At 62.7% G+C, this 56,025-nt stretch carries 55 protein-coding genes, 1 tRNA gene, 1 other RNA gene and 1 riboswitch (1 of these 58 cut by a window edge); of the genes, 29 read left to right on the top strand and 28 right to left on the bottom strand.

Going from position 1 to position 56,025, the window contains the following annotated elements; genetic code table 11:
- Positions 1 to 585: 585 nt before the first annotated feature.
- The 3 genes from art_RS11585 to art_RS11575 are packed head-to-tail and all read right to left on the bottom strand — an operon-like array spanning position 586 to position 2,640.
- Complete coding sequence (locus art_RS11585) at positions 586 to 1,386, bottom strand: SDR family oxidoreductase (protein ID WP_038465108.1); 801 nt, start codon at positions 1,384 to 1,386, stop codon at positions 586 to 588.
- A complete protein-coding gene (locus art_RS11580; protein WP_038465106.1) occupies positions 1,383 to 1,871 on the bottom strand; it encodes a MarR family winged helix-turn-helix transcriptional regulator in 489 nt (162 codons plus the stop codon). The genes art_RS11585 and art_RS11580 overlap by 4 nt, the downstream gene beginning before the upstream one ends.
- 25 nt (positions 1,872 to 1,896) lie before the next feature.
- Positions 1,897 to 2,640 carry an SDR family NAD(P)-dependent oxidoreductase gene (locus art_RS11575; protein ID WP_038465104.1) on the bottom strand — a complete coding sequence of 248 codons (744 nt, stop codon included), beginning with the start codon at positions 2,638 to 2,640 and terminating at the stop codon, positions 1,897 to 1,899.
- A gap of 398 nt (positions 2,641 to 3,038) precedes the next feature.
- Between art_RS11575 and art_RS11570 the strand changes: the two genes are divergently transcribed.
- Positions 3,039 to 4,331 carry an adenylosuccinate synthase gene (locus tag art_RS11570; protein ID WP_038469845.1) on the top strand — a complete coding sequence of 431 codons (1,293 nt, stop codon included), beginning with the start codon at positions 3,039 to 3,041 and terminating at the stop codon, positions 4,329 to 4,331.
- An 81-nt stretch (positions 4,332 to 4,412) separates the two neighbouring features.
- On the opposite strand, the gene art_RS11565 is transcribed toward art_RS11570, so the two are convergent.
- On the bottom strand, positions 4,413 to 4,688 hold the full coding sequence (locus tag art_RS11565; protein ID WP_162182010.1) for a hypothetical protein: 276 nt from the start codon (positions 4,686 to 4,688) through the stop codon (positions 4,413 to 4,415).
- Positions 4,689 to 4,881: 193 nt separating this feature from the next.
- On the opposite strand from art_RS11565, the gene art_RS11560 reads away from it, so the two are divergent.
- Both art_RS11560 and art_RS11555 read left to right on the top strand, forming a co-directional pair.
- Positions 4,882 to 5,688 (top strand): carbon-nitrogen hydrolase family protein, encoded by an 807-nt coding sequence (locus art_RS11560; protein WP_038469842.1) that lies wholly within the window; start codon positions 4,882 to 4,884, stop codon positions 5,686 to 5,688.
- A gap of 62 nt (positions 5,689 to 5,750) precedes the next feature.
- Complete coding sequence (locus art_RS11555) at positions 5,751 to 6,263, top strand: SUKH-4 family immunity protein (RefSeq protein WP_038465100.1); 513 nt, start codon at positions 5,751 to 5,753, stop codon at positions 6,261 to 6,263.
- A 73-nt stretch (positions 6,264 to 6,336) separates the two neighbouring features.
- Here the strand turns inward: art_RS11555 and art_RS11550 are convergent, their stop codons facing one another.
- Positions 6,337 to 7,542: a cobalamin-independent methionine synthase II family protein gene (locus art_RS11550; protein WP_038465098.1), complete on the bottom strand. Its 1,206-nt coding sequence runs from the start codon at positions 7,540 to 7,542 to the stop codon at positions 6,337 to 6,339.
- Between the two features lie 11 nt (positions 7,543 to 7,553).
- A riboswitch (SAM riboswitch) is annotated at positions 7,554 to 7,676 on the bottom strand.
- 160 nt (positions 7,677 to 7,836) lie between these two features.
- Here art_RS11550 and art_RS11545 point away from each other — a divergent pair.
- The 6 genes from art_RS11545 to art_RS11515 all read left to right on the top strand — a co-directional run bounded on the left by art_RS11545 (position 7,837) and on the right by art_RS11515 (position 11,448).
- Complete coding sequence (locus tag art_RS11545) at positions 7,837 to 8,253, top strand: CoA-binding protein (RefSeq protein WP_038465096.1); 417 nt, start codon at positions 7,837 to 7,839, stop codon at positions 8,251 to 8,253.
- Between the two features lie 29 nt (positions 8,254 to 8,282).
- Positions 8,283 to 9,227, top strand: a complete 945-nt coding sequence (locus tag art_RS22955) for a polysaccharide deacetylase family protein (RefSeq protein WP_253901333.1) — start codon at positions 8,283 to 8,285, stop codon at positions 9,225 to 9,227.
- A 37-nt stretch (positions 9,228 to 9,264) separates the two neighbouring features.
- Positions 9,265 to 9,846: a dihydrofolate reductase family protein gene (locus art_RS11530; protein ID WP_038465094.1), complete on the top strand. Its 582-nt coding sequence runs from the start codon at positions 9,265 to 9,267 to the stop codon at positions 9,844 to 9,846.
- Positions 9,843 to 10,250 (top strand): MmcQ/YjbR family DNA-binding protein, encoded by a 408-nt coding sequence (locus art_RS11525; protein WP_367643734.1) that lies wholly within the window; start codon positions 9,843 to 9,845, stop codon positions 10,248 to 10,250. Before art_RS11530 ends, art_RS11525 begins: the two co-directional genes overlap by 4 nt.
- Entirely contained in the window at positions 10,234 to 10,806 is a 573-nt protein-coding gene (locus art_RS11520; RefSeq protein ID WP_038465092.1) for a DUF1990 family protein, read from the top strand. The genes art_RS11525 and art_RS11520 overlap by 17 nt, the downstream gene beginning before the upstream one ends.
- 135 nt (positions 10,807 to 10,941) lie before the next feature.
- Positions 10,942 to 11,448 carry a hypothetical protein gene (locus art_RS11515; protein WP_038465090.1) on the top strand — a complete coding sequence of 169 codons (507 nt, stop codon included), beginning with the start codon at positions 10,942 to 10,944 and terminating at the stop codon, positions 11,446 to 11,448.
- A gap of 49 nt (positions 11,449 to 11,497) precedes the next feature.
- Here the strand turns inward: art_RS11515 and purL are convergent, their stop codons facing one another.
- From purL to purS, 3 genes are read right to left on the bottom strand one after another with little or no spacing between them, the layout of a single operon-like run.
- Complete coding sequence (gene purL, locus art_RS11510; protein WP_038469831.1) at positions 11,498 to 13,807, bottom strand: phosphoribosylformylglycinamidine synthase subunit PurL; 2,310 nt, start codon at positions 13,805 to 13,807, stop codon at positions 11,498 to 11,500.
- 9 nt (positions 13,808 to 13,816) lie between these two features.
- Entirely contained in the window at positions 13,817 to 14,569 is a 753-nt protein-coding gene (purQ, locus tag art_RS11505) for a phosphoribosylformylglycinamidine synthase subunit PurQ (protein WP_038465088.1), read from the bottom strand.
- A 2-nt stretch (positions 14,570 to 14,571) separates the two neighbouring features.
- Positions 14,572 to 14,823, bottom strand: coding sequence for a phosphoribosylformylglycinamidine synthase subunit PurS (gene purS / locus art_RS11500; protein ID WP_038465086.1), 252 nt, complete (start codon positions 14,821 to 14,823; stop codon positions 14,572 to 14,574).
- Between the two features lie 351 nt (positions 14,824 to 15,174).
- Here purS and art_RS11495 point away from each other — a divergent pair, with 351 nt between their 5' ends.
- Positions 15,175 to 17,919 (top strand): exo-alpha-sialidase, encoded by a 2,745-nt coding sequence (locus tag art_RS11495; RefSeq protein WP_052136337.1) that lies wholly within the window; start codon positions 15,175 to 15,177, stop codon positions 17,917 to 17,919.
- Positions 17,920 to 18,066: 147 nt separating this feature from the next.
- Positions 18,067 to 19,050 carry a GDSL-type esterase/lipase family protein gene (locus art_RS11490; RefSeq protein WP_052136335.1) on the top strand — a complete coding sequence of 328 codons (984 nt, stop codon included), beginning with the start codon at positions 18,067 to 18,069 and terminating at the stop codon, positions 19,048 to 19,050.
- Between the two features lie 70 nt (positions 19,051 to 19,120).
- Here art_RS11490 and art_RS11485 read toward each other — a convergent pair whose 3' ends face one another.
- Genes art_RS11485 through art_RS21065 form a run of 3 tightly spaced genes read right to left on the bottom strand, consistent with a single transcriptional unit; the run spans position 19,121 to position 20,454 of the window.
- Entirely contained in the window at positions 19,121 to 20,059 is a 939-nt protein-coding gene (locus art_RS11485; protein ID WP_038465084.1) for a hypothetical protein, read from the bottom strand.
- Positions 20,060 to 20,063: 4 nt separating this feature from the next.
- On the bottom strand, positions 20,064 to 20,237 hold the full coding sequence (locus tag art_RS11480) for a hypothetical protein (RefSeq protein WP_157875244.1): 174 nt from the start codon (positions 20,235 to 20,237) through the stop codon (positions 20,064 to 20,066).
- Positions 20,227 to 20,454, bottom strand: coding sequence for a hypothetical protein (locus art_RS21065; RefSeq protein ID WP_157875243.1), 228 nt, complete (start codon positions 20,452 to 20,454; stop codon positions 20,227 to 20,229). Before art_RS21065 ends, art_RS11480 begins: the two co-directional genes overlap by 11 nt.
- A 532-nt stretch (positions 20,455 to 20,986) precedes the next feature.
- Here art_RS21065 and art_RS11470 point away from each other — a divergent pair.
- From art_RS11470 to art_RS11460, 3 genes are read left to right on the top strand one after another with little or no spacing between them, the layout of a single operon-like run.
- On the top strand, positions 20,987 to 22,390 hold the full coding sequence (locus art_RS11470) for an NAD(P)/FAD-dependent oxidoreductase (RefSeq protein WP_038465081.1): 1,404 nt from the start codon (positions 20,987 to 20,989) through the stop codon (positions 22,388 to 22,390).
- A gap of 46 nt (positions 22,391 to 22,436) precedes the next feature.
- Positions 22,437 to 22,823, top strand: a complete 387-nt coding sequence (locus tag art_RS22950; protein WP_038465078.1) for an IS5/IS1182 family transposase — start codon at positions 22,437 to 22,439, stop codon at positions 22,821 to 22,823.
- Entirely contained in the window at positions 22,744 to 23,343 is a 600-nt protein-coding gene (locus art_RS11460; RefSeq protein ID WP_082000255.1) for an IS5 family transposase, read from the top strand. Before art_RS22950 ends, art_RS11460 begins: the two co-directional genes overlap by 80 nt.
- Before the next feature lie 22 nt (positions 23,344 to 23,365).
- Here art_RS11460 and art_RS11455 read toward each other — a convergent pair whose 3' ends face one another.
- A complete protein-coding gene (locus art_RS11455) occupies positions 23,366 to 23,821 on the bottom strand; it encodes a MarR family winged helix-turn-helix transcriptional regulator (RefSeq protein WP_038465075.1) in 456 nt (151 codons plus the stop codon).
- A 101-nt stretch (positions 23,822 to 23,922) separates the two neighbouring features.
- Between art_RS11455 and art_RS11450 the strand changes: the two genes are divergently transcribed.
- Together art_RS11450 and art_RS11445 are read left to right on the top strand one after the other, a co-directional pair.
- Positions 23,923 to 24,147: a hypothetical protein gene (locus art_RS11450; RefSeq protein ID WP_038465073.1), complete on the top strand. Its 225-nt coding sequence runs from the start codon at positions 23,923 to 23,925 to the stop codon at positions 24,145 to 24,147.
- Positions 24,148 to 24,233: 86 nt separating this feature from the next.
- Positions 24,234 to 24,464 carry a hypothetical protein gene (locus tag art_RS11445; RefSeq protein ID WP_367643733.1) on the top strand — a complete coding sequence of 77 codons (231 nt, stop codon included), beginning with the start codon at positions 24,234 to 24,236 and terminating at the stop codon, positions 24,462 to 24,464.
- A 103-nt stretch (positions 24,465 to 24,567) separates the two neighbouring features.
- On the opposite strand, the gene art_RS11440 is transcribed toward art_RS11445, so the two are convergent.
- The 5 genes from art_RS11440 to art_RS11420 form a co-directional block, all read right to left on the bottom strand.
- Positions 24,568 to 26,058, bottom strand: a complete 1,491-nt coding sequence (locus art_RS11440) for an aminobutyraldehyde dehydrogenase (RefSeq protein ID WP_038465071.1) — start codon at positions 26,056 to 26,058, stop codon at positions 24,568 to 24,570.
- The gene (locus art_RS11435) at positions 26,055 to 26,492 is read right to left on the bottom strand and encodes a cupin domain-containing protein (RefSeq protein WP_052136331.1); all 438 of its coding nucleotides are present in this window, start codon (positions 26,490 to 26,492) and stop codon (positions 26,055 to 26,057) included. Before art_RS11435 ends, art_RS11440 begins: the two co-directional genes overlap by 4 nt.
- Positions 26,489 to 27,847, bottom strand: a complete 1,359-nt coding sequence (locus tag art_RS11430) for an FAD-binding oxidoreductase (protein WP_253901332.1) — start codon at positions 27,845 to 27,847, stop codon at positions 26,489 to 26,491. The genes art_RS11435 and art_RS11430 overlap by 4 nt, the downstream gene beginning before the upstream one ends.
- Positions 27,848 to 27,997: 150 nt before the next feature.
- Entirely contained in the window at positions 27,998 to 28,369 is a 372-nt protein-coding gene (locus art_RS11425) for a multidrug efflux SMR transporter (RefSeq protein ID WP_052136327.1), read from the bottom strand.
- A gap of 24 nt (positions 28,370 to 28,393) precedes the next feature.
- Positions 28,394 to 29,815: an APC family permease gene (locus art_RS11420; protein WP_052136325.1), complete on the bottom strand. Its 1,422-nt coding sequence runs from the start codon at positions 29,813 to 29,815 to the stop codon at positions 28,394 to 28,396.
- A gap of 213 nt (positions 29,816 to 30,028) precedes the next feature.
- Between art_RS11420 and art_RS11415 the strand changes: the two genes are divergently transcribed.
- Both art_RS11415 and art_RS11410 read left to right on the top strand, forming a co-directional pair.
- Positions 30,029 to 31,486: an aldehyde dehydrogenase gene (locus art_RS11415; protein WP_173425233.1), complete on the top strand. Its 1,458-nt coding sequence runs from the start codon at positions 30,029 to 30,031 to the stop codon at positions 31,484 to 31,486.
- 98 nt (positions 31,487 to 31,584) lie between these two features.
- Positions 31,585 to 32,100 carry an Lrp/AsnC family transcriptional regulator gene (locus tag art_RS11410; RefSeq protein WP_052136323.1) on the top strand — a complete coding sequence of 172 codons (516 nt, stop codon included), beginning with the start codon at positions 31,585 to 31,587 and terminating at the stop codon, positions 32,098 to 32,100.
- 170 nt (positions 32,101 to 32,270) lie between these two features.
- Here the strand turns inward: art_RS11410 and art_RS11405 are convergent, their stop codons facing one another.
- On the bottom strand, positions 32,271 to 33,914 hold the full coding sequence (locus tag art_RS11405) for a PucR family transcriptional regulator (RefSeq protein ID WP_038465069.1): 1,644 nt from the start codon (positions 33,912 to 33,914) through the stop codon (positions 32,271 to 32,273).
- A 123-nt stretch (positions 33,915 to 34,037) separates the two neighbouring features.
- Between art_RS11405 and art_RS11400 the strand changes: the two genes are divergently transcribed.
- Complete coding sequence (locus art_RS11400; RefSeq protein WP_038465067.1) at positions 34,038 to 35,525, top strand: CoA-acylating methylmalonate-semialdehyde dehydrogenase; 1,488 nt, start codon at positions 34,038 to 34,040, stop codon at positions 35,523 to 35,525.
- Positions 35,526 to 35,566: 41 nt separating this feature from the next.
- A complete protein-coding gene (locus art_RS11395; protein ID WP_038465066.1) occupies positions 35,567 to 36,952 on the top strand; it encodes an aspartate aminotransferase family protein in 1,386 nt (461 codons plus the stop codon).
- Between the two features lie 222 nt (positions 36,953 to 37,174).
- Here art_RS11395 and art_RS11390 read toward each other — a convergent pair whose 3' ends face one another.
- Positions 37,175 to 38,461, bottom strand: coding sequence for an aspartate kinase (locus art_RS11390; RefSeq protein ID WP_038465064.1), 1,287 nt, complete (start codon positions 38,459 to 38,461; stop codon positions 37,175 to 37,177).
- A 320-nt stretch (positions 38,462 to 38,781) separates the two neighbouring features.
- Between art_RS11390 and art_RS11385 the strand changes: the two genes are divergently transcribed.
- Positions 38,782 to 39,786, top strand: a complete 1,005-nt coding sequence (locus art_RS11385; RefSeq protein ID WP_038465062.1) for an ABC transporter ATP-binding protein — start codon at positions 38,782 to 38,784, stop codon at positions 39,784 to 39,786.
- Positions 39,783 to 41,012 carry an ABC transporter permease gene (locus art_RS11380; protein WP_253901331.1) on the top strand — a complete coding sequence of 410 codons (1,230 nt, stop codon included), beginning with the start codon at positions 39,783 to 39,785 and terminating at the stop codon, positions 41,010 to 41,012. Before art_RS11385 ends, art_RS11380 begins: the two co-directional genes overlap by 4 nt.
- Before the next feature lie 191 nt (positions 41,013 to 41,203).
- Here the strand turns inward: art_RS11380 and ilvD are convergent, their stop codons facing one another.
- Positions 41,204 to 43,099, bottom strand: coding sequence for a dihydroxy-acid dehydratase (gene ilvD / locus art_RS11375; RefSeq protein WP_038465060.1), 1,896 nt, complete (start codon positions 43,097 to 43,099; stop codon positions 41,204 to 41,206).
- Positions 43,100 to 43,197: 98 nt separating this feature from the next.
- Here ilvD and art_RS11370 point away from each other — a divergent pair, with 98 nt between their 5' ends.
- A complete protein-coding gene (locus art_RS11370) occupies positions 43,198 to 44,031 on the top strand; it encodes a helix-turn-helix transcriptional regulator (protein ID WP_038465058.1) in 834 nt (277 codons plus the stop codon).
- 63 nt (positions 44,032 to 44,094) lie between these two features.
- On the opposite strand, the gene recR is transcribed toward art_RS11370, so the two are convergent.
- The 3 genes from recR to ffs all read right to left on the bottom strand — a co-directional run bounded on the left by recR (position 44,095) and on the right by ffs (position 48,278).
- A complete protein-coding gene (gene recR, locus art_RS11365; protein WP_038465056.1) occupies positions 44,095 to 44,694 on the bottom strand; it encodes a recombination mediator RecR in 600 nt (199 codons plus the stop codon).
- A gap of 45 nt (positions 44,695 to 44,739) precedes the next feature.
- The gene (locus art_RS11360; RefSeq protein ID WP_082000254.1) at positions 44,740 to 48,111 is read right to left on the bottom strand and encodes a DNA polymerase III subunit gamma and tau; all 3,372 of its coding nucleotides are present in this window, start codon (positions 48,109 to 48,111) and stop codon (positions 44,740 to 44,742) included.
- 71 nt (positions 48,112 to 48,182) lie between these two features.
- Positions 48,183 to 48,278, bottom strand: an RNA gene (gene ffs / locus art_RS21690) — signal recognition particle sRNA small type.
- A gap of 212 nt (positions 48,279 to 48,490) precedes the next feature.
- On the opposite strand from ffs, the gene art_RS11355 reads away from it, so the two are divergent.
- The 3 genes from art_RS11355 (at position 48,491) to art_RS11345 (ending at position 49,818) form a co-directional block, all read left to right on the top strand.
- The gene (locus art_RS11355; protein ID WP_038465052.1) at positions 48,491 to 48,703 is read left to right on the top strand and encodes a hypothetical protein; all 213 of its coding nucleotides are present in this window, start codon (positions 48,491 to 48,493) and stop codon (positions 48,701 to 48,703) included.
- A 360-nt stretch (positions 48,704 to 49,063) separates the two neighbouring features.
- Positions 49,064 to 49,151 (top strand) — tRNA-Ser (locus art_RS11350).
- A 187-nt stretch (positions 49,152 to 49,338) separates the two neighbouring features.
- Positions 49,339 to 49,818, top strand: a complete 480-nt coding sequence (locus art_RS11345; protein ID WP_038465050.1) for a glutathione peroxidase — start codon at positions 49,339 to 49,341, stop codon at positions 49,816 to 49,818.
- Positions 49,819 to 49,929: 111 nt separating this feature from the next.
- Here art_RS11345 and art_RS11340 read toward each other — a convergent pair whose 3' ends face one another.
- The gene (locus art_RS11340; RefSeq protein ID WP_038465048.1) at positions 49,930 to 50,814 is read right to left on the bottom strand and encodes a hypothetical protein; all 885 of its coding nucleotides are present in this window, start codon (positions 50,812 to 50,814) and stop codon (positions 49,930 to 49,932) included.
- A gap of 118 nt (positions 50,815 to 50,932) precedes the next feature.
- On the opposite strand from art_RS11340, the gene art_RS11335 reads away from it, so the two are divergent.
- Together art_RS11335 and art_RS11330 are read left to right on the top strand one after the other, a co-directional pair.
- Positions 50,933 to 51,232, top strand: coding sequence for a type II toxin-antitoxin system VapB family antitoxin (locus art_RS11335; protein WP_038465046.1), 300 nt, complete (start codon positions 50,933 to 50,935; stop codon positions 51,230 to 51,232).
- Complete coding sequence (locus tag art_RS11330) at positions 51,225 to 52,001, top strand: LytR C-terminal domain-containing protein (RefSeq protein ID WP_082000253.1); 777 nt, start codon at positions 51,225 to 51,227, stop codon at positions 51,999 to 52,001. The genes art_RS11335 and art_RS11330 overlap by 8 nt, the downstream gene beginning before the upstream one ends.
- A gap of 99 nt (positions 52,002 to 52,100) precedes the next feature.
- Here art_RS11330 and art_RS11325 read toward each other — a convergent pair whose 3' ends face one another.
- The 3 genes from art_RS11325 to art_RS11315 are packed head-to-tail and all read right to left on the bottom strand — an operon-like array spanning position 52,101 to position 54,245.
- A complete protein-coding gene (locus art_RS11325) occupies positions 52,101 to 52,727 on the bottom strand; it encodes a TetR/AcrR family transcriptional regulator (RefSeq protein WP_038465044.1) in 627 nt (208 codons plus the stop codon).
- 46 nt (positions 52,728 to 52,773) lie between these two features.
- A complete protein-coding gene (locus art_RS11320) occupies positions 52,774 to 54,036 on the bottom strand; it encodes a type II toxin-antitoxin system HipA family toxin (protein ID WP_052136320.1) in 1,263 nt (420 codons plus the stop codon).
- Positions 54,033 to 54,245 carry a helix-turn-helix domain-containing protein gene (locus tag art_RS11315; RefSeq protein ID WP_253901330.1) on the bottom strand — a complete coding sequence of 71 codons (213 nt, stop codon included), beginning with the start codon at positions 54,243 to 54,245 and terminating at the stop codon, positions 54,033 to 54,035. Before art_RS11315 ends, art_RS11320 begins: the two co-directional genes overlap by 4 nt.
- Positions 54,246 to 54,496: 251 nt before the next feature.
- Between art_RS11315 and art_RS11310 the strand changes: the two genes are divergently transcribed.
- Positions 54,497 to 55,792, top strand: a complete 1,296-nt coding sequence (locus art_RS11310; protein WP_253901329.1) for a CynX/NimT family MFS transporter — start codon at positions 54,497 to 54,499, stop codon at positions 55,790 to 55,792.
- Positions 55,793 to 55,884: 92 nt separating this feature from the next.
- On the opposite strand, the gene art_RS11305 is transcribed toward art_RS11310, so the two are convergent.
- On the bottom strand, positions 55,885 to 56,025 hold the end of the coding sequence (locus art_RS11305; RefSeq protein WP_038465042.1) for a DUF5129 domain-containing protein. 1,308 nt of this gene lie beyond the right edge of the window; the window shows 141 of its 1,449 coding nt (coding positions 1,309–1,449); the start codon falls outside the window, past its right edge; the stop codon is at positions 55,885 to 55,887.

The following is a 56,025-nucleotide window of genomic DNA, read 5'->3' as shown; positions in this document are numbered from 1 at the left end:
CCTCACGCCATACCCACCGTCCTGCTCAGGGTTCCCTAATTGGTGAGGACAGAAATTGGGGCTGCGCTATTGCACGGTTGCTGGTGCCGCCCACGACAAGCCCGGTATTGGAAGTTTGATCCGTTGCTTGCCTACGGGCGGACCAATGCATCGTTGGTATTTCGTTTATGCCGGAATTTGGACAACTTACTCAGTGCGAAGGTGACGACCAGCCCAAAGCCAACCGCTACAGTCCAACGAATCAGCATGGGAATATCTGTGTATACGTCCAAGGCGATGTTTGCGGCAAGGGTGACAACGATACTCGTGATGACGATCAGGTTTGGACGCATGTAATCGAGGATGTCAGTTCAGCCGCGTTGGAGTCAATTAGGGCCGTCCTATAGAACGTTCCCCTTTCGGGACGCACAGAACACCGTCTAGTCAGTGATCCCCAGTCATGCGTCCAGCCCAGCATGACCCATGACTGGTGGCACTAACCTGGGCCTGGTGGCAGGCTGGTGACACGAAACCCGGACTAGTGACACGGAGCTCCGGACTCGACATCAAAGTCGGTCCAACAAGTGCGTCCTCGATGGGGACAGATTAGTTCCAGATATCGTCCCCGCGCAGCGTGGCGTCGGCCCCGCCGTCGATGTAGATGGTCTGGCCCGTGGTGTGGGTGTTCTCTTCACTGGTGAGCCACGCGAGCAGCTTGGCAATGACCACCGCGTCGGAGTGGCCGTTCAGAGGCATGGGAACGGCCGCGTCCACCATGGCCCGGCCCTCCGGTGTGGCCAGCATTGCTGCCGTCATGGCGGAAATGACAGTTCCCGGGGCCACCGCGTTCAGCGGGATTCCGGCCCCGGCGTAGCGAGGGCTGATCGATTCGCGGCGCACCCAGCGGCTCAGCGCCCGCTTGCTCGAGGGGTAGTTCAGGTACCCGGACTCCGGGCCCTGTTCGGCCAGTGCGGCCCCGATTTCCACGGCCCTTGTCTCGTCGCCTGCCAGCATGGCCTCAACCTGTTCGGTGGAGTTGGGCTGCAATGAGGCCATGGAACTGACGACGGCGGCACGCGGGCTTGCGCTTTTGGCCAGCGAGGGTGCCAGGTGCTCCAGGAATTCGGTGACACCGAAGAAGTTCACGCTGGCGGTCAGCGGGATGGGCGCGGAGATGCCGGCGCAGGCGATCACGGCATCGACTGTTCCGCCGGCTGCCGCCAAAGCGGCTTCGGCTGCGGCCCTGCGTCCCTCGGTGCTGCCCAGATCGGCTTGGACGTCGGCCCCCTTGAGGTCAACGCCCACGACAGTTGCGCCGCGTTCGCGCAATAGTTCGGCGGTGGCCAGTCCGATTCCCGAGCCGGCTCCGGTGATGATGTAGGTACGGTTGGATGCGGTGGCAGTCATTGCATTGCTCCTTCAGTATCTCCCGGCGCAGATGGCTCGGGACGTGTGTGGTTCGCTCGAAGTTGAGTCGAAAAACTAACGGTGGATTGCTCCAATTTCGCAAGCATGCGCACAAGCTCCGTGCGTTCATCCGGGGACCAATCCCGCAGGAGGTCCTCCACGAGGCCGTCTCCGGCGCGGACGAACGACTGTGCCACGCGATGCCCGGCGACGGTCAGGTTCACCAGACTTGCGCGGGCGTCGACGGGATCCGGAATTCTGTCGACCATGCCGGAATCGCTCAGCCGGGCTACAACCTTGCTCACGTTGGACGCTCCGGTGACCATCTTCTTGGCCAGTGCGGACGGGCGCATGGGGCCGTCCGCGGACAGGAACGTGATCATTGTGATGGCGGCCGGATCCAGGTCCACGCCCTCCCTGGCCACGACGGCGGACAGAAAGTCAGGCGCCGTCCATTCCCCAATGATCCGGGTCAATGAAGCCATGAGCGCTTCTTGGTAGCTGCCTGAACTAGGCACTGGTTCCGCCATCAACCGGCAGCACCACGCCAGTCACGAAGCTGGCCTCCTCGGACAACAGCCAACTAACGGCATTGGCAATTTCTTCGGGCTGGCCCAGGCGCTTCATGGGGATCACTGCAGCGTAGCCCTCCCTGGCTTCTGCGGGAAGTGACGCCAGGGCTGCGGTTTCGATGGCGCCGGGCGCCACGGCGTTGACGCGGATGCCGTGCTCGGCATTTTCCATTGCAACGCTGCGCGTCAGGCTGACAACACCGTGCTTGGCAGCGCCATAGGGCGTCAGCGTCGGGGTGGCTGAGATTCCGGCGGTCGAGGCAATGTTGACCACGGCACCGCCGCCATTGGCACGGAAGTGGGCAATCTGCGTCTTCAGGGCCAAGAATGTTCCGCGCAGCGTGATGTTGACGACGCGGTCCCAGTCGGCCTCAGATGTGCTCTCCAACCGCTGGGGCATGGCCCCGACGCCGGCGTTGTTGACGGCCAAATCCAGCCCGCCAAAAGTCTCGAGCGTGAACGCTATGAGAGAGTCAACGTCCCCGGCAATGCTGACGTCGGCGTGCTTGTAGGCGGCCCGGCCACCGGCGGCGGTGATTAGATCGACAGTTTCCGCACCGGCCCCGTCGTTGATGTCAGAAACCACGACGGCGGCTCCCTCACTCGCCAACCGGAGCGCAATCGCGCGGCCAATTCCTGCCCCGGCTGCGGTGACCACGGCGGTTTTGTTTACAAAGATCATGACTTCTCCTGGCGTTTGCGAGCGGTTGCGAAATATTTAGTGTCGTAGGGACAGCATATCTCTTTTGCTGTCCTAGCGACACTAAATGACGTGGTGTTTGTGAAAACATCCCGAAAGGGAAGGAGCGTCGAGCGGAACACCCTGAAAGGGGAAGGAGCGTCGAGGATAGGCGGGGAGGGGGCTCAGCCGTCGTTCATGTAATGGCGCCAATGTGCGCCGTGGTGGGCATTCCGGTAAACTCGGGACGTAAGACCCCCTTGATCGTTTGCCAGCCGGCGTCAAAAGCCAGTGCTGGCCAGTGGTTCCCAAGGGGCATTTTCGTGCCCGGACGCTGTGCGGTGGAACCTCCGCCGCATGCTGCAGCGCCGGCTCAACTTATGAGCAAGGGGGAGGGTCCCATGCCAGCAATCGTAATCGTCGGCGCCCAGTGGGGTGACGAAGGTAAAGGCAAGGCCACAGATCTTCTAGGTGGTTTGGTCGACTATGTTGTGAAGCCCAATGGTGGCAACAACGCAGGACACACAGTAGTTGTCGGCGGTGAGAAGTATGAGCTCAAGCTCCTTCCCGCCGGAATTTTGAGCCCCAACGCAGTGCCCATCATCGGCAACGGCTGCGTGGTGAACCTCGAGGCGTTGTTTGAGGAAATCGAGGGCTTGGAAGCCCGCGGTGCGGACACGTCCAAGCTGCGCATTTCCGCCAACGCCCACCTGGTGGCCCCGTACCACCAGGTGCTGGACAAGGTCACCGAGCGGTTCCTGGGCAGCCGCGCCATAGGCACCACCGGCCGCGGCATTGGCCCGGCCTACATGGACAAGGTGGCCCGCCTGGGCATCCGCGTCCAGGACCTTTTTGACGAGTCCATCCTGCGCCAAAAGGTGGAGGGTTCGCTCAAGCAGAAGAACCAGCTGCTGGTGAAGGTGTACAACCGCCGCAACGTTGAAGTTGAAGAGATCGTGGAGTACTTCCTCGCCTTCGCCGAGCGCGTGCGGCCCATGGTCATTGACGCAACCTATGTGTTGAATGAAGCCCTGGATCGCGGGGAAGTAGTGCTCATGGAAGGCGGCCAGGCCACGTTCCTGGACGTGGACCACGGCACCTACCCGTTCGTCACCTCCTCCAACCCGACCGCCGGTGGCGCGTCGGTTGGTTCGGGCATCGGCCCCACCCGCATCACCCGTTCCGTGGGCATCATCAAGGCCTACACCACGCGTGTTGGCGCCGGCCCGTTCCCCACGGAACTCTTCGATGACATGGGCATCTACCTGCAGACAACCGGCGGCGAATTCGGTGTCAACACCGGCCGCCCGCGCCGCTGCGGCTGGTACGACGCCGTCCTGGCCCGCCACGCCTCGCGCGTCAACGGCTTCACGGACTACTTCGTCACCAAGCTGGACGTGCTCACCAACATCGAGTCGATCCCCGTCTGTGTTGCCTATGACGTGGACGGCGTGCGCCATGACGAAATGCCCATGACGCAGACCGAATTCCACCACGCCAAGCCCATTTTCGAGTACTTCCCGGGCTGGACCGAGGACATCACCACGGCCCGCACCATGGAAGATCTGCCCGAGAACGCGCGCAACTACATCCTGGCCCTCGAGGGCATATCCGGCACCCGGATCTCCGCCATCGGCGTGGGCCCGGACCGCGACCAGACCATCGTGCGCCACGACCTGATCAACGACAAATAACTCGCGCTGACCACAGCGCTTGGGAAGGACGACGGCGGAACTTAAGTTCCGCCGTCGTCCTTCCCTTTTTGCTGGGGTGCTTCAGGCACCGTCTCCCAGCACCAGCCGAACCGCGGCCTCGGCAGTCAGGCGGGTGGTGGGGAAACCACGCCGCGCACCAGCTGTAAATGATCCGGGACACTCCGCTCGCTGGCCGGCGTCGAGAACTAGCCCGTCCACGCCGTGTCCGGCGATGCGGCCCTGGTAAAAGTCCTCCTCCATGGTGAACGCGGTGCCCAGCAGGCCCACCGCCTCACGCCGCTGCGTTTCCAGGGCCAACAGTTTCCCGGCGGTGTCCCCTGGACTGCAGCGCCTCAATGTTGGAAAAGTCCATGTACGCCATGACGCGGCGGGCCGAGTGGAGCCCGCCGGGCCGGTCCCGTGCCGACTCATGCCACCCAACAGCCCAATAGTCTTCAACCGTGCGTCCTACTGCGCACCGCCGTGGTGCGGCCGCGGCCAGGGCGGCTAGGCTGGATGTACAAGGAATCGAGTGGAGAGGCCCATTGCCATGAAGGTCAGCGTTGGACAGTTCAATCCAGGTGCAGATGTTGTTGAAAACCTGGCCACGATGCGCAGGCTTTCCGTTGCTGCGGCACAGGATGGCGGCAAGCTGGTGGTGTTCCCGGAAGAAGCCATGTTCTCGGTGGGACGGATCAAGGGCGATTTTTCCGCAGCCGTTGATGCTCACTGGACCACGTTTGTCCAAGGACTGTCCATGATTGCCTCCGACGTGGGGATTGCCGTCATCGCCGGCGGCTACGAATCCAGTGGGGAGGCCCGCCCGTACAATACCGTGGTGGCGGTTGGTGATGACGGGGAAATCCTTGGCACCTACCGCAAGCTGCACCTCTACGACGCCTTTTCCTACCAAGAATCAACCCGGATCAAGCCCAGCGACCGCGGTGTCACCATTGTGGAAATTGGTGGCTTCAAGGTGGGTATCATGACCTGCTATGACATCCGCTTCCCCGAATTGGCCCGCACGCTGGCAGTCTCCGGCGTGGACCTGCTCTGTGTCTCGGCCGCCTGGTTCAAGGGCGAGCACAAGATCGAGCACTGGGAGACGCTGCTCAAAGCCCGGGCCATTGAAAACACCTGCTGGGTGGCGGCCGCAGGCACCTCCAGCGACCACTGCATCGGCCATTCGGCCATCCTTGACCCCATGGGCATTCCGACGGATTTCCTCAACGACGAGGCCGAAGGTGTGGCCACGGCCGACGTCACGCACAGGCGCATTGAAGAAGTGCGTGAGTTCTTGCCCGTGCTGCTCAACCGCCGTTTTGACAGCAGCTCCGAGGTGCTCCCGGCGGGCTGAAACTCCCCGTTGACGCGGATACCGGCTGTGATTAGGGTCAAGACTAAGGGCAGGAGGAAATCATGAACGACTCCGAGATCTGGTCGGTGTTGGAAACGATGTATCCGGTTGCGTTGGAAGACGTGCCGTTGGACGGTGACTGGCTCAAACCACCCTTCGCCGACGACGCTGGCGGGCGTGCAATCGTGTGCAACGACGGCGATTTTCAATTTGTCGTGGTCAATCGCAAGACCGGGGCAGTGCTGTTTGTCTGCGAGGACGAGGAATCCTTGATCGCCTCTTCACTGGGCACCTTGGCGCCCATTATTGCTGCGTGGGGCTCCATCGACAGGGACACTGTGGGCCCCGAGGACGACGAGGACTTTTCTGCCGTCAAGAAATCATTCCAGGATCAGTTGCAGGCGCTGGATCCGTCAGCCGCAGCCGGCAACGAGTTTTGGGCGCTCTACACCGACGAACTCACCAATGAGGACTACGTCGACATAGACGACGTAGCCGAGGATGAGGACGAGCCGGAAACTGATTCCGGGGACAACGACCGGCCAGGTGCCGACGAGTCATTCGTGGACGCCTGACCCGGCGAACACATAAACACACCAGCGGCTGCAGCGGACGTCATGTCTGCCGCAGCCGCTGGTGTTGTGGGGACTATTTCCAGAGGCGCTTGCTGGCTAGTGCGGCACCTTCGCCCAGTGTCGCCAGTTTGGCGGCGGCAATCTGCGGGTGGACGCGGCCGCCTAGGCCGCAGTCGGTGGAGGCAATCACGGACTCACGGCCCACTACTGAAGCGAAGCGCTCGATGCGGTCCGCCACCAGTTCCGGGTGCTCCACCACGTTGGTGGCGTGCGAGACGATGCCCGGCACAATCAGCTTGCCTTCGGGCAGCGTGGTGTCCTGCCACACCTTCCACTCATGCTCGTGGCGGACATTGGCTGCTTCAAAAGAGTAGGACCCGGCGTTGATCATAAGCATGGTGTCCACAAGGTCGGGGAACGGCAGATCGGTGGTGTGCGGACCATGCCAGGAACCCCAGCACAGGTGGAAGCGGATCTGCTCTTCCGGCAGGCCGCGCAGCGCATAGTTCAGTGCCTCAACCCTGATTTGGGTGAACTTGAGGTAATCCTCAACAGATGGCTCGGGCGAGACCTGATCCCAGTTTTCGGCAATGGAGGGGTCGTCGATCTGCACCGTCAGCCCGGCGTCGATGATAGCCGTGTATTCCTGCCGCAGCACGTCGGCACAGGCGTAAATGAACTCTTCCTCCGTGGCGTAGTGCTCGTTGGAGATGCGTGATGCGCTGCCGGGGGACAGGGCAGCCACGAAGCCTTCGGTGACGCCTGCCCGGGCCATGCCCGTGGTGAGGTTCTTAATGTCGGAGGCAACGGCGTCGTGCCCGGTGTACGTCAAGGGGCCGGTGCACTTCGGGAACAGCTTCGCTCCGGCGGAGAAGATTCCGGAGGTGGGGTCGTTGTACGCCTCGGCGAAAATGTTGCGGTCGCGGCGGTGCACAAAGCCCGTCAGAGCAACATTGCCCGGTGTTGAATCAACGGCGTCCACAGCCCATTTCTGGTCCGAATCCAGTTCCAGGCCGCCCATGCGCGCGAAGGAGTAGGACCACCAGGCGCCGTAATCAACGGAGTCGGACATGGCGTGGCCGAACTCGCCGTCGTTGACAATGTCGATCCCGGCGGCCTTCTGGCGGGCCACCACATCAATGACGGATTCCTCCAGCAGCGCCTCAAATTCTGCCGTGACACCCCTGGCTTCCTTGACCTCATTGGCTGCAAGGAGGGCGGCGGTGCGGGGCAGCGAACCGGCATGGCTGGTGCGGATGTGGGTGGTATTTAAAGACACGAGGAGATTCCTTTCCATCGTTTCTGGCGGTAGCACCGTTCCTCTGCACTGCCGCACCTGCGGGACAGGGACAGTACGTTGGACGGTTGCTGCGGCGTCAACAAGCCAGGTCTCTCGGCCGCTCTGGATGGGAAGTTTCCAGCCTAGTGCCGGGATCCAGCCCTGCAGAAATTGCCGCTTTGGATGTGACAGGCCGGTTTGCTTTGAGGCTTTGGATGTGGCCCTCGGCGCGGCTTTCAGCGAACTTCCGCGGGGCGCAGGCAATTCCGTGGCCCGCGGCGATAAGCTCAAAACATGGCACACACCAATGATCCACACGTTGTCCGCAGGCTCCTGACCACACCCGGGCGCTGGGCTGTGGTGGGCTTGTCCAACAATCCGCTGCGCGCTGCCGTGGGGGTTGCCCTGTTCCTCCAGCAGCAGCTGGGACAAGAGATCATTCCCGTGAGCCTGAAGGGCGACGATGTGCATGGCGCCAAAGGCTACAAAACCCTGGCCGAGGTCCCCGGCCACATCGACGTCGTTGACTGCTTTGTGAACTCCTCCCACGTGGGGTCCGTGGTTGACCAGGCCGTTGCCGTGGGCGCCAGTGCCGTCTGGCTGCAACTCGGTGTGGTTGACGAGGCAGCGGCACTGCGCGCCCCTGCCGCAGGACTGGACGTGGTCATGGACAGCTGCCCGAAAATTGAAGCCGCCAGGCTGGGCCTCTAACACAACAGCAACAACTGTCGAAGGAAAACATGCCGCGCCACCTTCATCTCACCCGCCCCCGCCGCTGGATCGGATTGCTCACACTTGCGCTGGCGGCTGCCCTCGTGGCCACAGGAATCTGGTGGATTGCCACTATCCCCCAACCCCCGGCACAGGCAGGCGGGACCTCCGCAAGCACGGCCACCTTCGAAACCTCCACGCCCGGACGTACGGTTCCCACAAGTACGGCGGCCGCTGCATCGGCGACCACAGCGGCCGGTGCCACGGCGCGCCCGACGCCCGCTCCGCCGTCGAACATCCCCACCAGTGCAGCGGCGCTCGACCCGGTGACAGGGCGGGTCAGCACCCTGGACGGGCTGGTGCCTGACTATGTGCTGCCGCCCGTTGAGAACGGCCTGGCACCGGTGCTGACCAAGATTCCCACCGAGCAAAAAGTGGTGTTTCTGACCATTGACGACGGCGCGGTGAAGCGTGATGCGGACCTGGCGCTGTTGGAGCAGAACGGGATCAAGGCGTCGCTGTTCCTCGCCCACACGTTCATTGCCGGCGAGCCGGCGTTCTACAAGAAATACACACAGGCCGGGCACCTCGTCGAGAATCACAGCATGACCCATAATCTAGGCTTCATCCAGTTGGGCTACGAAGAGCAAAAGGCCGAGATTTGCGGCATGGCCGACTTTGCGGAACAGCAGTATGGCCGGCGACCGGTGTTCTTTCGGCCGCCGGGAGGGCCCTATACGCAGGCGACGCGGGCGGCCGTGGCGGCATGCGGGCTGAAGGCGATCGTGGACTGGGAAGCGAAGGCGAACGCGGGCGGCATGGACTACCAGGTTGGTGCGGGTCTGCGGCCGGGGGACATAGTCCTGATGCATTTCCGGCCGGAATTTCCGGCCGACCTGGCGGCCTTCATCGCCGCACAAGAGGCTGCCGGGCTCAAGGTTGTGCTGCTGGAAGACTATCTGGGCGCAAAGTAACTCCCGCCCGGTCCCTGCACCGGGTAGCGTTGCTTCCATGACCCGAATTGTTTACTACACGGCTGCGACCCTGAACGGCTTCCTGGCGGACCAGCAGCACTCGCTGGACTGGCTGTTTGCCGTGGACGACGCCGGAGCGCCCGACATCGCGGCCTTCATGGACACCATGGGGGTCTTTGTTGAAGGCTCCTCCACCTACGAATGGGTGTTGAAGGCCGAGAACCTGCTCGCCGAGCCAGCCAAGTGGCAGCAGTACTACGGCACCAAGCCCACCTACGTTTTCACCTCCCGGTCGCTGCCCGTTCCGGAGGGAGCAGACGTCCGTTTCTTCAATGGTTCTGTGGAGGACGTGCTGGCGGAAATCAAGGACGCGGCCGGGAACCTCGACGTGTGGGTTGTGGGGGGCGGCGACCTCGCAGGACAATTTCTGGACCTTGGCGCCCTGGACGAACTCGTTCTCACGCTTGCCCCGGCCACCCTGGTTGGCGGTGCGCCGCTGTTGCCACGCAACGTGGGTGCCGACCGGCTCAAGCTGCGCGGCGCCTCCCAGCATGGCGAATTCGCCATGCTCAACTATGACGTGCTGCCGCTGGCCGCCGCGGCGGACTCCGCGCCGTGAGCATCAATGCGGCAACCCTGCGTGCCGCGGCACTGGCCATGCCTGGAAGCTATGAAGACTATCCATTTGGACCGGAAACCAGTGTTTTCAAGGTCAAAGCTCCCAGCAGTGGCGGATCTGTACGGGCCGGGAAGGTGTTTGCGTTGGGCAACCTCGACATTGCACCGTTGGGCATCAGCCTCAAATGCGATCCCGAACTGGCGCCGGCGCTGCGGGCTGCCCATCCCGGGATCACTGCCGGCTACCACTTGAACAAAAAGCACTGGAACACCGTGGACACCTCCTCGGTGGAGATGGAAATGGTGCTTGAAATGCTGGAAGATTCATACGACCTTGTGGTGGCCGGGCTGCCCAGGAAACAACAGATTGCCTTGGAATGGAGTGCCCATGTCGCCAAAGGATAGCCGCCTCGATTATCCGTACCTCGGCCTGACCCGGCCGGCCGCGCTCAAGCCGCCGGCCGCCGTCGTCTGGCCAAAAGGCTTTGGCCATGTGGACAAGACCACGTCCGTGGGCAACGGGCAGGCGGCGTTCGATGCGCTGGCCGAAGGCATCATGACCTGGGAAATCCAGCGCCGCTCCGGGCTGGCGGTCAAGGCGCCTGCGCGGGCGGCCGTTGGCGCCCGCATCACCAGCGGTTTTGGTGTGGGCAGCCTTAGGCTCCCGGTGCCGTGCGAAGTTGTGTGGGCCATGGAGTCGCAACTGGTGGACGGCCCGGACAACGCGCAGATCCAGCTAGCCGGCTTTGGTTACGGCACCCTGCCCGGTCATCCTGCGCTGGGCGAGGAGGCGTTCATCGCCATGATGCTGCCCGACGGTGCTGTGCAGTTTAGGCTGTTGGCCTTCAGTAAGCCTTCTGGTCTTATTTATGCCCTGGGCGCGCCCGTCACCAGGCTGACACAGGCCGGCGTCACCCGTTCCTACCAGCAGGCCGCCCGCACCCTGACCGGAGGGTTCTAACTTCGACGGGAAAACACCGTCATGATATGTGTCCCAGCCACTCTCTCCCACTGAGAGCCCTATGGCTGTCCGCACGGAGGTGGCCTGACACGGGCCGCAGACGCTGCGACCGATCAATGGATGGAGTGCGCCTCCGTGAAGAACCACGAGGACCATGACATGGAAACACGCATGCACAACAGGGCAGGCTTCAAGCAGCCCGCCTTGATGAATCCCACACGGGCGCAGTCACAGCGCGAAGTCCCAGGTATTGAGTTGTTGTACTTCCCGGACCGGGCTGATGTGGCCGTGGGTGAGACCGTGACGTTCACTGCGTGGCTGCTGAACTCCAGGGACGAGGCCCTCACCGAAATTTCCCTGCACCTCAGGTCGCTGAGGAACGACAGGCTCGACGACCTGGCCTACACGGCCGCCCCAACAGCTTCGGAACTTTCACGCCGCACGCTCGGGCCTGGCCAGTCGCTGAGCTTCACGTTGGTGTACAAGGCAACGCCGGCTGATGCCATGGAGGGCGGCTTGTTGATCAGCGCCCTGCGCATGGAGCTTTTCACCACCACCCATGGCAGGCTCGTGAGCGATTGCGACGCCTACGCACAGGTCGTTATCTCGCATCTCGACGAAAAAGCCCCGGCCAACTCGTAACCAGAGTTGACCGGGGCCATTTACGTCTCGATCAGCGAGACCGAAGGTGCTAGCCGAAGTACTTCGGCAGCGTTCCCTCGTGTGCCTCGCGGAGTTCGTCCAGCTCTGCGGTGAACAGTCCCTGGATGTCCAGGGCGTCCCCGGCCGCGTCCACAACACCAATGCGGGCCACCGGGAAACGGCGTGCCGTGCACATGTCGTTGAAGCGGACTTCCTCGCTGCGGGGAACAGCCACAATGGCGCGTCCCTGCGTCTCGGAGAACAGCATCGTGAAGCTGTCAACGCCGTCGCGCGCGGCAACTTCATCCAGTGCCACGCGGGCACCGGTGTTGAAGCGCAGTGCCGACTCGACGAGGGCGGCGCCGAGGCCACCTTCGGAGAGGTCGTGGGCCGAGTCGATCATGCCGTCGCGTGAGGCGTTGATCAGGATTTCGCCCAATTCACGCTCGCGCTCCAGATCAACCTTCGGCGGCAGGCCACCGAGGTGGCCGCGCATATTGGCCCACTCGGAACCGTCAAGGTCATCCGCGGTGGTTCCCAGCAGGTAGATGGCCTGGCCGTCTTCCTGCCAGCCCGACGGCGTGCGGCGCGCAACGTCGTCGAACTTGCCCAAAACAGCCACCACAGGGGTGGGATGGATCGGGGTGGTGCCGGTCTGGTTGTACAGCGAGACGTTGCCGCCCGTGACCGGGATGCCCAACACCATGCAGGCGTCGGACAGGCCGCGAATGGACTCGGCCAGCTGCCACATGACATCCGGATCCTCGGGCGAGCCGAAGTTCAGGCAGTCGGAGACGGCCATCGGAACGGCGCCGGAGGTGGCGACGTTGCGGTAGGCCTCGGCCAGGGCGAGCTGCGCGCCGTGGTACGGGTCCAGGTAGGTGTAGCGGCCGTTGGCGTCGGTTGCCACGGCGAAGCCCAGCCCGGTTTCCTCGTCAACACGGATCACGCCGGCGTCGTCGGGGAAGGCTTGGGCGGTGTTGCCGCCAACATAGCGGTCGTACTGGTTGGTGATCCAGTCCTTCGAGCACATGTTGGGGGAGGCAACGAGCTCCAGCACGGCGGCCTTGAGCTCATCGTTCGTGGCGGGACGGGTGGCGTCCTGGACGGAACCGGTGAACTTGTCAGCCTGCAGCGCATCCTGCCACTCGGGGCGGGCGTACGGGCGGTCATAGACCGGACCGTCGTGCGCCACGGTGCGGGGATCGACGTCGACAATTACTGCGCCGTCCCACTTGATGACCAGGCGGCCAGTGTCGGTGACCTCGCCAAGCCAGGAGTACTCCACGGCCCACTTGTCCATGGCGGCCTCGAACGCGGCAACGTTGTCGGGGGAGACAACAGCCATCATGCGTTCCTGGGATTCGCTCATCAGGATTTCACCGGGTGTCAGCGACGGGTCGCGCAGCAGCACGGAGGTCAGCTCGACTTCCATGCCGCCGTCGCCGTTGGAGGCCAGCTCCGAGGTGGCGCAGGAGATGCCTGCGGCGCCAAGGTCCTGGATGCCCTCAACCAGGGAGCCCTTGAACAGTTCCAGGCAGCACTCGATGAGCACCTTCTCGGCGAAGGGGTCTCCCACCTGGACGGCTGGACGCTTGGACGGCTTGGAGTCATCGAAGGATTCCGAGGACAGGATGGAGGCGCCGCCAATGCCGTCGCCGCCGGTGCGGGCACCGAACAGCACAACCTTGTTGCCCTTGCCTGAGGCGTTGGCCAGGCGGATGTCCTCGTGGCGCATGACGCCAACGGCGAGTGCATTGACCAGCGGGTTGCCCTGGTACACGGAGTCGAACACCATCTCGCCGCCGATGTTCGGCAGGCCCAGCGAGTTGCCGTAGCCGCCGATGCCGGCGACAGCGCCGTGCATGATGCGGGCGGTGTCGGGGTGGTCGATGGCACCAAAGCGCAGCGGATCCATGACAGCCACCGGGCGTGCGCCCATGGAGATGATGTCGCGGACAATGCCGCCGATGCCGGTTGCGGCGCCCTGGTACGGCTCCACCATGGTGGGGGAGTTGTGGGATTCGATCTTGAACGTCACGGCCCAGCCGTCGCCCAGGTTGGTGACGCCGGCGTTTTCGCCGATGCCCACCAGCATGTCCTTCTTCATTTCCTCGGTGACCTTGTCGCCAAACTGACGCAGGTGGTTCTTGGAGGACTTGTAAGAGCAGTGCTCGCTCCACATGACGGAGTACATGGCCAGCTCAGCGGCAGTGGGGCGGCGCCCCAAAACCTTCACGACGTCGTCGAACTCGTTTTGCTTCAGGCCAAGCTCGGCCCAGGGCAGCTCAACCCCGGGGGTTGCGGCGGCGTTCTCGACGGTGTCGATGTTGAACTTCTTCGCGGACTCTGTTGAAATCTCGCTCATTTATTTGTCTCCCAGAAGTGTGTTCAAGACTGAGGTGAAGAATCCCAGGCCGTCAATGCCAGTGTGGCCGGGGCCGTAGCCGTGCTCAACGGCGTGCTCGGGGTGCGGCATGAGGCCCACCACGTTGCCCGCCGCGTTGGAGATGCCGGCGATGTCCCGGCGCGAGCCGTTCGGGTTGCCGCCCATGTAGCGGAACGCCACGCGCCCCTCGGCCTCAAGGGCGTCGAGGGTCTTCTCGTCGGCGATGTACTGGCCGTCCTGGTTCTTCAGCGGAACCGTGATGTCCTGGCCCTGCGTGTAGGCGTTGGTCCAGGCGGTGTTGTTGTTCTCGACACGCAGCACAGTGTCGCGGCACAGGAACTTCAGGTGGTCGTTCTTGATCATGGAACCGGGCAGCAGGTGGGACTCGGTCAGGATCTGGAAGCCGTTGCAGATGCCCAGGACAGGCAGTTTCGCATCTGAATTGGCGGCGTCGATGATCTGCGACATCAGCGGGGCGAAGCGTGAGATGGCGCCGGAACGCAGGTAGTCGCCGTAGGAGAAGCCGCCGGGGATGATGACGGCGTCAACGTCGGCCAGGACGGTGTCGGCATGCCAAAGGTCGACGGCGGTCGCGCCGGACAGGCGGACGGCGCGGCTTGCGTCGCGGTCATCAAGGGTGCCGGGGAAGGTGACAACGCCGATGCGTGCTCCCGCGAGACGGGAATCAACAGGGGCCAGCGTGACCCCGCCAATCAAGGGGGTTTCACTCATGGCTAGTCCGCCACAACTTCAACGTTGACAACGTCTTCGATGACCGGGTTGGAGAGCATGGTTTCCGCTGCTTCACGGGCCTGGGCAAGGATTTCCTCGGTCACCTCGCCGTCCACGGTCAATTCAAAGCGCTTGCCCTGGCGGACGGCGGAGAATGCGGTGAATCCCAGACGGGGGAGTGCGCCAACAATGGCTTTCCCCTGCGGGTCCAGAATTTCGGGCTTGAGCATGACGTCGACAACGATCCGGGGCATCGAAGGAACTCCTGGTGATTAAGAGGGGTGCCGCGGAGGTGCCGTCTTACGCCAACTTATGAGGCCGCTTGGGGGTGGCCTGAAATGTAATAAGGAAAGCGCTCCGCGAGCTTGCCATCCCATTCTACGCAGGGATTCCAAACTGGGGAATTTCAAGGGCGCACATCGCAGGCGCCTTCAGGGCAATGTTTGATCTTAGTCACAATTGGGTTGTCTGCGCAAAATCGTTTTGTGACCGGGCGCACGCTAGGGTGTAGGACGTTCCATGTCCGATAAATCACATCGTGGCGTGGAGCACTTGTGAATTGGGGACAGCCACGCGGCCAATGATGGCCGCTTTGAAAGGACCACATGAAATCCACCGACTTCCAACGCCGATGGAAGCGACCCCGGACGGTCGCCATCGCCGGGGCACTGACTGCAGGTCTGCTGGCCAGCATGGTCGCACCGGCCGTTGCCGATCAGGCGACTGCTTCGACCGCAGCCGTTGGCAGCTATGAAGAACAGATTCTCGCCAAGAACGGCGACAACGCCATCGACCCCGTGCTGGGCGCCAACTACCGCATCCCGGCATTGGCCCACCTAGGTGATGGCATTGTGCTGGCCTCCTACGACGGCCGGCCCTTCGGCGGCGACTCGCCCCAGCCGAACTCCATCCTCCAGCGTCGCAGCATTGACAACGGACAAACGTGGGGCGAGCCCACCTACGTTGCCCGTGGCCAGATGCCCGCCGGCGACAAGCTGGTCTATGGCTTCAGCGACCCGAGCTACGTTGTCGATGACGTCACCGGGGACGTCTTCAACTTCTTCGTCTACTCCAAGGACGTCAGCTTCCAGGAAGGCGGCTTCGGCAACGACGATGCCGACCGCAGGATCACCAGTGCCGCCGTCGCAGTGTCCAAGGACCAGGGTCTGACGTGGTCCATGGACCCTGCCCACATGCCCGTGCTTCCCCCGGTTGACTACACTGCCGATTCTGAGTTTGCCTCCTATGCCGGCCCGTTGATCACCGATGTGGTCAAGCCCGTCGGAGACTCCCACAACATTGGCGGCGTCCAGGGTGTCTTTGCGTCATCAGGCCAGGGCATTCAGCTCAAATACGGTGCGTACGCGGGCCGCCTCATCCAGCAGTTCACGGGCAAGGTTAAGCAGGCTGATGGTCACATCCAGTACCAGGCCTACAGCGTCTACTCCGATGACCACGGCGCCACGTGGCACCGTGGTGAATTTGTCGGAACCGGCATGGATGAGAACAAGACTGTTGAGCTCTCCAATGGCGACGTCATGCTGAACTCCCGCGCCAGTTCGGGCGGAAATGGCGGCCGCAAGGTTGCCATCTCCACGGATGGCGGCACGAGTTACGGCGACGTCACGGTGGACACCTTGCTGAGCGACCCGATCAACAACGCCTCCATTGCCCGCATGTTTCCGGATGCTGCCGAAGGTTCCGCCGAAGCCAAGATGCTCCTCTTCTCCAACGCCAACAGCAACTCGGGCCGCCAAAACGGCACCATCCGCTACTCCTGCAACGACGGCGCCACCTGGAGCGCCGGCAAGCAGTTCAAGGCCGGCGCCATGAGCTACTCCACCGTGACCGCACTCGGTGACGGAACCTTTGGTGTGTTCTACGAAGGCGACCACAACACCATGACCTTCGGCAAGTTCAACGCCGAATGGCTCGATATTGAATGCGGCGTTGAGCTTTCTGCCAAGCCGCTGACCGGCGACAACGGTGTAACGGTCGAGGCCGAGCTCACGCTCGCCAACGGCAGCCAGAACGCCATTGCCGGTGCGAAGGCGAGCTTCGCGCAGCAAAACGCCTGGAACTTCGGCGTTGCGGATTTCCCGGACGTGGCCGCCGGCGCCTCCGCAACCGTCAAGGTTCCCGTGACGATCCCGGCCAGCGCCAAAGCCGGCACCATCAATGTCACGGCCAAGGTCAACTACGGAACCCGCGAATTCAGCGTCGGGGTCCCGGTAACCATCACCGGCGGTGCCGAGGCCATGCTGGGACTGGACGTTGTGGGCTCCCGTACGGACAAGGACCGCGACCTCGACGCCGAACCGTACTCCGTGGGTGAGCAGGTTCCGTATCAGTTCGAAGTGACGAGCCTGGGCAACGTCTCCTCCAATGTTGCGCCAATTTCCGGCAACTTCAACCCGTTCCTGCCACCGGCAGGCGGCAACTGCCGCTGGAAAGATCTGTCGATGTGGGCGAACTACACCTGCGGGACCCCACGTCACACGGTCACTGCCGAGGACTTGGCTGACGGCTTCTTCGTTCCCCAGACCACGTGGGAAGTCAGCAGCACCGGCATGGATACCCAGAACTACGACTTCACCGGTGATGAAGTTGACCTTCTCAAGCGCAACCCTTCCCTGGCGCTGACCATTGCTGATGGAACCGTTACCGACGTCGACGGCGACGGCTTTGCCAGCATTGGCGACATCGTCCGCTACGAAGTGAGCGCCACCAACGACGGCAACGTCCGATTGACCGGTCTCTCGGGAATTGCCGCCATTGCCACTGCAGACATGGGCGATACCGGACTCGCCGTGGGCCAGCGCGAGGTCGGCACCTTCGACCACGTCCTTGATGCGGAAGACATCGCAGCGGCTTCCGTTAGTGGTGTCCAGGTCACCGCCTCGGCATTCAACGGCATCCTGGAGGCAACTGCAGTTGTGGAAGCCGCAGGACGGGATCTCGAGGTTGCTCCGGCTGAACCTGAGACACCGGGCGATACCCCGGGCGAGACACCGGGTGAAACGCCGGGCGAAACTCCGGGCGAGACGCCTGGTGGAACCCCAGGCAACGGTCAACTCCCGGGTGAAAATCCCGGTGCTACGCCGACGGACAAGCCGATCGAAACACCCGGCGCCGTCGTAACACCGACGGATAAGCCGGGTTGGACACCCGGAGCAACGCAGCCGCCGGCACCTGTGGAGAGCGCCTTGTCGACTGAGGCGCAGACCAATGTCAAGGAGGTTCTGGCCACTACGGGCACCAACGCGACAATGCTGGTTCTCGGCGGTTTCCTGCTGCTGGGTCTTGGTGCCCTCGTCGTTGTTCGGACGTCGCGCCGGACGCGTCACTAGCAGAAGTTAATGCTGAGGCCGGCGTCGTGAACGCCAGGCCGAGGTAACAACAAGGGGAGTGGGGGAGGTGGCCAATGCCGCCTTCCCCACTCCTCTTATCTAACTGCCGGGCGGGTTCGTCGCTTCGATGCCGGATAGGATTTAACGATGGTTTCAGTTGCTGCACAGTGGTCCGGAATGTTCTCCATCCAGTACGAAGAGGATGGTGCACAGCGGTTTGAGCGGTTGGATCCCACCAGATATCTGCCACCGTTCACCGATGGCCTGGCTAACCGCGCCGCCATGGCCGCCGGCATCCGGGCTTCCTGGCGCAGCAGCGGAGGGACACTCACCATTGCCGGTGCGGGTGCGCAGGACTGTGCACCCTACGACGTCCTCGTCAATGGTGAGCTTAGCCATCGTCTGCCAGCCACCGGGGCGCACCGCCACGAAATAGTTATGGAGAACCTGGAAACGGGCTCTTTGGTGGAGCTGTGGCTGCCGCACTTTGGCGACTTTCGCCTGCAGGAGGCAAGGTTCGACGGCGCCGGGGTCACCTCCGCCGTCGGGCAGGGTCCGCGGTGGATCACCTATGGCAGCTCGATCACCCATTGCCAGCAGGCCGACGGGCCCACGCAAACCTGGCCTGCACTGGTTGCGGTCCGCAACGGATGGCAGCTGGGCAACCTGGGGTTGGCTGGTGAATGCCAGCTGGATCCGATTGTGGCGGATACCATCGCCCAAACTCCCGTCGACATCATTTCCCTGTGTGTTGGCATCAACAGCTACAACGCTGCCGTGTTTTCCGAGCGCAGCTACGGCCCGGCCCTGCAGGGATTCATCAAGAACGTCCGGGCAGCCCACCCGGAGGTCCCGATCGTCGTCATCACCCCGGTGCTGTCACTGCCCCGCGAGGGGAAGGTCAATGACGTGGGCTGGACGCTTGCCGACTACCGCCGCGCCACGGCCCAAGTTATCGCCACAATGCAGGAACAGGGCGACAGTCGGCTGCATGTCATTGACGGCGCAGCGGTGCTGACCGGGCAGGAAGCGCTCGAGCGATTGCCCGACACCCTCCACCCGGATACGGCCGGCTACGCACTGATGGCCGATCGCCTGGCACCCCAGCTCGCCGCGTTCCTCACCCGCTGATTCAAACGCGGCAGCACCTTCCGGGCTTAAAATGCGAACGCCGCAGCACTCAATGCTGCGGCGTTCGCCATTACACCCCGGAAGGTGCTGCGGCGTCGGACGTCAGTGCGTGGACGGCAGAGCGCAGGCGGTCGCGCAGCACGGCAGCCTCCGCGCTGAAGCCACGTTGTGCCGCAACGTAATCGGCCTTGCCGGAGACGGTCTCAATGCGAATCGGCGGGTACCCCCACTCTGCGAGATCGTACGGTGAGGCCTGCATGTCCATGGCTCGGATGCGCCACGACAGCTCAAAACAATCCATGACGAGCTCACTGGGCAGCGCAGGCGAGAGCTTGTACGCCCACTTGTACAGGTCCATGTTCGCGTGCAGGCAGCCAGGCTGTTCCATGTCGCGCTGATTCTCCCGCGTGGGACGCAACTCATTGAGACCGGACGCCTGCGGAGTGTAAAAACGGTACGCATCAAAGTGCGTGCAGCGTATCCGGCTCTCCTCAACCACCTGGTCCGTGCCCTCAGGCCCCAGGCGCAACTCCAGGTATTCGTGCCTGACTTCGTTGGCATCCTGCTTGTAGACCATGGCCCATTCGTGCAGTCCAAAACAGCCGAATTGCGCCGGCCGGGCAGCTGTTCGGCCCAGAATAATGGCGGCGAAATCCACGGCATCTTTGCGATCGGACAGAAACTTTTGCCGATCAAGCACGACGGCGGGACCTTGGCGAGGTGCCCCGCTTCGTGTGCGTTCGCCGTCGTCCGCTTCCTTGTAAAACTTCCAGCCAAGGCGCTCGAGCGCGGCAGCGCCGGTCAATACTACGCCGGCGCCGGGGTGCCAGCGCGAGAGCTGGCCCGGTTTCTGCGTGTAGTAGGTGAAGAGGAAGTCCTCCACGGGATGCTTTTGGTTGGACGAGCGGCGGGCCAAGTACGGGGTGGCATAGCGGTCGACCCGGGCGTGGTGTGCGGCGGCCTGGGCCTGCCACGCATCCTGCGCCAGGGAATGCGGTGCGGGGATCATGCCTTCAATTATCCGCCATGTAATCCACCGGCCGGGCCGGAAGTGGTGCGGGAACAGGCTGCGCATCCGCACGGGGCAGTGTGGCGGCAGGCGGCTTCACGTCGTCGTTCGCATGGGTGACGGTATCGATCAGGGCCATCATGCTGTGGTGCAGGGCCATGGTGCCGTCACGGTCCATGCCGAGCCGAGCCACAGTGGTCCCCGGCACCGGCAGAGGTGAGCTCAATGGCCAGGGCGCGCTCGCCGGCGGTGTCCTTCGTGAGGGTGAGGTAGCCGAGCGACTCGAGACGCTTGAGCGGTGAAGAGAGGGAGGCTGATTCCAGCAGCAGAGCGCTGCCAATGTCCTTGACCCTGCGGGGTGCCGCACACCCCCGCTCCACGAATGATGTAACCATGCCGAAGAGGAATCCTGCCCAACGGTTGATGCGCTTCATCGGCCACCTCCGCTACGTTTTGGGTCCCGCTAGCAGCGGCTCACTGGACCGTGAGTTGACTCCCGAAAACGAAGAAGCTCCTGGTGTCCCAACAGGCGGTGATCGAGGCGTTTGTGACCGTCGCCAGGACGGACGGCAGCACCTACCTGGTCCCGACGAGCCCGAATGGCCGGTCCCCGCTCTATCCCAGCACTTGGGACGCCCATGCTTTTTCGTGTCTACCGCAGTTTTCTTCGCCCAGGCCGTCAGGAGGGGCGCTATATTAGCGAATTTTCGACGCCGGACACAGGCGGCGGTGTTTGGCTGCGCAGGAGTCTTGTGGCTTTGATAAATTCGCAAGTACCAAACTAACTATTTGTTCTTCTAACAAGAAGAATTATATAAATCTGTTGTATTAATCACATTCATGTTCAATACTTGTGTCTATGAGGCTGCCGCCTGATCGCGGCGTGGCCCGGCTCAGCGGGCCATAAGACAGTGGAGGACTTCAACGATGAACAGCAATTCCATGGGCCAGCCACGGCCAAGTCGGCGCCGATTGCTCATTTCAGGCACGGGCCTGATTTCCCTGGCCGGACTCGCTTTGGCCGGATGTGCCCCGGCGCCTAAGGGCGGCGAAGCCGGGAAGGGTGGGGCCCTCTGGGACGCGATCGTCATTGGCGCCGGCGTCTCAGGTCTTGGTGCAGCTCGCGAGCTTGCCAACGCCGGCAAGAACGTCGTCGTGTTGGAAGCCCGTGACCGCATTGGCGGTCGCATGTGGACCGACACCACCAGTATGGGGATCCCGGTGGAGCGTGGTGGCGAGCTTATTCACGGCTCGGACGTCTCAACCTGGGGACTTGTGGAAGAGAGTGGGCTAAAAACCCGTAAATGGGCAAAGTCGGTGTCCCGTTTCAATACCTCTGGCGTCTGGGTAGACCAGGCCACGTGGGAGTTCTATACGTTCCCTGAGGGCAAACCCGCAGTCCCTAACCCGCTGCCGGAACCCTCCGCCACAGAAACCGCCAGAGACTACATGGAAAAGTTGGGCATCAGGCGTTCCAATTATCCGCTCTCGCTTCTGGTGATCGAGGTGGACAGCGAACAATTTGAGGCCCTTCCGGCCAAGTTCATGGTTGAGGACCTGCAAGAGGCGCTGGATGCCCCACCCGCCGGCATGTTGCCCGACGACGGCTATGGCGACTACCGCGTCTTGGGCGGATACAAGCAGATTCTTGATCCGTTGAAGGCTGGGATCGACATTGAACTGAGTACCCGCGTGCAACAGATTGACTACACGGAGAAGGGTGTCAGCGTGCAAGCCGGCGGTGAAACGTGGGAGGGCAGAAGCGTTGTCATCGCACTGCCCGGAGGCGTCCTGCAAAACGGTGGCATCACCTTCAACCCGCCCCTGCCAGCCGAGCGTACCAAGAGCTTCGAGAATATCGTCTACCTGCCGGTATTCAAGGGGCTGCTGGAGTTTGAACAGCCGGCGGTGCCGGAAGAATGGGATCTGATGGAAACTTACGATGCCCTGCCGCCGGTCATTTGGAACGCCTCGTCTGGCTCGCCCGGCTACACGGGGCAAGTGCTGGTTTCCTGGGCCACCGGCGATGCGGCCCGGGAATTGCTGGAGCTCCCCGAGGACCAGCGCCACCTGGCCTCTCTCGACACTGTCAGGGGAATTGCCGGCGACCAGGGCCTGCAGTTCAAGACCGCCTCCACCTACGATTGGTCAAAGGACGAGTTTGCACTCGGGGCCTACCCTGGACCGTTCTCGCAACACAAAGGCTTGCACGATCCCCTGCGCGACGTCATCTTTTGGGCCGGCATGACGACGAGCACTATCCACAGCTCGCGCGATTCCGGGATCGCTGCGGCCGGGCAGGTGCTGGCGGCATTGCAAGCGAAGGCCTAGGGCGTGTCTCCTAATGGCGTTGTCATTCTTTTGAGATGATTTTCAGGTGAAATCTCGATACGCCGTGCTCTCGAACTTTCAAGGGGAGTTGATCGTGCCGTTCATGCCCCAGCCCACCGGGAAGGCAGGCAGACCGTTCAACGATCACCGCCTGACGACGGAGGGGATCATTTACCGGTACCGGCCCGGGATTCCCTGGCGAGACTTGCCCGAGCGTTTCGGTCCCTGGCAGTCTGTTTGGAAACGCCACCGCCGCTACAGCCTGGACGGGACCTGGGGCCAGGTGCTGGCTGTGCTGCTGACCCAAGCAGACACTGCCGAGCTGATCAACTGGGAGGTGTCAGTGGACTCGACTGTCAACCGGGTCCACCAGCACGGCAGCAACATGGCCCGCCACACAGGGGGAACTGTCGAATTACAAGAATCAGCTTGATGAGCCCTGCGACCATGCGATTGGGAAGTCCCGCGGCGGGCTGACGACGAAGATTCACTCCCTCGAGGACGGAAACATGCGGCCCCTGGTGATTCTGCGGGGCCCTGGGCAGGCCGGTGATTCGCCCATGTTTGAAAACCTCTTTGAAGCAGTGCAGGTGCGTCAGGCCGGGTCAAGGCAAACCCGGACCCGGCCTGTGCGGGGCATGGCCGACAAAGCCTACTCCTCCAAGGCAAACCGGGCCTATTGGCGTGACCGAGGCATTCAATGCGTCATTTCGGAAAAGGAAGACCAGAAAGCCAACCGCAAACGTAAAGGATCCGCCTGCGGCCGTCCTGTCAGCTACGACAAAGAAGCATACAAACGCCGAAACGTCGTCGAACGCAGCTTCAACACCCTCAAGCAATGGCGTTCCCTGGCCACCCGCTACGACAAACTCGCGGTCGTCTACCGAGCTGCAGCCGTCCTCCAAGCCGTCGTCATCTGGAGCGCCGCCGTCACATTAGGAGACACGCACTAGGCCCCCTTCGTGAAATCGTTAGTTATCGGTCATCGGCGTGGGTGGCTGCGTCAATAAGGGCCATCATGCTGGTGTGCAGGGCCATGGCGCCTTCGCGGTCAAGGCCCAGCCTGGCCATCATGGTGCCGGGGACGGACAGTGCCTGCTGGCGCAGCGCGGCGCCTTCGGGTGTGAGGTCGACGGCGAGGGCGCGCTCGTCGGTGGCATCCTTGGTTCGGGTGACGTATCCCAGGGTCTCAAGGCGCTTCAGGAGTGGGGAAAGCGTGGCCGATTCCAGCAACAAGGCGCTGCCGATGTCCTTGACGCGGCGCGGCGCCTCTTCCCACAATGCCAACATCACCAGGTATTGGGGGTGGGTTAGCGACAGTGCCGTCAGCACGGGTTTGTAGGCGGCGATGACGCTGCGTGAGGCCACGCTGAGGCCAAAGCACAGTTGGCGCTCAAGCAGCAGGTCGTTCTCAATGGTGCTCACGGACACGCTCCCTCATTTAGTTAGTGCACTAACTAACAGGGTACTATGGATATTATTGACATGATCACCCGGGTGTTCTCCACCCCCGCCCCACAAGGATTGCAGCCATGCCGAAGATGAATCCAGCCCAACGGTTAATGCGTTTTACCGGACACCTGCGTTACATTCTTGGCCCTGCCAGCAGCAGCCCGCTGGATCATGAAATGACGCCCGAGAACAAGGCGCTGCTTGTCAGCCAACAGGCAGCGACGGATGCTTTCACCACTGTCACCCGGGCAGATGGCAGCACCTATCTCGTCCCGAAGGACCCGAATGACCAATCGCTGCGCTAACCCTGCGGGACCGTGCCTTTGCCCTCTTTCAGGCGTAAGCTGAAGGAATCTCGCACACAAGGTTCTCCTGTGGAGAGGGGGTGTTGATGATGACGAGCGGTGAAAAGTTTGTGGATAAATTCATGCATGCCACCGACAAGTTTCAGCACGTCTTTGGACCAGCTGATCAAGGCGACATGGATTCCCCCGTGGTGCATCGCCATGACGACAGTGAAGACAGCAGCGATGAGCAACTGTCGCACTATGACGAGCGCACTGATTCAGATGGCCACCATTATGCAATCCGCAAGGACGAGCAGCCGGCTGAGGAACACTGACCCGCCGTTAGCGCCGCTTCAAAAACTGCCCCGCAGAAAACGACGAGAATTCAACGATTTCGTGGAATTCTCGGCGATTTCTGCGGGTTACTTTTTTTGAAGGTTAGTCGGCGCGGTGCTTGAAGACCGTGTCCTGCCAGTCCTTGTGTGCAGCGGTGTCATGGGAAATCAGCACGTGTTTGATATTCGTGTACTCCTCGAAAGAATACGAGCTCATGTCGTTGCCAAAGCCAGAGGACTTGTACCCGCCGTGTGGCATCTCCGAAACAATCGGAATGTGTTCATTGATCCACACACAGCCGGCCTCGATTTCGGCGGCGGCACGCATAGCCAAGGTGACGCTGCTGGTCCAAGCCGAGGCGGCAAGGCCGAAGGGGGTGTCGTTGGCCAACGCGATGGCCTCATCATCTGTTTCGAAGGGCAGCGCAACAAGTACAGGGCCGAAGATTTCTTCCTGCACAATTTCGCTATCTTGGGCTGCGCCCACAATTAACGTTGGACGGAAGAAGGCGCCTGGCAGCTCAGGGGCGAGACCGCCGGCCAGCGCCGTGGCACCTGAAGCCACCGCGCGTTCCACCATAGAGGCGACCTTGGAGCGGTGGTTTTCTGAGACCAGCGATCCCATGTCGGTGTCCTCCAGCAGAGGGTTGCCAACCACCATGGTATTCATAAGTCCCGCAACCCGGGCCGTGAACTTGTCAAACACGGAGGAATGCACATAGGCGCGTGTGGCCGCCGTGCAGTCTTGGCCTGCATTGATGGTTGAAGCCGCCACTGCACCGTGTGCTGCGGCTTCCACATCAGCATCTTTAAAGACAATGAACGGAGCCTTGCCGCCGAGCTCCAGATGGACACGTTTGCCTGACTCAGCAGCCATGGACATGACATGGCGGCCAACGCTTGTGGAACCTGTAAAGGAACACATCTGCACCAACGGGTGCCTAATGAGTGCCTCGCCCACGGTGCGGCCGGGTCCTACCAAAACGTTGATGACACCAGCCGGGATCCCTGCCTCGGTGGCGATCTCGGCAAAGAGCAGGGACGTCCCTGGGGTGATCTCGCTGGGTTTGAGCACAACGGTGTTTCCGGCGGCGATGGCCGGCAAAACCTTCCAGGCTGCCATCTGCAGCGGATAGTTCCACGGCGCGATGGAACCCACCACGCCGATGGCCTCGCGGCGGATCATCGAGGTGGAGTTTCCGGCGTAGTCACCAGCGGCAAGCCCCTGGATATTCCGGGCTGCACCGGCAAAGAAGTTCACATTGTCGATGGTTCCGGGAACATCAAAGTTGTGGGACATGCGCACCGTCTTGCCGGTTTGTGCAGTCTCCACATCTGCCAATTCGCCAGCGCGGGCCGCAAGCGCCAAAGCAAACTTCAGGAGGTGGCCGGAGCGCTCGCCGGGAGTCAGTCGCGACCATGCCGGGAATGCCGCGCTGGCAGCCTGGACCGCCAACTCGAGATCTTCAAGGCTGGCCTGGTCTACATCTTCAGCTTTTGCGCCCGTGGCGGGATTCACTCGGGGAACGGACTCGCCCGAACCGACCAGATAGGAGCCATTGATGTACTGGTGTCCTTGAATAAACATTGTCATTGCTGCTGCCTGTCACTAGAAGTTGCCGCAGTGGAGTTATCGGGCGTCACGTAGACCTTGCGCAGTGTCTCGGTGATGGTCCATGTTGTTTTCATGCCCTCGCTCAGGCGCATCAAGGTGCCAGGAAGTAAATCGACGGCTTGTTTGGGTAGTCCGCCGAAGGGGTCGATGACGACTTGACCACGGCCTTCGATGACGATGAAGATCTCTTCAGCTTCGACGTCGAACATGGTTCCTGTGCTCATCTCCCAGACACCGAACTTGGCGCCGGCCAGGACACCCAACCCTACGGCACCGGTGGTGGGGTGGTCCCCGCCGTTCTGCTCGGGAGCGACGGGGGTATGTGCCAGTTTCAAGGCTGCGACATCCACTGTGGCTCCGCCGGGCAGGGTTGGCGCGGTGGTGGGAGTTTTTGGCTCAGTCGAGTGGCTCATGAGTCGAATCCCATGCCAAGCGCGTCCATAGTCTTCAAGAAGAGTCCGCGTTTGCCTTGATTGCGGTCGGCCCTGGCCAGCTCGCTGGTCATCATCTTCACGCCAACCCAGGCGACAGGCTCCGGCGGGAAGGGGATGGGCTTCTTCTTGACCATTTCCAGCTCTGTGCGCTGGGTGGTCTGGCCGGAGAGCAGGTCAAGCAGCACATTGGCGGCGAAACGGGTGGCGCCCACACCTAGTCCGGTGAATCCGGCCGTGTAGGCAACCCGGCCATTGTGCGAGCTGTCAAAGAAGGAGAAGAAGCGGCTGCAGGAATCGATGGCGCCGCCCCATGCGTGGGTGAACTTCAGCCCCTGCAACTGCGGGAAGGTGAAGTAGAAGTGGGCAACCAGAGTCCGGAATGTCTCCGGATTCTGGTCGTATTCCGGCTTGACCTTGCCGCCGTAGAAATACTCGGCGTCGTACCCGCCAAAGAGTATGCGGACAGCACCATTGGCGTCACGGGTCATGCGGTAGTAATGGAAACGGTTGTTTAGGTCGGCCAGCCCCTGCTCGTCCTTCCATCCCAGTGACTCGTACTGTTCTTCAGTGAGAGGTTCGGACATGACGGAGTAGTCATAGACGGGAATGGTGAAGAGATGGTGACGCTTGAGCAATGAGGGGAAAACGTTGGTGGCAAGAGCCACGCGCTGCGCCTTGGCTCGCCCGGCTACTGTGCTGACAACAACGTGGCCACCGGCATCTTCGAGCCCTGTCGCGAAGCTGTGTTCGAAGATCCGAACACCCAGTTCCAGGCAGACTTGACGCAGGCCCCAAGCCAGCTTCGCGGGGTTGAGCATGTAGGTGCCGTCGCGGTCCCACAAGCCTGCCTTGTAGACAGGAGAATGCACGCTGTCCTGGACTTCCTTGCGATTCATGAATTTCAGGGTGGAGTCCAGTTCCGCCTCCTTGCGCAGCCACTCCACCTGGTGGTCCTCGGTCGCCAGTTTGAGTACGCCTGAGGGGTTGAATTCACAATCGATGTTGTATCGCTCCACTGTGGCGGCCAGTTCCCGCAGGTTGTCTAGCCCAAGCTCATGCAACAAGTCATTTTCCTTGGGCAGGTGCTGGCGTCCGTTGGATTCACCATGCACCAGTGACGCTTCACAAAAGCCGCCATTGCGACCTGAAGCTGCCCAGCCAACGGTTTGGCCTTCCAGCAGCGTGACCGAACGGTTGGGGTCACGTTCCTTGGCCATTAAGGCAGTCCATAGGCCGGAGTATCCGCCGCCCACTACCAGCAAGTCAGTTTCCACGGTCCCTTCCAGCGCCGGAAGTGCCTCCGGGCGTTCGGGATCGTCCAACCAATAGGGCACAGCACTAGCGCCTTGTAAGGCTGCTTCAAGCACGGAGACATTGTAGGATTCCGCTACATTTTCATAAATACTCATTTTGTTACTTTCATATCGTGGAGCTTGCTGTGGGGTTGGCCCGCTGCCAGGCCAGCCCCACAGTCTGGTGGTAGATCAGCTGTGTGGTTGTTGTTCCAGCACGATGACTGCAGATGGGGTTGCCTCCGGTGCCGCCGCGCCCAAGTTGATCATTGCCACTCCCGCAGCCGTGACCAAAATTCCTGCAATTTGGATCGTGGTGAGGCGCTCGGAGAAGAGCACCACGCCGATCAGTGCAATGGCAATGGTTCCTGCCGCCGACCAAATGGCATAGGCCATACTCAGTGGCACATGCTTGAGAACAAGGCTGAGCAGGTAAAAGGACGCCACGTAGCCAAGCACTGTGCCGACGCTGGCAAGTGGCTTGGTGAATCCGTTGGACACCTTCAAAAGTGTGGTGGCGATAATCTCGAATGCGATTGCGCCGACGAGCAGGAACCAGTGCATGTGTGTTGTCCTTACGCTTTGTGACTAGGCGTCCGATGATTCGCGGGTGGCAGCTTTTTTGGCGTCGTCTTTTTTGACGAAGATCCAGATCACTACTCCAGCAGCCAGAACGCACAGGGCAATGGCCAATTCCTTGAACCCTCCATAGCCCGTCACTGAGAAACCGGTGGCTCCGACAACGAGGATGACCGCCATCACGACCGTCAGCGCAACGGACAGGGGGACGAAAAAGGACGGAAGCCTGATAGGGCGCTTGGCATCGGGGCGGTCCTTGCGCAGAATGAAGAAGCCTGAGACTGCGAAGATATGGGTCAGGATGTAGCCGAGGTTGCCTGTAACAATGATGGCGAGCGGGGACTTCAAGACAACAAGAACAACAATGTTCAGGATCAGCATGACGTTCAGGGCACGAATCGGGATACCACGCTTATTGAGCTTGCCAACGGCGCGGATGGTGATGCCGGATTTGCCCATGTTGAACAGAACCCGGGAAGCGTCAGCAACAGACGTGGTCATGATCAACAGCAGTGATGCAATCAGGCACAGAACCATGATGTCGGAGGCTCCGCCAACCAATGAACCGAAGCTCGCCACAAAGAAGGTGGCCGGATTCTCCTGGATGGCAGCCTCGCCAGCGTAGCCGCCCAAGGTGATCGGGACCAAGAAAAAGACGCCCAAGCAAAAGAGCACGGCAGCCTTGATGGCCTTGGTGGTGTCCTTGACTGAGTCTTTGTACTCAGGGGCGAACGTGGCGCAAACCTCAATACCAAAAGTGGTCCAAGCCATGATGTAAAGCCAAACAAGCGCCTTGTGGAAGCCGGCCATGCCGTGCAGGTTCCAGGTCAGTTCCCCCGGATTCCAGTCGGCGCTGAACAGCGGCAGGACGATGAAGGCGAACAGGGGAATCATGAGGATGCCGGCTGTGACGTAGACAAACGCCATCGTCAGACGAACGCCGATGATGTTGATCAGGTACATGAACAAGATGACGGCAATACCGATTACGATCGGCAGGCTCAGCTCGAAGGGGCCAAGGTTGACAACCCATGTTGAATTGGGGAACCACTGAGCTTGGATTAGGGCGCCTGTGATGGCGCCGTATGTTGCCAAGTTGGTGCCCCACGGGAACCAGTAGCCGACGCTGGCCAATGGTGCCACCCAGGGGGCTCGCTTCTTCCACGCTTCTGCGGCGTAGTGGGTGATGCCGCCCGAAGAATCCGGGAACATGGTGGCAAGTTCCGTGTAGATCCAGTTGACGCCCATAGCGAGCAGCATCGAAATGGCCCACAGAACAGCCGCACCCCAACCGCCCAGATCGGCAATGGAGGCGCCAAGTGTTGCGATCAACGCGGCCGGCATGGTCATTGACATGGCGAAACCATCGAACCATCGCATCTTCTTCGGTAATTGCTCAGTGCTCTCAGGGAGCGTCAACTGCTCAGACATGCTTACCTCTCTACATCGGTGGTTGTTTCTCGGACAGCTAGTTATTGGATCAAGTAGTAGCCTGTCAAATTTGTTGTGAAAGTCAATAGATGGATCAATATTTGTATTTTCAGCAAGAAATGTTTCAAATTTGATGTTGACGTCAAGTGTAACCCGGCTATAGTGATCTACATCATCATTTGAAGAACAGCTCAAGAAAGGGACATTGAATCAATGACCGCCGTAATGGTGCCCACACGCACACAGCTTTTCATCGCCGGAGAGTACTCAGACGGAAGCGGGCAGGAGCGCTATGACGTAATCAGTCCGTCCACCGGAGAGTTCATCGCCTCAATCCCGGTCCCCACCGAAGCGGATTTGGATCTGGCCGTAGCAAAGGCCCACGAAGCCAAGGGCTCCTGGCAGAAGCTGGGCGTATTCAAGCGCGCAGAAATCTGCCACAAGATCGGCGATGCGCTCGAAGCTCGCGTCGATGAGCTCGCCCGCATTCAGTCCACCGAGCAGGGCAAGCCGCTGGCTGAGTCAATAGCCGACGTCAAGGAAGCCGCTCAGCTCTTCCACCTGCATGCGCAAGATGCCATCCGGCTAAATGGCGAGACCATCCCTTCTTCGGACACCGACAAGCGCATGTTCACCTTCCGTGCCGCAGTTGGCGTCTGGGGCATTATCACGCCCTGGAACTTCCCGCTGCTCATGTTCGCAGAGTTCGTTGCTCCCGGTTTGGCCACGGGCAACGCCCACGTTGTAAAGCCGCCGGCAAACACGGCACTCACAGTCCTGGCCGCCATGGAATGTCTCGTTGAAGCGGGCCTGCCTGAAGGGCTCGTCTCCATCCTTCCCGGTGAAGGAGACTTCGGTGCCAAGTTGGTTTCCCACGATGGCATTGACGCCATCGGCTTCATCGGTTCGTCAGCAACAGCGGCCAAGATCCAGAAGACGGCAGGCTTGAAGCGCTCCATCATGGAATGCTCAGGCAACGGTCCCGTCGTCGTGCTGGCTGACGCCGACCTCAAGCGCGCAGCCAAGGCTGCCGTTGATGGTACCTACTTCTGTGCCGGCCAGGTCTGCTGCGCCACCGAGCGCGTCATTGTCCACAAGGACATCCATGAGGCATTCGTCAAGGAGGTTTTGGAGTACGCCAAGGCAACCGTCAAGCTGGGTGACCCCTTCGCGGAGGACACCAACCTTGGCCCGTTGAACAACGAGCTGGTTGCCGTGAAAATGGACACCCACATGGCGGACGCCCGTGAACGCGGCCTCGATATCCTCATGGGCGGCCAGCGCAGCACCGCCTTCCCTACTAACCTCTACTACGAATTCACTGTCGTGGACAACGTGACCGAAGACAGCCTGCTGGGTAGAGAAGAGTCATTCGGTCCCGTCCTGCCCATCATTGTTGGTCAGGACGATGACGACATCCTGCGCATCGCCAATGCTGACGCTCTGGGTCTGCAGGGTGCGGTCTTCACCCGGAGCATGAAGGCTGCTTACCGCTTCATGGAAGAGTTGGAAGTTGGCCAGGTTGTTGTCAACGACTCCAACGGTTGGTGGGATATCAACATGCCGTTCGGCGGTGCCGGCGGCAAGGGCACCGGTTGGGGTCGCATCGGTGGTGTCCACACACTGCTCGACATGACTGACCTGCGCACAGGTGTTATCCACCTCAGCTAAGGTAATTGCTAGGAGCGGCTGTGGCGATGCAGGTGTATCGCCACAGCCGCACCCACTTAATAAGGGATTAGATCAAGCCACAGCCCGAAGGACTCGCCATGACCGAACTTGACGACATTGACCGCCAGCTTATTGCAGTGCTCCAGCTTGATGGCCGCAAATCATTCAAGGATATTGCCGAGGAAACCGGCATACCGGCGTCTTCGGTGCGGTACCGGGTCCAGCGCCTGGAGGAGTCAGGCACGCTCCAGATCGTTGGAATCGCCAATCCGCTCTCGATTGGCTTTGACCGGCTTGCGCTGATAGGCGTGCGCTGTGCGCCCGGGAAGGCAAGGAAAGTATGCCAGGCTATGGCCGAGCTGGAAGAGTCCAGCTATGTTGTGCTCACAACCGGAAGCTATGACGTCATGGTTGAGGTGGTGTGCCGAGATCTGGCGCACTACACGGAACTGCTCTATGACCGGCTGCAATTGATCGACGGCGTGTCTGCAACGGAGACATTCTTTGTGCTTGAAGCCCACAAGCTGGCCTATGGTTGGGGAGTCGGACCGGCACCTCTTTTGGCCAACGGCCACAGTGGCAGCCAGCAACCCGCAGGGCAGCAAATACGCTAACCAAAAATAACCCGAAGCAGCTGCTTGAAGACACCGCAAAATCGCGCTTCTCGATCACTACAGCGGATCGGCTATTTACGCCGGAGGCAATCTTGTTGTCAAGCTCAGCGACGACGAAGTGGCACGGCCGCGTCTGTGTGAAGGGCTTGGCTATGCGTCCCTGAGGTCGTCTACGGTGATTCTCGCCGTAGGTTGTGCACGAGCAATGCCACGTGGAGCGATGTGCGCGATTCAGCGTCGTTGAGGTCGACGGCGAGTAGTGCTTCTAGCTTCGCGAGGCGTGCGTATACGGTTGGCCGGCTGAGGTATCCGCTGCGAGCCAGCGAGGCTTTGTTGCCGCCGAATTCCAAGTACTGTCCGAGGAGGTCCAAGAGTCCTTCCCGGCCCTGGGCTTCTGCATCGAGAATGCCGGCGAGTTCGGATTCTGCGAATTGCTGGACACGGGGGTCGTTACGCAGCAAGGTCAGCAGGCCGCGAAGCCGGACGTCCGTGGCGCGGTAAAAAGGCCGATCTGGGCTGTGAAGCGTTGCTGCTGTTTCCGCCACGAGCGCAGCCTCGTTGATTCCTGCCGCTGCTTCGAGAAGTGTTCCGCGGAGGCGGCCGACGCCGATTCTCCATCGGGCGGTTACTTCGCTGGCGTTGGCGGCCAGTCTGTCTGTTAGTCGGTCTAGTGTTGGCGTTTCTAGTTGCCTCGCGGGTAGCGCGAGGACCATGCCGATAGAGCCAGACTGGATGCTTGCCGTCAGGGCGCTGCCGGCGATAGATTTCAATGTTTCAGCCAGGAGCTCGAGCAGTTCGCGTTCCTCCTGCTGGCGTGCGAGCGGGTCGTCGGGCGGGGGGGTGGTCCCCAAAGTGATGTTGCTGCGTGGTGCTGTCCGGAATACCAAAGGGAGGTAGAAGGGAGCGCGCTTGAGTCCAAGGGACCCGGTGCGGGCCAAGGCCTCGGCCTCACCCATTCCTCGGGGGTTGCGGAGAATGTTGAGCAGACCGGCCTGGGCCTGGTGGGCAAGTTCGCTTTGATCGCGTTCTGCCAGCCGGTTGATGGCCAAGGCCTGGGCAGCACGTTCGAGGACTATGGACGTCATCTCGTCATCTTCAACGGCAGTAGGGACCACCAGACGGCCCCACAGTTGGCTCCGTACTCCGACCGGGACCTGTAGCCATAGTTCGGGGCCGGTGCGGGCTGTCCGGGTGGAGGAGGGTGTTGTGCGGGAGCGCCGTTCCCAATCTTCCAACAGTTCCGTAGTGGCCATCCTGTCGGAGGCGTAGGCGAGCACCAAGTGTTGGAGGTCTTCGAGGACGACGGGGGCGCCGATCATGGCCGCGGCCTGTTCGACCACCTGCTGCGTCTCTGCGCTCTCCAGGCTCAGCACGGTGAAGACTTCGTGGACATCCCGGGCCCGTTCAACCCTCTCGAGCTGTTCGGCGACGATCATCCGGTGCACGGTCTCCGTGATGGCTACAAAACGAACCCGGCGCTCGAGCGTGATGACCGGCAGTGCTGAGTGTTGGGCCGCCGCCTGCAGTGCCGCAAGACTACGTGTGCGCGGCCCCGCCAGCTCCACGATGAGACCAGCGGCGCCTGCCTGTTCCAGCGAGCGGATGTAGGAGGCTGTGCAGCTAGGATCCTTGTCCAGCTCAAGTCCCGTTGTCAGGACTAGCTCCCCGCCCGAAAGCAGGCCCGTCACATCAAGTAGTTCACTCACGTGAACCCAGCGCACGGGGACATCCAGGGCGGCCGCGCCACCCAAGATGGAGGGTCCGGCATCGTTCACCACGGCAAGGTCAAGGATGGAGCGGAGGGTTGGCAGCATTTACATAGTGTAATTCAGATGGAGTATGTATTTACACCTTGCCAATTACGGAGTCTTTGTCTGGCGGGCAGACTTGAATCAATCGCCACAGCGGGCACGAGCCCATCAAACACAGGAGAAGCATTGAACACCATCGAGCACTGGATCAACGGCAGCTACGTTCCGGCCGGGGAGCGCACCTCACCGGTCATGAATCCGGCCACGGGTAAGGTCACGGCCGAGGTGGCCTTGGCTTCGGTGGAGGACGGCAATGCCGCCGTTGCCGCGGCGAAGGCCGCCTTTCCTGCCTGGCGTGACATGTCGCTGGCCCGCCGCACCCAGATCATGTTCACTTTCCGGGAACTGTTGAACGCCCGCAAGGACGAGTTGGCCGCAATCATCACCTCCGAGCATGGCAAGGTGCTCGATGATGCGCTGGGGGAGGTCAGCCGCGGCCAGGAAGTCGTGGAGTTCGCCTGCGGGATGCCACACCTGATGAAGGGCAGCTATACGGAGAACGCCTCGACAAAAGTGGACATCCATTCCGTCCGCCAGTCCCTGGGCCCGGTGGCCATTATCAGCCCGTTCAACTTCCCGGCCATGGTACCTATGTGGTTCTTCCCGCTGGCGATCGCGGCGGGCAACACCGTCATCCTCAAGCCGAGCGAGAAGGTCCCCACAGCTGCGAATTGGATGGCGGAACTGTGGAAAGAAGCCGGCCTGCCCGACGGTGTGTTCAATGTTCTGCAAGGTGACAAGGTGGCCGTGGACACCCTGTTGACCCACCCGGACATCAAGGCCGTTTCCTTCGTCGGCTCCACCCCCATCGCCAAGTATGTCTATGAAACTGCAACGGCCAACGGCAAGCGCGTCCAGGCACTTGGCGGGGCGAAGAACCACATGATCGTCCTTCCCGACGCTGACCTGGATCTGGCCGCGGATGCGGCCATTAATGCCGGCTTCGGGTCCGCCGGTGAGCGGTGCATGGCCATATCCGCACTGTTGGCTGTGGGCGGGATCGCCGATGAACTGGTCGCCAAGATCGCCAGCCGCGCCAATGCCCTGCGCACGGGTGACGGACTGCGCGGCTGCGACATGGGTCCGTTGGTCACTTCTGCGCACCGGGACAAGGTGGCCGGCTATGTCGACGCCGGCGAGGAATCCGGCGCCACCCTGGTGGTCGACGGGCGCACCATCGCCCCGGATGCTGAAGGCGACGGCTTCTTTGTCGGTCCCACCCTGTTCGACAACGTCACCACCGACATGTCCATCTACCAGGACGAAATCTTCGGCCCGGTCCTCTCCGTGCTGCGGGTTGAAAGCTTTGATGATGCTCTCGCCGTGATCAACGCCAACCCGTACGGCAACGGCACCGCGGTCTTCACCAACGACGGCGGTGCGGCCCGCCGCTTCCAGAACGAAGTTGAGGTCGGCATGGTCGGCATCAATATCCCCGTGCCCGTCCCGATGGCCTATTACTCCTTCGGCGGATGGAAGAACTCCCTGTTCGGCGACACTCACGCACACGGATCCGAAGGCGTCAGCTTCTTCACTCGTGGCAAGGCCGTCACCACCCGCTGGGCGGACCCCAGCCACGGCGGAATCAATCTTGGCTTCCCCCAGAACGCTTAACCCACACCACTCCTAAGGACTCACTGAAGAAGGAAAAGAACATGACTTCGACCATTGACAACGGACTCCTTGTCGCCGACGCATACCCCGCCATCGACGTTGCAGCCGCCCGGCGGGCCTACGAGCTCGACCGCAAACACGTCTTCCATTCCTGGTCTGCCCAGGACCTGCTGGACCCGATGGTCATCTCGGCTGCGCAGGGATCCTGGGTTTGGGACGGGGAGGGGAAGAAATATCTGGACTTTTCCTCACAACTGGTCAACACGAACATCGGCCACCAGCACCCGAGTGTGGTTGCGGCCATCGCCGCGCAGGCCGCAAAAATGTGCACCATTGCCCCGAGCTATGTCAATGAGGCCCGGTCCGAGGCGGCCCGCCTCATCACCGAGCGCACGCCGGGAGAGTTGGACAAGGTCTTCTTCACCAATGGGGGTGCCGACGCGAATGAACATGCCGTGCGCATGGCCCGGCTGCACACAGGGCGGGCGAAGATCCTCTCGGCCTACCGCTCTTATCATGGCGGTACGCAGCTGGCCGTTAACATGACGGGCGACCCCCGGCGCTGGGCCAATGATACCGCCAGCACCGGAACCGTCCATTTCTTTCCGCCCTACCTGTATCGGACCAGCTTTCACTCCACGACGGAGGAGGAAGAAAGCCAGCGTGCCCTGGAGCACCTCGAACAGCTCATCGGCTTCGAAGGACCCGCAACGATCGCAGCGCTAGTCCTGGAAAGCATCCCCGGGTCGGCGGGCATCTATATCCCACCGGCTGGCTACCTGCAGGGTGTGCGGGAGCTGTGCACCAAATACGGCATCATCTTCATTGCCGATGAGGTCATGACGGGATTCGGCCGCACGGGCAAATGGTTCGCCATGGAGCACTTCAACGTTGTCCCGGATCTCATGACGTTCGCGAAGGGCGTCAACTCCGGATACGTGCCACTGGGCGGCGTCGCGATCAGCCCGGAAATCACCGCAACCTTTGGCAAGCGCGTTTACCCAGGTGGCCTGACCTACTCCGGGCACCCGCTCGCCACCGCAGCGGCAGTTGCCACCATCAACGCTATGGAAACTGAAGACATGGTGGGCCACGCTGCCAAGCTAGGCGCCGACGTCATCGGCCCGGCACTGGCCGGCTTCGCCGAGCGGCACCAGTCCGTCGGCGAGGTGCGCGGCACGGGCGTCTTCTGGGCAATCGAACTCGTCAAGGACCGCAAAACCCGCGAGCCTCTGGCACCGTACGGTGCCTCCAGCCCGGAAATGAACCAGCTCATCGCAGCCTGCAAGACCCGCGGCCTGCTGCCGTTCGCCAACTTCAATCGCATTCACGTAGTTCCGCCCTGCAATATCAGTATTGACGACATCAACCAGGGGCTGGCGATCCTCGACGAGGTCCTCGATATCGCCGACGGATTCGTGCAGTAGGGCAATGTCCTAGCGCGTTTCGCCAATGTTGTGGCTTTGGCTCGGTCCGGGCGGGCTCTCGCCCGCCCGGACCAGTCTCATTCTACGAACGCTTCAACTTCCCGGAAGAATTGGACATCAACGGGGCACCGAACTCCCAGTGGGCATCGGAGACAGCACCATAACAAGAAGATACCTCGAGGGTACGGCATACCTCAGACATACTCGCTAGGAAATGCGGATTTAGCGGCCCGTGCCGCCGTACACGGTGGCTTCGGCGTCGCCGTCCAGGCCGAAGACCTGGTGGACCGCACGCACGGCCACGTCGAGCAGGTCTGCGCGGGTCACAACGGAAATCCGGATCTCGGAGGTTGAGATCAGATCGATGTTCACCCCGGCGTCGGACAGGGCCTTGAAGAAGCTGTAGGAAACGCCCGGGTTGGAGCGCATGCCGGCGCCGATGAGGGAGAGCTTGCCGATCTTGTCGTCGTACAGCAGGTCCTCGAAGCCGACCTCGTCCTGGTGGGCGCGCAGGGCGGCCAGTGCGTCTTCGCCCTCAACCATGGGCAGCGTGAAGGAGATGTCCGTCTTGCCGGAACCCTTGGTGGAAATGTTCTGCACGATCATGTCGATGTTGCTGTGCGCGCCGGCGATGATGCCGAAGATCATGGCGGCCTTGCCGGGGATGTCAGGCACGCCAACAACTGTAACTTTGCCTTCGGACCGGTCGTGGGCCACGCCGGAGATGATTGGCTGCTCCAAGGCAACTCCCTCTGAGATTTTGATTTTGTCGTCGGGGCTGGGCAGGACCCAGGTTCCCTCGTTGTCGCTGAATGAGGATCGCACATGGATGGGCAGGCCAAAGCGCCGGGCGTATTCCACGCAGCGCAGGTGCAGGATCTTGGCCCCTGAGGCGGCCATTTCCAGCATTTCCTCGCTGGAGATCTTGCTGATCTTCTGGGCGCTGGGTACCACGCGCGGGTCCGCCGTGTACACACCGTCAACGTCGGTGTAGATCTCGCAGACGTCCGCGTTCAGGGCTGCGGCCAGGGCAACCGCCGTGGTGTCGGAGCCGCCGCGGCCCATGGTGGTGATCTCGTGCGTCTGGCGGCTCATACCCTGGAAACCGGCCACAATGGCCACCTTGCCCTTGTCCAGGGCGGTGCGGACACGGTGCGGGTCAACATCGATGATGCGGGCCTTGCCGTGAATGCCGTCGGTGATCATGCCGGCCTGGCTGCCCGTGAAGGATTGCGCCACCCCGCCCTCGGCACTGATCGCCATGGCCAGCAACGCCATGGAAATGCGTTCGCCGGCGGTCATGAGCATGTCGAGTTCGCGGGCAGGGGGGTGCTCGGAAACCTGTGCGGCCAAATCCAGCAGTTCATCGGTGGTGTCACCCATTGCTGAAACGACGACGACGACCTCGTGGCCTGCCGCCTGGGTCCTGACAATGCGGCGGGCAACCCGGCGAATGCCGGCAGCGTCGGACACGGAGGATCCGCCGTACTTTTGAACAATCAGGCTCATGGGTGCACACTCATTGACTTACCTAACGCAACACTTGAAAGTAGGAAAATTGCTGCCGCTCGCGCCGGGCCGCGCCTCGCGCTGGGCCAATGCGGCATCATCAGCGCGGAAGGCAGTTGACCCAAGTTTAGCCCTGCGCCGCGTGAACATGGAATTGAAGTGTCCACATGCTGGTCCATGACGCCGCGGTTTCCTGCGGATAACGCTTCCGGTTCTTTCGAAAAACACTTTCAATGTCCGACGACGGGATGATGCCCTGGGCGCCCGCAGCACCTTAGGCTGATCCCAAGACCGCGATTGCGGCCCACAGGGAGGTTACGATGACCGAATTCCAGCCACCACCGCCCAACGCGGCCGAACCCGATCCAGAGGCACCACGCCCGCCCGAACCAACCAGCCCTGAAACCTTCCTCGGGCTCAGTGCCACCGGACTGTCCCGCAGCTTTGGTGAGGTGCACGCCGTCGTGCAGATGGACGTGCAGGCACCGGCCGGGCAGGTGACGGCCTTGATCGGACCCAACGGTGCGGGCAAGACTACTCTGCTGCTGATGCTGGCGTCGCTGCTGGCCCCGGATACGGGGAGCATCAGCGTCATGGGCATTGACCCGGTCAAGGATCCCGCCGCGGCGCGGGCCAAAATTGGTTGGATGCCGGACACGCTGGGCGTGTGGGAGGCGCTGACGGCGCGCGAGATTCTGACCACCATGGGCAAGTTCTACCACCTGCCGAAGGCGCAGATCCCGGGCCGCGTGGAGGAACTTTTGGAACTGGTGAATCTTTCCTCGCTGGCCGACCAGAAGGCGCGGGTGCTCTCGCGCGGGCAGCAGCAGCGGTTGAGCCTGGCCCGCGCGTTGATCCACGACCCCGAGGTCCTCCTGCTCGATGAGCCCGCCTCCGGGCTGGACCCGGGATCGCGCATTGCACTGCGCAGCATTCTGCGGCGGCTCGCAGCGGAGGGGAAGGTCGTTGTGGTTTCCTCCCACGTACTGGCGGAGCTTGACGAAATCGCCGACGGTGCGGTGTTCGTGAACCAAGGCCGTTCCGTGCTGGCACAGTCCGTGGAACAAGCCGCCGGGCAGGGGCGCAAGTACTCCATTGCAGCGCTTGATCCGGCGGACCTGGCCGCGGCGCTGACAACACTGGGTGTGGCCTTCGAGCCGGGCACGGGCCGGCGCCCTTCGGCGAGTGTCAGCGTGGAACGGGAAGAGCATGCGGCGGCGCTGTTGCGCGATTTGGTGGCGGCCGGCGTGGCCGTATGTGCCTTTGCCCCGGCCACGGGCGCCTTGGAAGAAACCTACATGAGCATGAAGGTGGAGCAGCCATGACAACGATGCAGAACGGGCCCGCCCCGCAGACAGCCCCCGGAACCCCCTCGCCGGGTCCTGGCCGGATAAACGGCTATGCCACAGGCGTGTTGGCCGTGGTGGGAATGGAGTTGCGCCAGCGCCTGCGTTCGCGCGGCTGGTACATCATGCTGGTCATCTGGTTTGGGCTCATTTGGCTCGTGACGGCCCTGACCTGGATCAGCTGGAAGGCGCAGAGCAATTATCAGACTGATTTTGGTGGGATCGGTCAGGATGCAGCGGTGGTGGGCCCGGGACCGTTGATCTTTGAAGCCGTCTTGGCGTTCGTGCTGCTGTTCGGGCTGCTCGTGGCTCCGGCCTTCTCGGCCAATGCCATCAGCGGTGACCGCGCTGCCGGAACCCTGGCCATCATGCAAGTGACCTTGCTGCGGCCCGGGCAGCTTTTGTGGGGGAAGTTTCTGGCGTCGTGGTTTGCTGCGCTCGCCTTTCTTGTGGTGAGCGTGCCGTTCCTGATTTTCGGCATCGCCCAAGGCGGTCTGGGTGCCGGCTACATTCTGGTTGCCCTGCTCCTGCTTGCCATTGAATTAGGGGTTGTCTGTGCCCTGGGAGTGGGCATCTCCGCGCTGGCCAACCGGCCGCTGTTCTCCATTGTCGTCACGTACTTGACGGTCGCGGCGCTGGCCTTTGGCACGCTGATCGCCTTTGGCCTGGGCATGATGCTCAGCAACGGCACGGTGGCGGCAAACCAGATGCATTACAAGGGCGCAGAGATGTATCAGGGGGAGCCTGACTCCGGTCTGGAAGATAACGAGAAGGAGATGTATCCGGCACCGCCAAGACCTGCGGACATTACGGATGAAAATGCCGAGTACGCCTGCTTTGGCCCCTTGGTGGAACAACCAGCGCCACGGTCGGAGCGGGTGGCCTGGATGCTGGGCATGAACCCGTTCGTGGTGGTCGCCGATGCCATTCCGTACCCCGAGCGAAGTGCCACGTCCACGCAGTACTATTCGACGGGTCTGTTCGAATCCATCAGCCAGGGCGCCCGCTATGCGCAGGCCGGGCCGGAAGCAACGTACATGTGTGCCAACGGCAAGGTGGTGACGGGGTACCTCGAGCAGAAGCTGCCGCTGTGGCCGTTGGGGCTTGGCCTGCAATTGCTGGTCGCAGCGGGAATCCTGGCCCTCGGCTGGCGGGCCCTGCGCACCCCGGCCGGGAAATTGCCTAAGGGAACGCGTGTGGCCTGAGGCCAGGCCCGTCCTGCGTTGACCTGTCCCGCGCTGATTAAAGTCCGACGGCGCCCGGCTCACCAAGGTGGGCCGGGCGCCGTCGTGCCTTCTATGTGGCAGTTAGTAGACGAAAACGCAGGAAGCAAGCGCTTTCCCGTCCCGCCTTCTCGTCCAATAGCTGCCACACAGATTTGGGGATGGGGCGGGCGCTACGCGACGGGAACCGCGGTCCGCGGCGCCTTCATCAGGACCACATCCGCCGGGACCTGGCGGATGGCGCCCTTGTCGGCACTGGTGGCCATGGCGGCGTAGGCCTTCAACGCGGCGGAGACCTCGCGCTCGCGGCCCACGGGCTGGTAGCCGGTGGTCGATTCGAGCAGGTCACGGCGCGCGTCCAGCTCAACCGGGTCCACCAGCAGTTCCATGGAACGGTTGGGGATGTCGATGCGGATGAGGTCCCCGTTCTGGACCAGGGCGATGGTGCCGCCGGCTGCCGCCTCGGGGGAGACGTGGCCGATCGAGAGGCCGGAGGTGCCGCCGGAGAAGCGCCCGTCGGTGATCAGCGCGCAGACCTTGCCCAGCTTCAGGCCTTTCAGGAACGACGTGGGGTAGAGCATTTCCTGCATGCCGGGGCCGCCGCGGGGGCCTTCGTAACGGATGACGACGACGTCGCCGGCCTTGACCGTCTTGGAGAGGATCTTTTCCACGGCTTCGTCCTGGGATTCGCAGACCACGGCCGGGCCCTCGAACGTCCAGATGGACTCGTCCACGCCGGCGGTCTTGACGACGGCGCCGTCGATGGCGATGTTGCCGCGCAGCACGGCCAGGCCGCCGTCCTTGGAGAACGCGTGCTCCACGGAGCGCAGGCAGCCGCCCGCGGCGTCGGTGTCGAGAGAGGTCCACTCGGCCGACTGTGAGAATGCGGTGGAGGAGCGCTGGCCGCCTGGAGCTGCGGTCCACAGTGCCTGTGCCTGCTCGGTGGCCTTGCCGCCGCGGATGTCCCAGTCGTCCAGCCAGCCGGTGAGGTCCTTCGAGTGGACCGAGTTGACGTTGGTGTGCAGCAGTCCGCCGCGGTTGAGCTCGCCCATGAGGGCGGGGATACCGCCGGCGCGGTGCACATCCTCCATGTAATACGTCTTGTCGCCGGCCACGTTCGGGGCAACCTTGGCCAGGCACGGCACCTGGCGCGACTTCGCGTCGATGTCGTCGAGGTCGTATTTCAGGCCGGCTTCCTGCGCTGCGGCGAGCAGGTGCAGGATCGTGTTGGTGGACCCGCCCATGGCAATGTCCAAGGCCATGGCGTTGTCGAACGCCTCGAAGCTGGCAATGTTGCGCGGCAGCACCGATTCGTCGTCGTCCTCGTAGTAGCGCTTGGCGATCTCGACGGCGGTGGCGCCGGCACGCTCGTACAGCTCCTTGCGTGCGGTGTGCGTGGCAAGCAGCGAGCCGTTGCCCGGCAGCGACAGGCCGATGGCTTCGGTCAGGCAGTTCATCGAGTTGGCCGTGAACATGCCCGAACATGAGCCGCAGGTGGGGCAGGCGTTGGCCTCGATAAGGTCGATGTCCGCGTCCGAGATGGAGGAGTCCACGGCGTCGGAGATGGCGTTGACCAGGTCCAGCGTGCGGATGGAGCCGTCGGTCATGGTGACGCGGCCGGCTTCCATGGGGCCGCCGGAGACAAACACGGTGGGGATGTTCAGGCGCAGCGCGGCCATGAGCATGCCGGGGGTGATCTTGTCGCAGTTGGAGATGCACACGAGCACGTCGGCGCAGTGGGCGTTGACCATGTACTCGACGGAGTCGGCGATCAGGTCACGCGACGGCAGCGAGTAGAGCATGCCGCCGTGACCCATGGCGATGCCGTCGTCCACGGCAATGGTGTTGAATTCGCGGGCGACGGCGCCTGCTGCGTGGATGGCGTCGGAGACGATCCGGCCCACGGGGGCAAGGTGGGTGTGGCCCGGGACGAACTCCGTGAAGGAGTTGGCGACGGCGACGATCGGCTTGCCGATGTCGGCCTGGGCCACTCCGGAGGCCATCATGAGGGCGCGGGCGCCGGCCATGTTGCGGCCGTGGGTGACAGTGCGTGAACGTAATGGAGGCATGGAACAAGCTAACCAGCATTCAGGGCGCTCAACCAGCATTTTGGGTGCGCCGCGGAGACGGCGTCAATACTAGTAGTGGCAGTGCTAGATTTGGTGAAATGAATGAAGAACGACGGCGTGAGCTGGGCCAGTTTCTCCGCGACCGCCGTGCGGGGTTGCTTCGTGCGGACCACGGGCTGCCTCCCATAGGCCGGCGCCGGATCATGGGACTACGCAGGGAAGAGGTGGCTGCCTTCTCCGCCGTCAGCGTCACCTGGTACACGTGGCTGGAGCAGGGGCGGGACATCAACGCCTCCCGCCAGGTGCTGGAATCCATTGGCAGGGTGCTGCGGCTCAGCGCCGCCGAGCAGGCTTATGTGCTTGCCTTGGGCGGCCACGGTGCGGTGCTGGCCGGCGGCACGGCCACCTTGGAGGATGTGCCGCCACACCTGCAGGCGCTCATGGATGCCGTGGACTTTCCGGCCTTTGCCGTGGCTCCCGACTGGAGAATTGCTGGCTGGAACAGCCCCTACCAGGCTCTGTATTCACGCATCGCAGAGATTGTCCCGGCGGAGCGGAACCTGCTCCGGCTCGTCTTCACCGACCCGCAGCTGCGCCAAATGCTGCCCGACTGGGAGCTGACGTCACGGTACTTCGTGGCTGAATTCCGTTCCGAGGCCGGCCCTCGGCTCGGCTCGGCAGCGCACACCGAACTCGTCGACAGCCTTTCTGCAGCAAGCCCGGAATTTGCCGGCATCTGGGCCGAACGAGGTGTGCTGGGATTCGCCTCCCGGCAGCGCATATTCATCCACCCGACCGTGGGCGAGCTGACGTTTGAGCAGCACCGGTTGGTGCCCTCGGACGTGCCCGAACTGCACTTTGTGATGTATGTTCCCACCGCTGGGACCCCCACCAAGGAGCGCCTCGCCCAACTCATCGCCAACGCCGGGTAAGGCGGACGCTAAAGCCGGGCACCCGGCGTCGTATATTAATATGGTTGCGCTAAATAAGCATCTTTAAGTGAGGGCGTTGCGGCGGCCCTCGAAGGCGCGGCCCAGGGTGACCTCGTCGGCGTATTCCAAGTCGCCGCCCACGGGCAGGCCCGAGGCCAGGCGGGTCACGGTGATGCCGAGGGTTTTCAGCATGCGCGAGAGGTACGTGGCGGTGGCTTCCCCCTCGAGGTTGGGGTCAGTGGCGAGGATGATTTCCTGGATCGTGTCGTCGTTCAGACGGGTGAGCAGTTCACGGATGCGCAGCTGGTCGGGGCCGATGCCGGCGATCGGATTAATGGCGCCGCCGAGGACGTGGTAGCGGCCGCGGAAGGCGCGCGTGCGCTCCACCGCGAGGACATCCTTGGATTCTTCGACGACGCAGATGACGGTGGGGTCGCGGCGCTCATCGCGGCAGATATTGCACAGTTCCGCCTCGGTGACGTTGAAGCAGACGGTGCAGAATTTCACCCGTTCCTTGACGGTGACAATGGCCCTGACCAGGCGTTTCATGTCGTCCGTGTCTGCTTCCAGGATGTGGAAGGCAAGACGCTGCGCGGATTTTGGCCCGATTCCGGGCAGGCGCCCCAGCTCATCAATGAGCTCCTGAACTGCTCCTTCGTACACTTTGCCTCTTGTCTATGGGTTCAAAAATGGTGCCGGCCGGGTGGCTCAGCTGTTCGGGTTCAGGGAGCGCTCTTCGATCAGCACTCCGCCCAGAATACGCTCGACGGCGGCCTGGCCCACCACCCCGGACTCCTCAATGGTGACGTCGTCCGGGCTCGGCACGTCCTCCACATAGGGTGTTTGCGCCGAGGTGGCCGGAGCCTTGGCGCGCCCAGCCTGAGCCTCGGAGCTGTTGGACAGTCGCTGGTACATGGTCAGCTTTTCGCCTGGTTCCATGCCCGACGCCGGACCCTCCTGCTCCTGGACCGCAGCCTCTGATGGTGCTGGCGCCAGCATCGCCGCCGGGGTTGGGTACGCGGCAGACGCGCCCAGGGGCTGTCCGGCCACAGGCAGGGCGGCATTGAAAGGTACATCATCTGCCGCCGGCATGGTGCCTGTGGCGGATTCAGCGATTACGCCTGGCGTTGCGCTGGACGGTGCGCCAGAAGCTTCTCCTGGTGTGGCAGCTGAGGGGGTGCCGGGCGCGCTGTCTGAAATGTTGTCCGTGGCAGGGCCGTCCTGTGCCCAATCGGGTGCGTTGGAGATGCTGCCCCAACCGGGGTCGGCCACGGCAGTCCGGCTGCCCTGACCCAGGGAAACGCCCCAGTCCTGGGGTGCCGGTTGCTGGTTGCCCGGCTGATTCTCCTGGGCCGCGATTTGCTGCGCCAGCAGTTCGCTGCGGCGGGGAGATTCCGGCGCTGCGGGCGCTGCGACAACAGCTGCTGCAACGGGGGCATCCCAGCCGGTGGTCCATGCAGCAATGGGGGACACCTTGGGCGGTGTGTGAACCATCGGTGCACTCGGTGCAGCGGGACTTCTAGGCGTGCCATGGGCTGGCGCAATGTCGCCATGTGGAGGAACGGACGCGTAGGGGTCCTCGGCTGTGTAGGCGTCCTCAGCGGGGTAGGGCTCCTCGCCCGCATATGGGTCCGCGTACGGTTCGCCCCATGAATCGCTGGGTTCGGCAGGACCGTCCCACGACGCCTGCGGGTTGGCAGCGCCCTGCTGTGGCGAGGGCGCCGCATGCTGGGAAGCTGCCTGGGCGGCAGTGTTTTGGGGTGCAACGGTTTCAGCCGCGGTCTGCTGGGCTGCGATCTGAGGTGCAGGTGCAGGTGTAGGTGTAGGTGCTGGTGCGGCCTGGGCGCGGGCTGGTGCTGCTTGAGCCGCTGCCGGCGCTGGCTGATTCGCTGCCTGGTCCGGTGCTGCCTGGGCCGGCGGTGTCTGCTGGGAAGTTGCTTGCTGAGACGTTACTTGGGCTGGCGCAGCTACTGCCGCGGCATTGTTGCTCCGTGCCGGCTGGAGGGCGGCATGGCCGTTGTTCCCTTCGCGTTGGGGCGAAGGGTTACCAGTTCGTACTTTTGGGTTTGGTTCAGCGCTCGCTTTCGGAGCTTCGCCGTCAACGGGCAGGATCGAAATGGTCAGGCCCAGGACTTCATTGATGGCCTGTTGCAGGTTCTGCAAATGCCCGCCGTTGCTGAACGCGCTGATCAATCCCGTCGAGGGGAGACCGACCCGCAATTCCTGGCCGTCGAACGTTTGAGGCACGACGTTTTGGTTCACGATGACCCATGAGGCCATGCGAATGTTTCGCAGCGAGCCAAGGACTTCCGGCCAGGCGCGGCGGATGACTTCGATGCCCGAGGAAGTTGGGGCATGGCTGGCAGCCGGCGCCTGTTGTTGAGGCGCGGGCTGCTGAACTGCAGCCTGTTGGGGTGCCTGCTGCTGGAGGGACTGGTCCTGTGCCGGCATTGCCTGCGCAGTGCCCGATGGAGCATCCGACGGAGTCCCTGACGGAGTGGGCAGGTCATCCCAAGACCGGCCTGATGGTGCAACAGGCTGGTTCGGGGCGGGCTCGGCTGCAGCCGTCCGAGCATCTGGTGCCTCGGATGCTGGCGGAGCAGCTGCCGGGGATTGAACTGGGGCCGTGGCGGACACTGGTGCTTCGGGTGCTTGTTCAGCCGAGGCAACCGGGGCCTGTTCCGCAGCGGAGGAGGGGGGATTTGAACCCCCGGGGGCATGGCGTGCGGTGACTTCAGCGCCGGCAGCTTCCTTGGCGCGCGCCAACTGGGCCCGTACGGCAGCCAAACCACCGCCGGAGGTGCCGCCGGCAGAATCGGCGGGGGCCGCCGTCGTGCTTTGGGTGGGGGAAGAAGGTTCAGCTGCGGCGGGGGCGGGGGGGGCATTGCCGGCCGGGGCGACGGGCGTGCCGGAGTAGTTAAGGCGGCGTTCGAGCTGGTCGAGGCGTGTGGCCATGCCGCGGGCGGAGGCGTCGGCGCCGGGCAGGAGCAGGCGGGCACCGAGCAATTCAAGGTGCAGGCGGGGCGAGGAGGCGCCTGTCATTTCATTAAAGGCGGCGTTGGTGACGTCGGCTGCGCGGGACAATTCGGCGGCACCGAGCTGAGCGGCTTGTGTCTGCATGCGGGCGATGAGCTCATCGGGGGTGCCGCGCAAAATGGCGTGCGCGCTTTCCGGCATGGCCTGGACAATGATGAGGTCACGGAAGCGTTCAAGCAGGTCCTCGACGAAGCGGCGGGGATCGTGGCCGGTCTGGATGACCCTGTCCACCGACTTGAAAACGGTGGCGGAGTCCGCCGCGGCGAGGGCCTCAACGACGTCGTCAAGCAGTGAGGAATGGGTGTAACCGAGCAGGTCGACGGCTAGGTCGTAGTCAAGGCCGGACTCGCCGGCGCCTGCCATGAGCTGGTCGAGAACAGAGAGGGAGTCGCGGACAGAGCCGCCACCGGCGCGCACCACGAGCGAGAGAACGCCGGGGGCAACCGCAACACCCTCCTGTTCGCACAATTGTGCCAAATAAGCCATGAGCGGCTCCGGCGGCACCAGCCGGAAGGGGTAGTGGTGGGTGCGGGAGCGGATGGTGCCAATGACCTTGTCCGGCTCGGTGGTGGCAAAGATGAACTTGATGTGCTCCGGCGGTTCTTCCACGATTTTCAGCAGGGCGTTGAAGCCGGCTGAGGTGACCATGTGGGCCTCATCAATGATGAAAATTTTGTAGCGGTCTCGAATGGGGGCAAAGGTGGCGCGTTCGCGCAGGTCTCGGGCGTCGTCAACACCACCGTGGCTGGCGGCGTCAATTTCGATGACGTCCAGTGAGCCGGTGCCGCCGCGAGCCAATTCGACGCAGCTGTCGCACTCGCCGCAGGGGTGCGAGGTGGGGCCCTTGGCGCAGTTCAGGCAGCGGGCAAGGATGCGTGCAGAGGTTGTTTTGCCGCAGCCGCGGGGGCCTGAGAAGAGGTAGGCATGATTGACGCGGTTCTTTTCCAGAGCAGCCATGAGTGGCGCCGTGACGTGCTCTTGGCCAATCACGGTGGCGAAGGAATCCGGACGATACCGGCGATACAGGGCTGTTGGTGCGCTCACAAGTTAGACCCTATCTAATCCGCCTGACAAAATGCCGCATAGATGCCCAAATTCAGGCACATCTGGGGATAAGTAAAGACCCCCCATGCACCCGCCAGAGCCCGCTTACCCTTGCTACCTTCCGGTCCTGGGGGAGTTCACAGGGTGACGCCACATGAGGGGCCGAAAAACAGCTTACCCGACAGTCGCGATGCGTGCGAATCCTCCGGCGGGCCGGCTGGAATTCGCGCCCGCGGCTGCACGCCCGGGCCATGCGGGACCATATCAATTTCTCGTCGGGAATGATACGTTCGCCACATGGGGCATTGAAGCTATTGCCAAGCAGGTCCCCGCGGCGCCCAGGCCTCTGCGCTGCCCGGGCCACTGAGGAGTGGTCGTCATGTTGAGCTACGGACTTTTTCAATGGCTGTTTTGGGTGCTGGCCATCGGCCTGGCGCTTACGGCGCTCATGCGCAGCGAGGTCTTTTCCACCAACACCAGCCAGCGCGTCCACCGGCATTCCGGCCAACAGTTCTTCATGTGGATCATGGCGGCCGGCTTTGCCCTTGCGGGGTTCGTCACGGCGGCACTGGCCATGCGGGCAGGGCACTGAAGCACTTCTCCCGAAGACTGTCCTTTTGGCTCAATTATGAGCGTTTGCGCCGTGGAGTAGCCGGTAAAACTTGGCGTTGTTGTAAAGTTGCGGGTGTTGTAGAGGCGGCGGGAGCACTGCTGTCTGCGACATTTGGCCGCCTTGGCGGCCACTTCCTCACACGGTCCGCCACGGGCGTTGACTGCGAGGGGATGTAAGGGTGGTAGGGCTTGAACGGGGCCGTGCTGCCCTTATTTCCTGCAGTGAGTTAGTCCATCTGACAGTCAAATTCATGGCCTGCGTCACGTGGGGGCGTGCCGATTCGTGAGTTGGGCACATTGTCAGGTACTCTTGAACCTGCCGTGTTTTGCACGGCAAGCTGGAGGATTCGCCTAGCGGCCTATGGCGCACGCCTGGAACGCGTGTTGGGTTAACGCCCTCGGGGGTTCAAATCCCCCATCCTCCGCCAGCAACACCCTCTCCCTTGAGCAGTCAAGGGAGAGGGTGTTTTTTGTTAATCAGTGTATCGACAGAGGTATCGCCACACTTCTGAGCCCGATCCCACTTTCTGACGCCGGGATCCCGGGCTCCAAAAGCGGGGTCGGTGTCATTTCCTGTGCCAGCCCGCGCCGGACCGGCGGGGCTAGACTCGGCTGGTGACTACTCAAACTTTGAACACCATTTCCCTTGCACTCAACGACGGCACAGAGACCACCCTGGCCGGCCTCGCCGAGAAGGCAGTGCTGCTGGTCAACGTGGCCTCCCAGTGCGGCTTCACAGCCCAGTACGACGCACTCGAGGCACTCCACGAAAAGTACCGAGGCCGGGGCCTGACCGTGGTTGGCGTGCCCTGCAACCAGTTCGGCGGCCAGGAGCCCGGTTCGGCCGAGGAAATCGTTGAATTCTGCCGCAAGAACTTTGGCGTGACGTTCCCGCTCGCCGCCAAGGCCGAGGTGAACGGCGACAGCGCCCACCCCATCTACGCGGCCCTGACCGGCAGCGGCGCCGAGCCCATCAAATGGAACTTTGAGAAATTCCTGATCACGCACGACGGCGTTGTGCAGGACCGATTTGCCTCTGCCGTCACGCCGGACTCACCCGAGCTGGTCGCAGCCGTGGAGTCCGCGCTTCAGTAGTGAGACCCGCGATGTGAGCGAGCGTTCCCCGAAATGCCCCGTTATGTGAGTGAGGGTTCCCCGAAATGGCCCCTTATGTGAGCGAGCGTCGGGTTGGTGGGTGTGTGTGACTTAGTCCAGGGTGTCCAGCCATGATTTCAGGAAGGCGCCGCCGGAGAAGTCGTTGATGACGTCCTCGCCCAAGCCCAGATCGCCTGCGGTCCGGATCGGATAGGGCTTGGACGGGACGCCTTCTGCGGGGCGGACATCAACGTGCTCCACGGAGTGGTCCTGGTGGTGCAACCAGTCGGCCATGGCGTAGTCAGTGCGGGAATCACCCACGGTGCGCCACGCCTGCGGCACAATGCCCTGGGCGGCCAGGAGTTCAACGGCGCGACTGGCACCAAGGTCCTTGCCGAGGCGCACCGATTCAATGTCGGTGGAAATGATCGACGGGTCCACCCGGTAATCGATGGTGCCCGCCGACGCCGGGGCGCGATGTTCAAGGCGGACGGCACCCAAGTCGTGCGTGGCCAGCAAAGCCAGCGCATCGGCGTCGAACTTTAACTGCTCGGCCAGGTAGCTGGCACTGCCAACGTCAATGTGCTGCTCCACGGAGACCATGGCCCTCTTCGTCTCGTCAAAGAACATATGCCCGGCGTAGGACCGGGTGACGAGGGCGCGGATGTCGTCACCATAGGCGGCGGGCATGGCCAGGTCCGCATCGACATGGATGGGGCCGGGGCCATCGGCGGTGAAGCTGAACCAGACGGCGCCTTTTTCACAGATCGCGTGGACAACCGACCCTGCGGGCAGGCCGGCGGTGAGCATGGGCACCATGAGCTGCTCGGCGATGAACGCGTCGGAACGGCCCGTGTTGAAGACGACGGGGATGCCGCGGTTCACCAGTGCAATCAGGGTGGTGATGATGTCATCCGGGACGCGGCGGGTCACCGGGCTGGCCAGCGGGCCATCCACATCGAGGAGCAGGGCCAGCGAAGGTTGCGTGAGAGTCATGAACCCATGTTCCCAGTCCGGCCTCCTGAGGGCCATTTTGCATAACCTTTTCGCAACACACCCCGCGGCTCGGTGGACAGCAGTTCCATAAGCCGCAGACAGTCCCTAGTCTGAAGAGGTGATCTTCAAAGCTGTTGGCGACAAACGCCCGTACCCGGACCATGGCTACGTCACGCCCAAGGACTGGGCCGGCGTCGCGCCCCGGCAGGTCCGGCTCGCCGACCTCGTGACCACCAAGGCACAGCTGGATCTTGAGGCACTCCTGGCGGAGGACTCCACCTTCTTTGGGGACCTGTTTCCCCATGTTGTCCAGTGGCACGACACGCTGTACCTGGAAGACGGCCTACACCGTGCCGTGCGCACCGCCTTGCACCAGCGCACCATCCTGCATGCCCGGGTCCTGGTGATAGATGACTAGGCCGCCTGCGGAAACTCCCGGAAAGGAGCCCGCAGACGAGGTGCTGCTCACCGCCGGCCAACGGCGCAGGGCGGATCGGGAGGAACGCAGGCAGGCCAAGGATGCCGCCTATGAACTGCGCCAGCAACGCAAAAAAGCCAAGGACGGCACGTCGTGGCGCGGGCACCACATCGTGGACAGCAGCGGCCTGGACGAGGCGTTCCCGGCGCCGGAAACTCCTGAGTTGCCGGGCAGTACCGTGCGCCGCCGCATTATCCACGGCGTGGTCCTGGTATTGCTGTTGGCCCTGGTGGTGTCCGGTGTCGTGCTGGCTGGGATGGTCCAGCGCGGTGAGATGGAACTGAAACTGGGCCCGGGCAAGCCAACGCCCATCCCGGAAACCTGCCCGGCCGAAATGCTCGATTATCCCGCCAATGACACCATCACCGTCAACGTTTTTAACGCCGGCAGCGTCGAGGGCAGGGCGGGGGTGGTCGCCGAGGAGCTGAAGAAGCGCGGTTTCATCGTCAAGACGGTGGGCAACGGCACCACCAAGTATTCAAGGCCGGCCATCATTGTGTCAGGGCCCGGCGGGCATGCCGCCGCCTTTGCCTTGCAAAAGAACGTGTCGAGCACGGAGTACGTGGAGGATGACCGTAAGGATGGCTCGGTCGACATCGTGTTGACGGGCACCTTTGTTGGCCTGCTGGCAGTCCCCAAGGTGGATCACACCCCGGGTCTGCTGTCCTGCCCGCGACTGAGTCCGCCGGCCGCTGCCCCGGCCGAGTAGTCGGAGCCGGCCGACTAGCCGGCCGACTAGCCTGCGGCAGCAGCGCCGTGCACCCGGTCTGGGCCGTCAACCCTGGCACAGCAAGCGGCGGTGTCGCCGCTAAGACACTGTCAGCGGGCGCCCGTCGGCGTCAAAGGAGGCGCCCACGCCGGCCTGAATAAAGCGGACGGCAGCGTTGATGTGCTCTTCGTCAGGGGTGTCTGAATTGCGCCGTGACGCGCTCGCCGTCAGCGAACCGTGAATGAGCTGCACCAGCCCCTCCACATCGGCCTCGGGCAGGAAACGCTGCTCCATGCCTTCCCGAAGAATGCTCATCAGCAGGGAATTCAGCTCGCCAACATGCACGCCAAGCTTTTCAAAGGACTCGCGTGAGAGCACCGAACGCATGGCCGGGCCCGGCGGCAGGTGGCGTCGGGTGAGGTCCTCGAGCTGCGCCCGCACGTACACGGCGAGCCGGTCGACGGGATTCTCCCGCCCCTCCAGACGGGCCTTGAGCTCGATGACGAACTTGCCGGTTTCATCCAGCGCGTACGCCACCAGGAGCTGCTCCAGGTCGGCAAAGTAGTTGTAGACGGCGGTTCTTCCCACGCCGGCTGTCCTGGCAACGTCGGTCATGGTCAGACCGGGCAAACCGTGTGTGAACAACAGTTCGCCGAAAGCGTTGAGGATCTTGCGCTGCGTCTGCGCGCGCTGCGCCGCGTTCGTGGGGGCGGCTATTCGTGGCATAGTGACATTTTAGCGTCATTTCGTCAGTAAAAATAATTTGCCGTGCCTAGCGTTCCATGGCTGCCCGCCGAATTCCCAAGACGCGTACGACGGCGGCGCTCACGTCCCGCTCAAACGGCAGTTCCGCCGTGGTTAGGACGGCGGCGGCCAGCGCTTTGTCGATGCACTTGGCCACGAGCCGTTCCGGGATGTGCAGGGATCGGCCAAACCGCAGCCAGTCCTTGCGGTTCAACCCCGTGCGGCTGCCAGCGCTGCCGCCGACAGCCAGTGCCATGCCAGGGTCGCGGGAGGGGTCACCGTCGATGAGCTCCGTCAAGATGCCGCCAGGCACCCCAGCCGCGAAGCCCTGCTCAATTTCTGCTGCCAAGGTGCATTGCAGGTCGTAGGCCGGGGCCAGCCGCCACTCTCCACTGGGCTGCTGGAGCACCGAAATGTTCTTCGCATGCAGATTGCCGTTGCCCGTGAGCCAGGCAAAGAGGAATTGCAGGAAGATGTTTCTTGCCGCCAGGGCTTGGGAGGAACACATGTTGATCGCTGCCGAGGCCACCGCTTCACTGGGCACCGAGAATTTGCGGCTGGGTACCAGGCCCATCAGCTGCGCACAATCCTCAACCGCGAGCGGCCCACTGGGGGACCGGTCAAAACGTGAGACCAGCAGCGCGGCCTGGCCAACGCCGTCGTGCACCAGGCGTGCCTCCGCAACCGGGATGCCCAGGGCACGGGCCTTGGTCAGCAGCAGGAATTCCGTTTCCACCTGCCGGGCGTGGCTGCCGTCGTTGAACTTGAGCAGGTAGGCGCGGGTGGCGTCTTTGTCGTGCCGGTAGGAGGCGGTGACCTTGTCTTGCAGGCCCGCCAGGGCGCTGAGGTCGACGGGGCCGGGGACGGCGGCAAAGTCGGCGAAGATGATGTCTTGCATGGTCTTCGTGACCGTCAACAACGGGGGAATGGCCTGTGGTGCCTGGCCTGCGGGGACGATCTGTACGTCGCCCACGGGATTCTCGCCCGCGGCCAGCAGGAGCGAAAACTCATCGGTGATGGTGGTTTTGACGGCCCACCGCAGTTTGGCCAGGCGCTCTCCCTCAGGCAGCAGGCCGGCAAAGAAGGCTGGAACATTTCCGTGGCCCAGGCTGACCGGGACATCCAGGACTGGGAGGGTGGAGGCGATGGCCGGTCCACCGTCGCTGAGGTAGGCGGGCCGATAGGCGAACACCACACCCATGCTGGGGTGGCGGGTGAGGGTGGCCGCGGCCCGGCCCTTCTTGTAGATGACCGCCTCGGTGACAGTCTTGGCATACTCGAGATTCTTCATGGCTGCGTCACCTTCAAGCTCAGGCTCAGGCTCATGCCCAGGGCCGTGGCAACCGCGGTGAGAATATCCAGGCGGACCGTTTCCCTCCCGTTTTCCAGGTCGCTGAGGACACGGGTGGAAATGTCGGCCAGGTCTGCCGTTTCGTTCTGGGTCAGGTGCAGCGCGCGCCGCCTGGCGCGCAGGGCCGCACCCAATTCGAGAACGTCCATGATGATTGGCCTTTCGCCGGCGCCGGTGTGCACACTTTGCCCCATCCTATGCCTTGCCCCCTCAAATTCAGCATGATCCTGCAGAAAAACTTTGGGCAGGCAGGCTCGGGACGTGGCGCTGCCGAGGGGCAGGACGGGCGAGCGAGAATGCCGGGGCTGCCGGACAGGCCAATTCCGAAGCCATGGCTCCTTTTCCGGTTCGCCTGCGCCTTCGGGAATCCGGGTGGCCAGGGAGTCGCTAGGGTTGAGCGGTGACGAATTTTATTGAGAAGCGGCCGTGGACCGGGCGCATCGGGGCGCTCCTGGGCATCATGGTCATGGCGCTCAGCCTGCGCACGGCCGTTTCGGTGGTGCCGCCCCTGCTGGGCGAGCTGAGCGGCGAGCTGGGGTTCGACGCCGGAACCACCGGCCTGCTGGCGATGCTCCCGCCACTGATGTTTGCCATCTTCGGCCTCCTGACTCCCGTCCTGATTCGCCGCTTCGGCCTCGAAAGGGCGCTGGTTGCCGCCGTCGTGCTTGCCATCGCAGGGCAGCTGGGACGTGCCGCAACAGGGGAAGTCTGGCCGTTTTTGTCCCTGACGGCGGTGGTCATGGCCGGCTATGGCATCGGCAATGTGGTGTTGCCGCCGCTGGTGAAGAAGTACTTCCCGGACCGCGTGGGCATCGTGACGGCCGGTTATGTGACGCTGCTGGCGGTGGGCACCGCGATCAGCCCGCAGCTGGCCGTGCCGGTTGCCGGGGCCGCCAGCTGGCGCGTCTCCATCGGTCTGTGGGCGTCGGTCAGCTTTCTGGTGCTGCTGCCGTGGATCACCCAATTTGTGCGGGACCGCAAGGAAAAGTTCGACGCCGGGCAAGCTCACCCAGGTGCCGCCGGCCAAGCAGCGCACCTCGGTGCGGGGCAGTCGGGCGGGGCGGCAGAGGTGCCGAGGCTGCGGCCGTGGCGCTCGCCAGTGGCTTGGGGGCTGGCCATCTTCCTGGCCGGCAACTCCGCCCAAACCTATGTGTACTTCACCTGGCTGCCGCCGTACCTTTCAGGCCAGGGTCTGGACGCGGCAACGGCCGGGACGGCGCTGGCGTACTTCGCCATCCTCGGCCTGCCCGTCAGCCTGCTCGTTCCCTTGTGGGTGCCGCGCATGAAAAACCCGATTGTGGCTATCACTCTCTTTGCCCTGCTCTGGACCGCCGGGCACCTTGGCCTCTACCTGTCGCCGGTGGACGGGACCTGGCTATGGGTGACGTTCTCCGGCCTGGGACAGGGTACCTTCGCCACGGCCCTGCTCATGGTGAACCTGCGCTCGCGGACCACGCACGGCTCCTCGGTGTTGTCCGGATTCAGCCAGGGCCTGGGCTACGCCGGGGCTGGCATTGCGCCGCTGTTCTTTGGCACCATCCACGACGCCACCGGATCCTGGACCGCCTCCTTCGCGATGCTCGGCGTGTGCCTGGCCGTCATGATGACAGGCGCCGTCATGATCAACGCCAAGCGGTACATTGAGGATTCAGCCGAGCAGCTCATTGTTCCCTCCCCCGCGGACCTCAAGGAATAAAAGGGTGTGACGTTGCGATCTCCGCACCCGATAGGACGCTCCCACACCACCGATGGCGGGCCGGGCACCCAGGCCGGGGACCCGGCGTCGTACTAGAAACTGGAAGAACTGCCGGAGCCGGAGAAGCTGCCTCCACTTGAACCGTATCCGGTGCTGCTGCCGCCTGAACTGGCGCTGCTGCGGGAGGTGTTCACCGCGGACTGGCCGCTGGTGTACCCGGTGCTGAACGCATA

The sequence above is a fragment of the Arthrobacter sp. PAMC 25486 genome (assembly GCF_000785535.1).
GTDB lineage: Bacteria > Actinomycetota > Actinomycetes > Actinomycetales > Micrococcaceae > Specibacter.
This window is presented reverse-complemented; position numbering and strand designations above follow the sequence as displayed.

Bases quoted from the DNA above. Each gene is read 5' to 3' on its own strand.
- art_RS11425 (WP_052136327.1), bottom strand. From the start codon at position 28,369: ATGCACTGGTTCCTGCTCGTCGGCGCAATCGCATTCGAGATTATCGCC.
- purQ (WP_038465088.1), bottom strand. From the start codon at position 14,569: ATGAGTGAAACCCCCTTGATTGGCGGGGTCACGCTGGCCCCTGTTGAT.
- ilvD (WP_038465060.1), bottom strand. From the start codon at position 43,099: ATGCCTCCATTACGTTCACGCACTGTCACCCACGGCCGCAACATGGCC.
- art_RS11585 (WP_038465108.1), bottom strand. From the start codon at position 1,386: ATGACTGCCACCGCATCCAACCGTACCTACATCATCACCGGAGCCGGC.
- art_RS11520 (WP_038465092.1), top strand. From the start codon at position 10,234: ATGTCGCCAAAGGATAGCCGCCTCGATTATCCGTACCTCGGCCTGACC.
- art_RS11575 (WP_038465104.1), bottom strand. From the start codon at position 2,640: ATGATCTTTGTAAACAAAACCGCCGTGGTCACCGCAGCCGGGGCAGGA.
- art_RS11440 (WP_038465071.1), bottom strand. From the start codon at position 26,058: ATGACAATGTTTATTCAAGGACACCAGTACATCAATGGCTCCTATCTG.
- art_RS11390 (WP_038465064.1), bottom strand. From the start codon at position 38,461: ATGAGCCTGATTGTTCAAAAGTACGGCGGATCCTCCGTGTCCGACGCT.
- art_RS11330 (WP_082000253.1), top strand. From the start codon at position 51,225: ATGACTAGGCCGCCTGCGGAAACTCCCGGAAAGGAGCCCGCAGACGAG.
- art_RS11470 (WP_038465081.1), top strand. From the start codon at position 20,987: ATGAACAGCAATTCCATGGGCCAGCCACGGCCAAGTCGGCGCCGATTG.
- art_RS11395 (WP_038465066.1), top strand. From the start codon at position 35,567: ATGACTTCGACCATTGACAACGGACTCCTTGTCGCCGACGCATACCCC.
- art_RS11580 (WP_038465106.1), bottom strand. From the start codon at position 1,871: ATGGCTTCATTGACCCGGATCATTGGGGAATGGACGGCGCCTGACTTT.
- art_RS11340 (WP_038465048.1), bottom strand. From the start codon at position 50,814: ATGACTCTCACGCAACCTTCGCTGGCCCTGCTCCTCGATGTGGATGGC.
- art_RS21065 (WP_157875243.1), bottom strand. From the start codon at position 20,454: ATGGTTACATCATTCGTGGAGCGGGGGTGTGCGGCACCCCGCAGGGTC.
- art_RS11320 (WP_052136320.1), bottom strand. From the start codon at position 54,036: ATGAAGAATCTCGAGTATGCCAAGACTGTCACCGAGGCGGTCATCTAC.
- art_RS11410 (WP_052136323.1), top strand. From the start codon at position 31,585: ATGACCGAACTTGACGACATTGACCGCCAGCTTATTGCAGTGCTCCAG.
- art_RS11355 (WP_038465052.1), top strand. From the start codon at position 48,491: ATGTTGAGCTACGGACTTTTTCAATGGCTGTTTTGGGTGCTGGCCATC.
- art_RS11420 (WP_052136325.1), bottom strand. From the start codon at position 29,815: ATGTCTGAGCAGTTGACGCTCCCTGAGAGCACTGAGCAATTACCGAAG.
- purS (WP_038465086.1), bottom strand. From the start codon at position 14,823: ATGCCCCGGATCGTTGTCGACGTCATGCTCAAGCCCGAAATTCTGGAC.
- art_RS11315 (WP_253901330.1), bottom strand. From the start codon at position 54,245: ATGGACGTTCTCGAATTGGGTGCGGCCCTGCGCGCCAGGCGGCGCGCG.
- art_RS11370 (WP_038465058.1), top strand. From the start codon at position 43,198: ATGAATGAAGAACGACGGCGTGAGCTGGGCCAGTTTCTCCGCGACCGC.
- art_RS11435 (WP_052136331.1), bottom strand. From the start codon at position 26,492: ATGAGCCACTCGACTGAGCCAAAAACTCCCACCACCGCGCCAACCCTG.
- art_RS11385 (WP_038465062.1), top strand. From the start codon at position 38,782: ATGACCGAATTCCAGCCACCACCGCCCAACGCGGCCGAACCCGATCCA.
- art_RS11570 (WP_038469845.1), top strand. From the start codon at position 3,039: ATGCCAGCAATCGTAATCGTCGGCGCCCAGTGGGGTGACGAAGGTAAA.
- art_RS11450 (WP_038465073.1), top strand. From the start codon at position 23,923: ATGCCGAAGATGAATCCAGCCCAACGGTTAATGCGTTTTACCGGACAC.
- art_RS22955 (WP_253901333.1), top strand. From the start codon at position 8,283: ATGCCGCGCCACCTTCATCTCACCCGCCCCCGCCGCTGGATCGGATTG.
- art_RS11545 (WP_038465096.1), top strand. From the start codon at position 7,837: ATGGCACACACCAATGATCCACACGTTGTCCGCAGGCTCCTGACCACA.
- art_RS11555 (WP_038465100.1), top strand. From the start codon at position 5,751: ATGAACGACTCCGAGATCTGGTCGGTGTTGGAAACGATGTATCCGGTT.
- art_RS11480 (WP_157875244.1), bottom strand. From the start codon at position 20,237: ATGGACCGTGACGGCACCATGGCCCTGCACCACAGCATGATGGCCCTG.
- art_RS11325 (WP_038465044.1), bottom strand. From the start codon at position 52,727: ATGCCACGAATAGCCGCCCCCACGAACGCGGCGCAGCGCGCGCAGACG.
- art_RS11495 (WP_052136337.1), top strand. From the start codon at position 15,175: ATGAAATCCACCGACTTCCAACGCCGATGGAAGCGACCCCGGACGGTC.
- art_RS11485 (WP_038465084.1), bottom strand. From the start codon at position 20,059: ATGATCCCCGCACCGCATTCCCTGGCGCAGGATGCGTGGCAGGCCCAG.
- art_RS11415 (WP_173425233.1), top strand. From the start codon at position 30,029: ATGACCGCCGTAATGGTGCCCACACGCACACAGCTTTTCATCGCCGGA.
- art_RS11405 (WP_038465069.1), bottom strand. From the start codon at position 33,914: ATGCTGCCAACCCTCCGCTCCATCCTTGACCTTGCCGTGGTGAACGAT.
- art_RS11380 (WP_253901331.1), top strand. From the start codon at position 39,783: ATGACAACGATGCAGAACGGGCCCGCCCCGCAGACAGCCCCCGGAACC.
- art_RS11530 (WP_038465094.1), top strand. From the start codon at position 9,265: ATGACCCGAATTGTTTACTACACGGCTGCGACCCTGAACGGCTTCCTG.
- art_RS11445 (WP_367643733.1), top strand. From the start codon at position 24,234: ATGATGACGAGCGGTGAAAAGTTTGTGGATAAATTCATGCATGCCACC.
- art_RS11490 (WP_052136335.1), top strand. From the start codon at position 18,067: ATGGTTTCAGTTGCTGCACAGTGGTCCGGAATGTTCTCCATCCAGTAC.
- art_RS11560 (WP_038469842.1), top strand. From the start codon at position 4,882: ATGAAGGTCAGCGTTGGACAGTTCAATCCAGGTGCAGATGTTGTTGAA.